The sequence below is a fragment of the Streptococcus sanguinis genome (assembly GCF_003943735.1).
GTDB lineage: Bacteria > Bacillota > Bacilli > Lactobacillales > Streptococcaceae > Streptococcus > Streptococcus sanguinis_E.
This window is the reverse complement of sequence record NZ_RJMV01000006.1, coordinates 57672-103668: the sequence shown is the minus strand read 5'-3', so window position 1 is coordinate 103668 and position 45997 is coordinate 57672. Positions and strand designations below refer to the sequence as shown.

Below are 45997 nucleotides of genomic sequence, written 5' to 3'. Positions count from 1 at the left end.
AGCTTTACGATCCGAAAACCTTCTTCACTCACGCGGCGTTGCTCGGTCAGGGTTCCCCCCATTGCCGAAGATTCCCTACTGCTGCCTCCCGTAGGAGTCTGGGCCGTGTCTCAGTCCCAGTGTGGCCGATCACCCTCTCAGGTCGGCTATGTATCGTCGCCTTGGTGAGCCGTTACCTCACCAACTAGCTAATACAACGCAGGTCCATCTGGTAGTGATGCAATTGCATCTTTCAATTAATTATCATGCNATAANCAATTTNATGCGGTATTAGCTATCGTTTCCAATAGTTATCCCCCGCTACCAGGCAGGTTACCTACGCGTTACTCACCCGTTCGCAACTCATCCAAGAAGAGCAAGCTCCTCTCTTCAGCGTTCTACTTGCATGTATTAGGCACGCCGCCAGCGTTCGTCCTGAGCCAGGATCAAACTCTCATTAAAAAGTTTGAGTTCGCACTCATTACTGTCCACTGACAGATTTATTTTCTCGTTTTTTGACAGGTTACATATCTCTATGTCACCCTGCACTTGGTTCGTCTTGTTCAGTTTTCAAAGGGCTTTGTCTTTCGCGACAACTATATTAGTATATCACCTATACCACCAACCTGTCAATACCTTTTTTAATCTTTTTTGATTTTTATTTAAAAAAACTTGATGCTCTAACCTGTTCTAGAAAAACAGAAATAAAGTCATCAAGTTTGTTCATTACAAAATCGTATTATCTTGAAAATCTTTTAAGTGATTTTTTAAATCTTTAAGCATGGCTCTTCTTCCTTTAAAGCGCTCGTTGCTCATCAACCTCTGATAATTATCCAATCCAACATCATCAAGAGTTCTTTTATAATTGTCAATCGCTTCTCTGAAGGCAACTAACTCATCTAGAAACAACTCTTTTGATTTCAAACGATGACCAATCTCACTCACTTCTTCATAAGGCTGGCGGTCCAATTTGCGCTTTTGGCTTTCTTGTTTACGAATTTTATCATGTATATGATTCCTGAATTTTGTTTTGAAATAACGATAGAGTTTTTCCTCATCATTTTCAATTCCTTTTTCTTTAAGCAGAAGTTCGTATAAAACTAACATCCCTTCTTGCTCCCAATCACTATGTTCCCACAAATGAATATAATAGTCTTTCTTACACTTCCAAACTATCCATTTCACCTTCTCATAAGTAGTTCTAAAATCCATAGTTCCTCCTTAAATTTTACTTGGCTTAATTCTACTGTAAATAGAAAGCAAGATGGGCTCTTTCTTCTAAAAAGCATATTTTAGGAGCTCTTCTGACTCGAATAACTATTTTTAAGTCATTTCAGGCACATATTTAGTCATTTGGGAGGATTTATAGGAAGTCTGAAAGCAAGAAAAAAATCAAATGCTAACACATTTGATTTTTTAAACCTAGCTCCGCCAGTAGGACTCGAACCTACGACATCATGATTAACAGTCATGCGCTACTACCAACTGAGCTATGGCGGATTATATAGTCCGTACGGGATTCGAACCCGTGTTACCGCCGTGAAAAGGCGGTGTCTTAACCCCTTGACCAACGGACCATTTCTTGTCCTTCTGCAGAACATATTCCATTATATCAGCTTTTATTCCTTTGTCAATAACTATTTCAGAAAAAGAGAAAAAAGTTGGAATTTCTCCAACTTCTTCTACTCGGAACTTTTTTCTTCCATTTTCGTTTTAATTTCATCATAAGAAAGCGCATGAGCTTCTTTGTCTAATTCAAGTTCAGACTCTTCTGGCATTTTGCCAGTTTCATACAATGATTTAATCTGATTGCTATCCAAAGTTTCATATTTAAGAAGCGCTTTAGCAATCAATTTATGAGTTTCGCGATGGGACTGGATAATCTCTGCAGCTTTGTTACGAGCTTCATTAAGAAGTTCTCTTACCTCTTCGTCAATCTCATATGCAGTCTGTTCTGAAATTGATTTTTGAGGACTGGCTGCACCAAACATAGCATGATTGCCTTCGTATTGAACCGGACCAAGTTTTTCGCTCATTCCATATTCTGTTACCATACTGCGGGCCATCTGAGTTGCCTGTTCAAAGTCATTAGAAGCACCTGTTGTCTGCACATTAAAGATAATCTCTTCAGCCACACGGCCACCCATAAGACCAGCTAATTGTTCTTTCATATCTTCTTTAGATAGAAGCATTTGGTCTTCCTTAGGCAGGGCAATCATATAGCCACCAGCACGTCCACGAGGTACGATGGTTACCTTATGTACGACACGCGCATTTGACAATACCAAACCAACAATAGTATGTCCAGCTTCATGATAAGCAACCATTTGACGATCACGTTCAGACACCATCTTATCTTTCTTAGAAGGTCCTGCGATTACCCGATCTTCTGCTTCATCAATATCATCTGCATCAATGACTTTCTTGTTACGACGAGCAGCAACCAAAGCAGCTTCATTCAAGACATTTTCCAAATCAGCACCAACAAAACCTGGTGTCTGTTGAGCAACTAGTTTCAAATCAACATTTTTAGCCAGTGGCTTATTCTTAGCATGAACACGGAGAATAGCTTCCCGACCTTTAACGTCAGGACGGCCGACCAACACTTTTCTGTCAAAACGGCCAGCACGCAGCAAGGCTGGATCCAATACATCCGAACGGTTAGTAGCCGCAATAATAATGATTCCTTCGTTGCCTTCAAAACCATCCATTTCAATCAAGAGCTGATTGAGGGTTTGCTCCCGCTCATCGTTACCACCGCCAAGGCCAACACCGCGCTGACGACCGACTGCATCAATTTCATCGATGAAGATAATAGCAGGAGCTGCTTTTTTCGCATCTTCAAACAAAGAACGAACTCGGCTTGCTCCGACCCCAACAAACATTTCTACAAAATCAGAACCTGAGATACTGAAGAAAGGAACTCCAGCTTCCCCAGCAACTGCCTTAGCAAGCAAGGTTTTACCAGTTCCCGGAGGGCCTTCTAGAAGCACACCGGCAGGAATACGAGCACCTAACTTGGTGTAGCGTTTCCGATCTTTCAAAAACTCAACGACTTCTACAAGTTCTTGTTTCTCTTCCTCGGCACCAGCTACATCCGAGAAACGAACCTTAATATCTTCTTTGTTAGCAGCACGCGCTTTATTGCGACCAAAATTCATGGCACCGCGGGCACCACCGCCTCCACCTTGATTCATCATGGACATAAAGAAGAAGATGACAATCACAAAAGGAACGATGGAAGTGAGGATTGTAATCCACATTCCGCTTGAACTTTCGCGCTTTATGCTGATTTCAGTGTTATGCTCAGAGGCTAATTTTTGTAAATCAGAAATTGTAATATCTGACGGTAAAATAATACTTGTGAATTTTTCTACTTTAGAAATGTTTGGAGTGAAAAATAAAATCCCTGTATCTTCTTTCGATTCCTGAGGTGTTTTGTAAGTACCTGAAATCTCGACGACACTGCCATTTGGCTGGTAGCTCATCTCTGTGACATTATTTTCCTTAATTTCCTTCACTAATTCTGTGTAATTGATTTGCTGACTGCGACCGCCAGTATCTCCTGAGAAGAAATACTGAAACCCTGTCACTAGGACAACAATAATCAGAATATAGAGAAATGGATTTTTTATAAAACCATTATTTTGCTTATTTTTCATCTATTAATAGTAAACCTTTATTTTGTATAAACTTCTTCTTTCAAAATACCAATATATGGAATATTACGATAGTTCTCATTGTAATCTAATCCATATCCAACAACAAATTCATTTGGAATTGTGAAACATGTATAATCTGCATCAATTTCAACAACACGGCCTTCTGGCTTATCCAAAAGTGTAGCAATTTTTACTGATGCAGCATTTCTTTCCTTAAACAAATTGCACAGATTTTTTAAAGTCTGACCAGTATCAATAATATCCTCAACAAATAGGATATCACGTCCTGTGATGTCTTGATCAATGTCCTTAATAACATTAATGACACCTGAGCTAGCAGTACCACCATGGTAGCTGGAGACCAACATAAAATCAAGCTCAATATGTGTGTCAATATGCTTGATTAACTCAGCCATAAAAGGCACGGAACCTTTTAAAATTCCAACAAAAATTGGATTTTTATCTTGGTAATCTTTGGTTAATTGCTGACCAAGCTTTTTTGCAGCATCCACGATTTCATCATGGGAAATCAATATTTTTTTGATATCTTGTTCTAGCATAATTTTACCCATCTATTTTCTGAATATAAAGTACAGTACTCATTATATCACTTTTTAATGCCTTACTCAAATCACTGATAGCAATATTTAAGATTGCTAAAATTTGATGATTTTGTTCCACTACTACAGATGAATTCCGTTCTTCAAAGGAAACCTTCTTATCAATAAAAAGACGACGAAGTTTCTTGTGATGACCGTTCAGCAAAATACTGTCTCCCTCTTTTCGGAAACGGAGTGTCAGCGAAGTTTCACGCGAAACAAAAATTTTCTGTATATTTTCACCACTCAAAGGAATCCCGAATGAAAATCGATAATACCCAAACTCAATCAGATTCTCAAATTCTAACAAAATTGAATCCATTTTTAAATCGGGCTTACGACTGATTTTTCTAATTTCAAAACGCTGGTAATCTTTAACAAGCTCATAGTCTTTTTTCAAAGTGTGCTGATAATTGGCCTTAGTCTGCAGGATGTTTAAAACCTCCTCAAACTGCTGCTTGCTCAAATTCAGTCCAGAAAAGTTTTCAAGATAGTTCTGCAATAGAAAACGTTGAACCTGGGGGATTTGCTGATGAAAGACTTGGACATTTTCTATATCTAAATCTCTGGTCAAGTGAGACAAAGCGGTCTGCCAATCTTCAATTTCCTTTCCCAGATACCGCAAAGAATCCTTAAATTGTGGGTTTTCTTTTTCTAGATCCGGCAGATAAAGATTGCGAATTCGATTTCTGAGATAGTCATTTTGAAAATTACTGCTATCTTCAAAATGTTGAATATCCGGAAAGTCTGACTTATGAAAAGTAAGCAAAGGACGAATCAGCTCCCCACAAGCAAAAGGCTGGACAGCTTTCATGCCGGACAGATGACGAAGTCTAGCTCCACGCAGCAGCCGCATAAAAACAGTCTCAGCTTGATCATCTGCGTGGTGGGCAGTTACCAGAGCTGTATAGTGCCCCTCCTGCATCACTTTCCCGAAAAAATCATAACGAAACTGCCGAGCAGCATTTTCTGAAAAATTACCAGAAAAACTTGATGTAAAAATCTTTACACCAAGCTGTTCCGCAATCTTTACCAATGCCTTTTCTTCTTGATCTGACTCTGGCCGCTGTTTGTGATTGACATGAGCAATCGCAAGCTCGATAGCCAGTTCTTTTTGAGAATCAATCAACAGCTGCAGCAGTGTCATAGAATCCAGTCCACCTGATACAGCAATCAAAACTTTTCGATGGTCTTGGAAATACTTTTTCTCCTGCATTTTTTTAAGAAATTCTTGCTTAATCATTTCAGGACTCCATAGACATCGTCTGCTATCTGAGAAATATTATCGTAGGTTGCATTATTAGTAAAAATGACAATGATAAAAGGAGAATCTGTATAGACAATCGCAGCATCATGCTTGAAATCATAGGCGTCGCCAATTTTATGAGCCACTTTAGCATCAATATTTTTAGAAATCCGCTGATTATCATAATTTGTCTGAGACAAGGCATCGATAATCATGCCATTTTGCTCATAGATAGCTTCTAAAATATTTCCAGTCATACGTGAAGAAGCTTGTCTTTCTTCCACATCCCATTTCTTTCCAGCTATTTTGTTGATCGTCTGCTGAAAATTTTTATCAGATTGATTGGTTGCATAATAGCCTAAGATATTGTGGGCGACGTTATCTGATTCTTTGGCCACTCGATTTATCAAATCCTGAACTGAATATTCCTTGTCATCAGCTGACTTAGCAATACTGCCACTTCCTTCTGGTTCATAAGCACCTGCAAAATCATTGACTGCTCCAATATACTTGAACTTCTGATCTAACGAAAATTTTTTCTGATCCAGCTGTTCCTGCACATAGTAAAGATAAGGCAGTTTGGTCACACTGGCCGAATACATCTCTTGATCTTGATTTATGCCTGCTTCTTTGCCTGTGTCCAGCTGTTTGACATAGATAGAGTAGTCCGCCTTGTTATACTTACTGCTCAAAATTTCTTGAACTTTGTCCATTCGATTATCAGTTTCATCCAGAAATTCCATAGAAACCCAGCCCTGTCCTTCAATCTGGGCAAAAGTTCCTTTGACTGTCTGGACAATTTGGACAATGTTTACTTTTGTATATGGAGCTACCGTTGTATTGATTTTTTTAGCTCCGTTGATATTGGCTTTATCATAAAGAGTAAAGCCGGGTTTCAGCCACATTTCTTGATGGATATCTTCGATTAACTGGACAGTATCTTCGTAAATTGTATTTTTATCCGCTATCACAAACTGCCCATTTTTCAGCTTGAAAATCGGGACTCCTTCTTCATTTACATAAAATCCTGTTATCTGGATAGGCTGGTCTGGAATTAGCTTTCCAGCAATCTTACTCAGAGTAGAATCTGTAAATGTAGGAGTTTCTTCATAAACATTAGGATTTGTCGGGATGCTATCATAATAGCGTCCATACGCAGTGCTTGTAAAATGATATTTTTCTTCCTCGTCTAATACGAAATCTTTTTCGGTACTAATAACTGTGATACTGCTAAATAAAGCTGGCAGCAAAAATATCAGTAACAAAAACTTACGCATGTTTTCCCCTTTCCTTTTGATTTTCTTGAAGTTTCAAAGCTTGATTTTTTTCAGACAGTTCTTCTAATTTCTCATCTGAAAAGGCCAAGAACTGCTCAATTGTTTTTAGTAAATCTTCCATAACTACTGCGGTAATAAATCTGGGATAGTATAAATGTACTCACCCTCTTTTGAAAAAGAGTATTTAGCGCGTGCATACTTAGCAGCATAGCTGTCATCTTTTAACTTTGTTGCTATATCAGATTGATAGACCTTTTCTTCGCTGAGTGTCTGATATTTCTCCTGGAGTTTAGAATACTGTTCACGACGCTGCAGCAAGGTTTGATAACTCTGGTACAAATTATAGGTAGGTAAAATAAATAAGAGGATCACCAAAATCAGAACCCAGCCCATAAAACGGTTGCGTTTCCGCCGTTCCTGATCCACATATCTGCGGCGTTGATTTTCATCTTGAATAAAACGATTATTGAGTTGGACGATATTTTTAGGCATCTTCTTCTATCCTTGTTTCACTGACTATTTCGTACATTTTAGCTGCATCTTCTTTTTTGGTACTATCTTTCATCTCCAGAACCTTTACAGTCAAGAGTTTATTACCAAAGCGTACTTCAACCAAGTCATCCACTTTCAAATCTGTTGAGCTCTTAGCCAAGATACCGTTCACTTTTATCCGGCCCTTGTCAGCTACTTCTTTAGCCACTGGACGTCGCTTGATAATCCGTGACACTTTCAAATATTTATCTAATCTCATCCTATTACCTCATTTTCTCTTAATTTATTATTCTACCATTTTTTGAGAAAAATAGAGCTTAAAAAGCCAAACTTCACTGAATTGTAACCTTTATTCTGCCTTGCGGTGTTTAATTTCCAGCATCTTTTCTCCAAAATTAACTAGACCTTCTAAAATCTCATAATCTTTTTTGTTCCTCACATCAAAAATCACTTCAATTAAGCCATTTTTTTCACCAATTCGAGCTTTTAAATTCGTCATCGAAAGTGCTTCAAAATAATCCTGCGTTAGATAAAGTTGCTGCGAAATCTTCTCAAAATGAATAATTACTGCATTCTGCTGGCGTTCCACTGACTTTACAAATGCCTGATCTAAATAAGACTTAGCAAGTCCAATCTCCAACAGATAGGCTACAACATCAGGGTATTCACCAAAGCGATCAATCAATTCATTCTGTAGATTTTCATAGTTTACACGACTGTCAATCTCACGAATTCTCTTGTAAATTTCAATTTTCTGTCTTTCATCAGAAATATAGTCACTAGGCAGATAGGCATCAATCTGCAGATTAATCTCTGCATTGCTCTTTTGACGCTTATTCTCTCTCCCCTGCTTTTTAGCAATGGCTTCTTCTAGAAGCTGTGAATACATTTCAAAACCAACAGAATCAATAAAGCCAGATTGCATACTTCCTAAAATATTGCCAGCCCCTCGAATAGACAAATCTCGCATGGCAATCTTAAATCCAGAACCTAACTCTGTAAATCCCTTAATAGCCTCTAGACGCTTTTCAGAAACTTCTGTTAGGATCTTATCTGGTCTGTACATCAGATAAGCGTAGGCAATCCGATTACTGCGGCCAACCCGTCCACGAAGTTGATACAAGGTTGACAGCCCCATATGGTCAGCATTTTCTACAAACAAAGTATTGGCATTTGGAATATCAACTCCAGTTTCAATAATGGTTGTGGTCACCAAAATATCGTATTCTCCATTGATGAAATCCAGTAAAGTATTTTCTAAACGAATCTCACTCATTTGACCATGAACATAGCCTATAGAAACTTCTGGGATTAACTCTCTTAATTCCGAAACTTTCTGTTCAATTGTGTCAACCTTGTTGTAAAGATAGTAAACCTGTCCACCTCGGTCTATTTCACGTAAGACAGCTTCTCGAATTACTGTAGGATTGCTTTCTAAAACATAGGTCTGAACAGGATAGCGATTGGTAGGCGGGGTCTCAATGACTGACAAATCGCGTATCCCCAGCATAGACATATGAAGAGTTCGAGGAATAGGAGTTGCTGTCAAAGTTAAGACATCAACTTTCTTTTTCAATTCTTTTAATGTTTCCTTATGTTTAACTCCAAAACGCTGCTCCTCATCAATGATGATTAAACCTAAATCCGCAAATTCTACATCTTTTGATAAGAGTCGGTGGGTTCCGATGATAATATCAACTTGTCCCTTCTGCAGCTTCTCCAGAGTCTGTTTTTGTTCTGCTTTACTCCTGAAACGGCTGAGTACCTCGACATTAACCGCAAAATCATTAAAGCGTTCTTTAAAGTTAGTATAGTGCTGCTGGGCTAAAACCGTTGTTGGTACTAATACAGCCACCTGTTTATGATCGTTGACAGCCTTAAAAGCAGCCCGCATAGCTACTTCTGTTTTTCCAAAGCCGACATCACCAACTAAGAGCCGGTCCATTGGACGACTGCTTTCCATATCCTTCTTCACTTCCTGAATACTTCTTAGCTGGTCCTCTGTTTCAACATAGGGAAAATCATTGTCAAATTCCTCTTGATTAGAATCATCCGTTGAGAAAGCAAAACCTTTTAGCTGGCTGCGTTCAGCATATAGTTTAATCAAATCATCCGCAATATCCTGAACCTGATGCTGAACTTTTTGCTTACTCTTCTGGAAGCGACCGTCATTTAGCTTATTTACCTTAGGTGTTTTTCCATCGCTGGCAACATACTTTGATAGGAGATCAATCTGGTCAACTGGAATCGAAATACGATCAGAATTTTGATATTGAATCGTCAGATAATCACGGTGGACACCAGATATTTCAATCGTTTCTATTCCCAAATAACGTCCTATCCCATGAATATTATGGACAACATAATCCCCTTTTTCTAGCTCATTATAATCTTTCAGTCGTTCGGCATTTGAGATATTCTGTCGCCGGATTTTTCGTTTTATTTTCTTGTGAATAATTTCGTACTCTGTAATAAGAACAATTTTCTCATCTACGAAATTAAAACCCTGAACAAGATTTCCTTCTATAAGCTGAACTGCATTTTTGTGAATCTCAGCCTCTTTTATATAGTCTAAATGAATATCATATTCCTGTAAATTTTTATGTAAACTTTGTAAACCTACCGAAGAATTTGCTTGTAAAATTATTGTATAGCCAGATTTTTTATAACGATTAATCTCTTCCTTGAACAAGGGAAACTGGCTGAAAAATTCTTGCATTGGGTACTGATTGAATTGATACAAAGCATCAAATTTCAGATTTCCCAAACCTTTTTGAAAGCTTGAAAAGAAGGTTGCTGGTTTATATTGACGATAATCTTGGTACTTATCTGCAAAATATTTCTGACTTGATAAAGCTTTACAATTTTGTAAATTATCTGTCAACAAACTAGCTGTTTCCAGTTCAAATTGAGCATGTCGATCCACAATTTTTTGAAAATCATCAAAAAACACAGGACTATGAACAGGCAAGTAGTCTAAAATAGTCCATTCTTTCTGATAAAAATAAGAAAGGAATTTGCGAATATCTGCATGATGGAACTCCTCTTTGGCACTTATTAGTAGCTCTTCTAAGTAAGATTTCAAAGCAGGATCAACAGCTTTTTCTAAAATAGCTTCCAGATTTTCCCGTCCTCGAGCATAATCTTTCTCAGAAAGCAGGATATCAGAAGCAGGTTTAATCAAAATACTTTCTATGTTATCAATTGAAGTTTGATTTTCTGGATTGAAAATCCGAATACCATCAATTTCATCGCCAAAAAACTCCAGGCGATAAGGTGCCTCTGCTGAGCGCTCAAAAATGTCTAAGATGTCTCCTCTTAGACTATATTCTCCCTGACTTAAAACTTGAGACACCTTCTTGTATCCTGAACTTGACAACATCTTTACAAGATTATTTAGGTCATATTCTTGTCCAACTGTCAAATTTATATTGGTATTTTTAAAATCAATAGGATCAGGCAAGAGTAATTTGCTGGCTGCGACATTAGTAACTAGAATTCCAGACTTTTGATGGTCTATTAAAAAGTTTAGAGCATCTAATCTCGAAAATATTTTTTCCTGTGAAGCAAAAACAAATTCTGCTATAGGAGTATCATCTGCTAAGAAAGTATAGACCTTGTCTTCTCCCAACAAAGAAATCAAATCACTAGCCAAACGATCTGCTTCATTTTGACTAGAAGCCAGCACAAGGATTTTATCCGCTTCTTCTAATCCAGCCGCTATAGTAATCGCTTTTGTTGATGCAGACAGTCCCATTATCAACTGTCTGCTGCTTTTATGGAGATTTTTCTTCCAATCTGAAATTTGCTGGTTTTGACAAAATAAGTCAATCAGGTTCATTTTATTATCCATTGTATTTCTGCATTGTTTGTTCAAAATTGCCTGACTGTAAATAATAATTTACAGCATTGTCAACCTTATCAAGAGTCTTCAGAATTGTTATATAATTATCTGTATCAAATTTTCCTAGAACATGGTGAACCACTGTCATACCTTCTTTTGGACGGCCAATACCTATCTTTATCCGTTTAAACTCTTGAATTCCAATGTGTTTGATAATAGATTTAATACCGTTATGGCCACCAGCTGAACCCTTGCTGCGCAAACGAATCTTACCAACTTCCATATCCAAATCATCATAGATGACCAATAAATCCTCTATATCTAAACCATAGTATGCCAGTAAAGCTTGAACGGCCTTTCCGCTCTCATTCATAAATGTAGTTGGTTTGACAAAATAGACTTTTTCACCATTTAGAAAAGTAGAGGCGATATCTGCTTGAAAGATTTTATCAGCTGTAAACTTTAAATCAAGATCTTTACAAATCTTGTCAATTAGCATAAACCCAATATTATGTTTCGTTTCAATATATTTTTCTCCTGGATTTCCCAGACCGACTATTAACTTTACCATTTTTCTCCTTTATAGAAGCCAAAAGGGCTGGAAAAAAATTTCCAACCTAGAATTTTTAGACTTTACAAATACTTTACACATTAAATCTAAATTCCATAATATCGCCATCTTGAACGATATATTCTTTTCCTTCTTCGCGCAAACGTCCAGCTTCTTTAACTGCTTTTTCGCTGCCATAGTGCACTAAGTCATCATAAGACATAGTCACTGCTCGAATAAAGCCTTTTTCAAAGTCTGAGTGAATAATGCCAGCTGCTTGCGGAGCTTTCATTCCACGCTTAAAGGTCCAAGCACGCACTTCCTTTTCACCAGCTGTAAAGTAGGTTCCAAGTCCCAACAGATGATAAGCTGCTCTGGTCAGTTTATCCACACCTGATTCTGTCAAGCCGATAGCTTCCAGAAATTCTGACTTATCTTCATCGTCCAATTCAGAAATCTCTTCCTCTGCACGTGCTGAAATGACAACAACTTCAGCATTTTCTGTAGCTGCAAATTCACGAATCTGCTTCACATAGTCAATATTATCTAGATCTGCTACCTCATATTCACTGACATTGGCCACATAGAGAACCGGCTTAGTCGTTAAAAGAAAGAGTCCTTTGACGATTTTTTGCTCTTCTTCTGTGAATTCAATTGTACGAGCTGACAGACCATCTTCCAGGACAAGCTTAATTTTCTGTAAAACATTAAATTCTGCCACTGAATCCTTATCTTTTTGAGTACGAGCCATCTTCTCTACACGCGCATAACGTTTGTTAATACTTTCTAAGTCTGCTAAAATCAATTCTAGATTAATGGTCTCAATATCTGCCATTGGATCTACAAAATCAGATTCACGGCCTTGTTCCCGCATGACATTTTCATCATCAAAAGCACGTACTACATGAACGATAGCATCTACTTCACGGATATTAGCCAAGAATTTATTCCCTAGTCCTTCTCCTTTTGAAGCACCTTTCACAATTCCAGCAATGTCAGTAAACTCGAAGGTTGTTGGAACCTTCTTCTGTGGTTTGATGAGTTCTGTTAATTTATCCAAACGAGCATCCGGAACTTCTACCCGCCCGACATTTGGATCAATTGTCGCAAAAGGATAATTAGCTGCTTCTGCACCTGCTTTTGTAATTGCATTAAATAAAGTTGACTTACCAACATTGGGTAAACCAACGATTCCTGCTGTCAAAGCCATTCTTATCTTCTCCATTCATCTTTTCAATCCAAACCATTATACCATAAATCCTTATCCTAAACAGCGGATTTTAGTTATTTTTTCTAGCTTTCTTTACAAAAATGTAAAATAAATTGAAGAAAAAAATGGTATAATATAGCTAATATTCTTATTAAAGGAGTCCCTAATGAAAAAGAATACTTTCAAAACACTTTTTCTTTCCTTCCTTGCGATTTCCGCTTTGTTTGTTTTAGCTGCCTGCAGCAGTCCTAAAAAAGCTTATTTCCAGCTGATTGACCAAAGTACTAAGCAAGATAGTCGTATCACTGTTGAATATAAAGGTGATGAGCTTCTTATAAACGAAACAAACAACACCTTCTACTATAAACCAGTTGGCTTGACAAAAGACACTGCTAAAGAGCAGACAGAAGCCTATGCTAAATCTATTGAGGGTATCAAAGGATTAACTCATAAAATTGAGTACAAAGATGATTATTTAACTGAAAAACTGACAATTGATTTCAGTAAAGCTGATATTGAAGAACTACAAAGTAAACAGCTTCTTCAAACATCTGGTAATCAAAAAGCAGATTATATCAGCTATAAAGAAACTGCTAAATTACTTGAAAAAGCAGGCTATAAAGAAGTTAAAGACGGTAAATTTGAAGATCTTAAATAAAAGCAAAATGGATAGGACTTAGAAAGTCCTATCCATTTTTGATTGAAAAACAAGAAAATCAAATCTAAATCTGATCTTCAGCAATGCAAATTGGTTTTCCACAATAGCATTTACGATGAGTTTTCGTCTAATTAATTATTTTCTTCATTTTTCTTTCAAAATCGTGACGACTCATCATTACAAGATGTTCACAATTAGTGCAACGGATTTTGATATCTGCACCAACCCTTGTGATTTCCCAGCGATTTGCCTTTTTTCCAGTCGATTTAATGGTGCAGGCATGGGGCTTTTTCATTTCTACAAAATGACCAATTTCATACATTTTCTTTCTCCTTTCAAGGAACTAGCATAGTCCAGGAAGAAAACTTAAGCATCTATCATACTTTGTAAATGAAAAGAGCTTAGAACCAAGAAGTAAAAATCTTTAACTTGGCCCACTGCTTTTCATCTTAATTAGTTCTGACAGGTGTAATCAGTTGAATAAAGTTTTCTGTGTCTTCACTCGGTACCAAGGTGAAAGGACGAACGGATGAGATAAAACTAATCGTTACTTTTTCACTGTCAATGGCCTTCAAAGCATCAATCAAATAAGTTGGATTAAAGCTAATGGTCAAATCTTCGCCAGTTACACTTTCTGTATCAATTTCTTCGTTAACACGGCCGACCTCTGGTGAATTTACATGGGCACTGACAATGCCGTCTGCAATCTCAAGTTTAACTGTTCCATTCTGTGTGGCATTAGACAAGAGACGAGCGCGTTCCATAGCTGCACGTAAATCAGAAGTATTAAAAGTAAGGACACTCGTAAATTCAGTTGGAATCAAACGATCTGTATCTGGATAATTTCCTTCTAAGAGGCGGGTGTAGAAGCTGATATTTTCGCTTCTGAAAAGAATTTGATTGTTAGCAAAGAAAACCTCTACCGTTTCAATTTCATCGGTAAAAACAGCCGTAAATTCACGTAAAGAACGACTTGGAATGACTACGTCAAAATTATCTCCGTTTTTCTCCAGAGTAATTTTCTTTTGACTCATTCTGTGGGAGTCTGTCGCAACTGTCTTCAAAGAACGGTTATCTGTCAAAACAAAGTGAACACCAGTCAAAATTGGACGGCTTTCCTGAACACTGGCTGCAAAGGCTGTTTCGTTAATGACATCTTTGAGAATTTTTGTTTCAAGAACCAAGGGATTGCTGGCAGAAATTTCCTGGATTCGTGGATACTGGTCAGCGTCTTTTCCTTTCAGGGTAATCTCTGATTTGCCGCTAGTCAAGACGATTTGTTTTTGTTCAATTTCTTTAAAATCCAAAATAATATCTGGCAAGCTGGAAACAACATTAATAAAGAAAGTCGCTTCTAATAAAATTGAACCTGTTGAGTTGACAAGCAAGCCTGCATTTTCATTTTGAGTAGAAATAAAGTTTTCAATTGACACTTGGCCATTTGAGCCGATTAAGGTGATTCCTTCTTTGGTAACATCGATTTTTACAGTAGAAAGAATAGGAATTGCATTTTTATGGCTGATAGCCCTTTTAGTAGTATTTAACGCTTGTAAGAAGAGATTTTTATTAATAGAAAAATGAATCATGGGATCTCCTTTTTATTTATTTATGATTATAAGATTAATAGTAATAGTAGTTTGTGTGAATTATGTGGAAAAATAGCTTTATCCTTATTCTAACAAGTTTTGAGACTTGTTCACAAAGTGTGGATAAGTTTTGAAAAAAATCTGTAGTTTTCCACACGCTATTTAATTTTATTCTTGATGCTTTCAATTTCTAAACGCAAATTGTCGTCTGATTCAATCATAGTTTTGATTTTTCCATGTGCATGTATAACGGTCGTATGGTCTTTCCCGCCAAACTCACGGCCAATTTTAGGCAGACTGTTGTCAGTCAGCTCACGAGTCAGATACATAGCTACCTGTCTAGCTAAAACGATATTTTGCACTCGACGGCTGCCTTTCATCTCTTTGACACTAACACCATAGAATTTCCCAACTTCAGACTGAATCTTATCAATCGGAATAACTGTTACCTGGCTTGAATCCTGCTTGCGTGCTCGAATAGCCTCTGCAGCGATATCAATAGTGATTTCCTTCAGATGACGAACTCTAGCGATGAGACTGATGTCATTCAAAGCACCTTCCAAGTCGCGGACATTGGAGTCGAATTGTCCTGCAAGATATTCCAAGGTATCATTCGGGAAAATATAATCCAAATCTTCTATTTTGTTTCGCAGAATTGCAATTCGTGTTTCAAAATCTGGCGGTGTAATATTCTGAGTTAATCCCCATTTAAAACGTGTCACTAAGCGTTCTTCCAAATTGTCCAGATGATCAGGACTGCGGTCGCTGGTTAAAACAATCTGTTTATTTTCACCATGAAGAGCATTGAAAGTGTTGAAAAATTCTTCCTGAGTTGAAACCTTTTTTCCTCCCAAAGATTGAATATCATCAATTAGCAGAAGATCCAGACTACGATAGATTTTTTTAAAGCTATCCATCTCTCCCAATCTTAAATGTTCAAGGAAGTCGTTAATAAAGGTTTCAGCCGGTATATACTTGACACGCGCATCTGGAATATTTTCTAAAATTTGATTGCCAATAGCATTTAATAAATGAGTTTTACCCAGGCCAGGTCCTCCATAGATAAAAAGAGGATTATAGGTTGTGGCTAGATTCTCAGATACCGCTAAGGCAGCAGCTTTAGCCCAGATATTTCCGTCTCCCTGAACAAAATTATCAAAGGTATATTTTGACTTTAAGCCAGTATCAATAGGTGGCAAGCTTGGCTGAACAGTGCTGATTTGAGGACTAGTTACTACAGATTTCGAAGTTTCAGTGTTAGTTTCTTCTTCAAAAATATACTTTCCAGCAATCTGATCATTAAAAATCTCAAATCCTGCAGTAAGAATAACTCCTACTAAGTTTTGCTCCCAAAATAGTTGTTTCACCGGACTATCCAGGAAAATAACAGCTTGTTTTTCTTCAACTTTAACAAGCTTAGCCTCAGCAACAAAGAAATCATAAGTTGTCTGTTTTAGCTGAGCATGAGCCAATTCTAAAATACGATTCCAAAAGTCCTGTTCTTTGGTCATAACTTCCCTCCTTTTCTATAATTTTCTGATTCATACGCATCTTATTTTATCATAAAGGTTCAAAGTTTTCCACAAGAACTGGAAAAGAATTCACATTGTTAGCTAAAGTTATCCACAGAATGTGAATAAAGCTAAACTTCCTTATTCTAATAGGCTTCCTAATTGATTTAACAGTGGATAATTTTGTTATTTTAAAAAAAGAAAATAACAGTTTTATTTAAAACTGTTTATAATTCTTTGATATTCTTCTTCGCTTTCAAAAGGAATAATCAGCTTTCCTTTACTCTGGCTTTTTAACTGAATAGAAACTTCCAGACCGAGAATTTTTTTAATTTTTTCCTCTTCAGATTTAGCAAACAGTTCTTTATTAGGTTTCTTTTTGAGACTCTTTTTTTGCTGGAGAAGCTTTTCAACTGCTCGAACCGATAAATCTTCTCGACAGATTTTTTCCAGCCATAGTAACTGTTCTTCTTCTTTTAAGGGGACCAGCAGGCGAGCATGTCCTTGAGATATCTCTTCTTCCTTGATAGCTTGACGAACTTCTTTGGATAATTGTAAAAGTCTGACAATATTGCTGATATAGGGTCTAGATTTTCCCATGATTTTAGCAATTTCATCATGTGTCAAGCCTTTGTCAATCAAATTTTGATAAGACTCAGCCTCTTCTATAGGATTCAAGTCTTCTCTTTGAAGATTTTCGATAATGGCCTGTTTCAGCATTTCATCATCAGATAATTCTTTGATGACAGCTGGGATCGTTTCTAGGCCGAGAAAAGAGGCAGCTCTAAATCTCCGTTCTCCTGCTAAAATTTCATAACCAAAAAGTGAAGATTTCCGAAGAATGATTGGCTGAATGAGACCATTTTCTTTGATTGATGCTGCTAATTCTTCAATCTTTTTTTGTGAAAACTCTTTACGAGGCTGATAAGGATTGGTTCGAATGTCTTTAAGTGCAATATATTGAAAGTTTTCCATTTGTATATAGAATAACACACCTTTACGATTGTGTAAAGGTGTGTTGACAATCTTGTAAATAGGTTAATTTGAGCTTAGCTCTTTTGTTGATTTAGTGAGTTTGATTTTGACTGTTTGAGATTTACCATCTCGATAATAAGTAATCTCCACCTCATCTCCAATGCTATGCTTGTAGAGAGCAGACTGAAGGTCACTAGTGGATTCCACATCTGTGTTATCTACTTTTGTAATGACATCATTTTTTTGAAGCTTGCCATCAGCAGGCATCCCTTGCTGAACAGAGCGAACAAGAATACCTGATTTCACTGAAGAAGGAAGATTTAATTTAGAAAAATCAGAAGTTGTCAGATTAGATAAATCCATCATTTGAATTCCTAAAGCAGGACGTGTGACTGTTCCATTTTTTTCAAGTTGATTGATAATATTTACGACATCATTAGACGGAATCGCAAATCCCATCCCTTCAACAGAGGTTTGCCCATTTGTTGAAATCTTACTTGAAGTAATCCCAATAACTTGTCCTTGGATGTTAATCAACGGGCCGCCAGAGTTACCAGGATTGATTGCAGCATCTGTTTGCAATGCAGTTGTTGAAATATTTTCACCATTTTCAGATTGTAACGTAACGTTTCTGCCTAAACTAGAAATAATTCCTTGTGTTACAGAGTTAGCGTATTCTGTTCCAAGAGGACTTCCGATAGCGATAGCTGTCTCACCAACTGTCAGAGAACCAGAATCTCCAAATTCAGCGACATCAGTTACTTTTTCAGAGCTAATTTTAACAACAGAGATATCTGAATAAACATCTGATCCAACTACTTCACCTGGAACCTTGTTTCCATCAGCTAGCAAGATATCTACATTGGTTGATCCATTAAGAACGTGGGTGTTGGTTACCAGATAGGCTGATTTTCCATCTTTTTTATAAATTACGCCAGAACCTTCACTGGAGATTTGTGATTCATCGTTGGAAGATTCATCATTGATAACGCTGCTGGAAGATTCAGCATAAGTAATTACTGAAACAACGGCATTTTGAACCTTTTTCACAGCTTCTGAAATGTCAGTAGAGTTTTTATATGAAGTAGTTACACTGGTTGTTGAATTTCCATTCATTTTTACACGTGAAGTTACTAATGTAGTAACATAATTTCCTAAACTTCCACCGATAAAACCTACAATTAACACTGCAAAAAGCAATAAAGCCTTTTTGATGGCATTTGAAGAGTTTTTCATGTTTTCCTCCTTGAATTACAATTGATGAAATTATAGTTAGCTAAACTTAATTATAACTTAAATCCTCTAAGTTTTCCACACCTTGTGGAAAACTTAGAAAAACTGTTGATAGGCATTAGAAAATACACAGATTAGCCGATTCCCAGATAAATTTTACTTGTTAATAAAGTGTGAAGTATAGATGAATATGATAGAATAAACTTATGAAAATAAAACTTGTAACAGTTGGAAAACTGAAAGAAAAATATTTAAAGGATGGAATTGCTGAATACATGAAGCGTCTCAATCGATTCTGCAAGGTAGAAATGATTGAGCTAGCGGATGAAAAAACACCTGATAAAGCTAGTGATTTAGAAAATCAGCAGATTCTTGAAAAAGAAGGAAATAAAATTCTGGCTAAAATCAATGAGCGTGAATTTGTTATTGCTTTGGCAATTGAAGGAAAGCAATTTCCGTCAGAAAAGTTTAGTCAGCTCATGATGGATACTACAGTGCATGGCTTTTCTGATATCACTTTTGTTATTGGCGGAAGTTTAGGTTTATCTCCTGCAGTAAAAAAACGGGCAAATCTTCTGATGAGTTTTGGCAAATTAACGCTACCTCATCAACTGATGCGCCTTGTTTTAATAGAGCAAATCTATCGAGCTTTTATGATTCAGCAGGGGAGTCCTTATCATAAGTAATCTTGACGGCAACCCTATTTTCTGATAGAATGAGATGGTATTGGTCTCATAGCTCAGCTGGATAGAGCATTCGCCTTCTAAGCGAACGGTCGCAGGTTCGAATCCTGCTGAGATCAGAAATGTAAAAAATGCGAAATATTTTACAATATTTCGTGTTTTTTTCTTCTATTTTTTTGGTATAATGTCATTTTGGGGATAAAAAATGACATTTCAGGGAAAATTGTCACTAACTCTTTCTATTTTTCTATAATGATAAATGTAAGGTGACTTACAAGATAAAAAGATAGGAGATAGTTATGAAAATCTATTCTTTTCAAATTGCTGCAAATAGCAATTCACTTGTTCAAACCTTTTGGGATTTAAGAGGTGTTCCAAATCCATGGGGTTGGATTTTTGGAAGATAAGAATTTTAAAGTTTAGGGGAGAAATTTATGTCACTTGAAATAATTGGATTAATTATTCATCCTTTTATTAATGTAGCTGCATTTTTAGTGATTTTATCAAAAATCACTAAAATTAAGCATACTCGCTTTTTTGTAGTTGTTTGCTTTGGTCTTGAGATTATAGTTCCGTTTATAATTGCTTTTTTAGGACACATATTTTCATTTTCTAGCACAATTCCATCATATACACTGTCATTTTTTCTCCCTCTATTTTTAGTTTGGTATTTTTGTAGAGTTGAAAAAATTAAAAAATATCAATCTTTCTTACTTTCCTTCTTTTTATGTCTGTCAATTGATAGTTCTACTACTTTCTTTTCTGTTATTATTTCATCTGTTTTAGGAGATGATTTTGTAGCTCAGTACATGGGCTTGTTTCTGACATGTATCAACTTACTTTCCTTGTTATTTATGGTAAAGGTTATTGATATTTTTGATTTCAGAATAGATTATCTTAAAAGAAGTTTCTTTAAATCTCAGATTCTGATGATTAGTAGTTTATATGCAATGAATTGGCTGATTTTAAATCTCTCTCATTGGATTAGTAATATAAGGCATTTCAACAGTTTTAGCAGTATGATTGCTACTATTTGTTTCTTGGCCTTTCTTTCTACCTTGGTGACGTTCAAGGACAGCCGTGAGAAATACGAAAAAGAAGAGCATTTGCGTCAAAAAGAATCTGAACAGCTTCGACTTCAGGAATATACTGATGAAATTGTGAGATTGTACTATGAAATCAAAGGATTTCGTCATGATTATGCTAGCATGTTGACGAGTATGCAAGTGGCTATTCAAACTGGAGATATCAAGGAAATTGAGCACATTTATCAAGAGGTCTTGGCTGATGCAAATTTGAACCTGCGTTCAGATAAATATACAGTTTTTGATTTGAATAATGTAGGAGATTCAGCTTTAAGAAGTGTCATGACCGAGACAATCTTTCAAGCGCGTGAACATCAGATTCAGCTGACTTTTGAAGTTAAGGATAAAGTGGAACGCCTTCCAATCAAGTTGTTAGATCTTGTGAGAATTGCTAGTATTTTATTAAATAATGCTATTGAGAGTGCCATTGACAGCCTGGAAAAAATTGTCCATGTTTCTCTGGTTCAACTGGATGATAGAACCATTTTTGTTGTTCAAAATTCTCGTAAAGAAGGAAAATTGGATTTGGAAGAACTCTATCAGCCCGAGTTTTCAACTAAAGGAGAAAATAGAGGCTATGGATTGAATAACATCAAGGAAATTTTAGATAGGTATGAATTTATAACTCTTGATACACAAATTGAGCCAAACAATTTCACACAGATTTTAACAATTAGGAGATAGAATTTATGAAAGTGTTAGTTTTAGAGGATACCGTATCTCATCAAGTCAGGATGGAAACGACATTAGCAGAAATTGCTGAGGAACTTGGAATTGACATCCAGGTTCAGGTTACAGGAAAAATAAAAGAATTCAAAAAATATATTGAAAATGGAGACGTTAACCAGCTTTATTTTTTGGATATTGACATTAAGGGGGAGGAAACAAAAGGGCTGGAAGTAGCTCAATTTATCCGTCATCATAATCCTTATGCCATTATAGTTTTTGTAACCTCAAAATCTGAATTTGCTACTATGACTTTTAAATATAAAGTATCAGCACTTGATTTTATCGATAAAGATATCAACAATGATGCTTTTAAAAATAGAATCAAAGACAGTATTCTTTACACTAAGAGTACACTAATTGAAAATACCAATATGGTAGATTATTTTGAATATAGTTATCGTGGCAATGATGTTCGAATGCCTTATAACGATATTTTATATATCGAAACGACAGGGAGCTCTCATAAACTTCGGATTGTCGGTAAAAATTTTCTTAAGGAATTTTATGGAACAATAACAGATATTCAAGAAAAAGATCAGCAATCCAAACGATTTTTTTCACCACATAAATCTTATCTGGTTAATATTGGCAACATTGTTGATTATGACAAGAAAAATCGAGAAATTATTTTTTACGAAAATCATCGCTGTCCGGTCACTCGTTTAAGAGTGAAATATCTGAAAGATATTTTCGAAAATAAAGGGAAAAGAGTTGACAAAGCTTAAAAACCTGATATAATGGAATATGTTCTGAAAGAGAGCATACCATATGGTCCGTTGGTCAAGGGGTTAAGACACCGCCTTTTCACGGCGGTAACACGGGTTCGAATCCCGTACGGACTATATTATCCGGCATAGCTCAGTTGGTAGTAGCGCATGACTGTTAATCATGATGTCGTAGGTTCGAGTCCTACTGCCGGAGCTAGAGACACTCCTAGTGAGTGTTTTTTTATTGTTCAAGAAAAGGCCTTCACTAGCATTTTAATGAAGAGCCTTATTTTTTATATATTTACATTCTATGTCGTCTCCTACGTAGAAAATTATAGCAAACAAATAAGATTATGCAAGATATGAAGGCAATGCCACCTTCTTTCAGTCCATTAGGAATGAAAGTGAGGACAACTTTTCCTTCTCCTTTTTTCACATCTAATTTCATAAAACCGTTTTGAGCTCGTTTTAGTGTGACAGGCTTCCCATTAAGAGTGGCTGACCATCCCTTATCATAAGGAATGGTAAAGAATAATGAAGTATCCTTTTCCGCTCTATAATTTGTTTTTACTGTGTTTAAATCAGTAGTTGTGGAAACGGGCTGCTCTTTTAATTTTTGAATGACATTTTGATATTGCTCAGTATTAACGGCAAAAAATTCTGGCGTATCAAAAGAAACCGTCGAATTGTTTGGGAATGTAAAGCGAATAGATACTGTTTGACTTTGACTAAAATAGCCAGCATTAAAGAAAGGGAAAACATTATTAGTTGTATAATGTTCTGTAAAGTTATTGACAGTAATGTCAACATCTGTCTGATCATCATTACTAAAATCAATCCCAGCAACATTAACATATAGTTGACTGTTAGTAGGTACATTGACAGTATAGACTACGCTAGCAAAGCTTGTATTCTGTTCTCTGTCAACATCCACAGTCACTCTGTTACCAATTTGCTTGACATTTTCATTAGTAGTTATAGCATCTACTTTGTCATAATATTTAAAATCAAAGCCAGTCAATCGATTCAAAAATTCTGTCTGATTATCTAAAGTCAAATTTGTAAACTTGACATCATGGTAAATATCATTGGTCAGAAAAGCTAAACCAAGTGCAGCATCATTTTGGTAGAGAGACATTTCTTTTTCAGTTTTCTCAGGAAGAAAACCAAATTTTTGAGGATCTGTTTCAGATAGATTGTAGCGAACACCAAAAATACTGTCCATCAAAATACTATTGTTTTGATAACGGAGATTCAGATTTGTTCCCGCTGATTTAAAACCAAGTTTATCTAAAGTAGAACTTGCCTGAGTATTTCTGACAGATGAGAACTGGGAAATTCCATTGTAGTTGAATTTCATACTGTCATTTCCCGTTTGTGGATTCAATCTTTCAGTTCTAAAAAAGTCAATATTTTCCTTTTTGGAATAATTGACAAGCTTGTCAATCTCGTCAAGATGACTAGCGTAAGATGAACGAGTGGCAAATACCCATTCTTTAGCAATTCCTCCAACTTGATAATAGGAATTAAGCGACAATTCAAAAGTAACAAAGAAAAGCAAGACAGGGAGAATGATTTTTGGTTGAATAGAAGATTTTGCTAAGACAAAGCTAATCAAGAGATAAGCCAGCAGAAATTCTAATGTTAGAATATAATTCTCAGGACCCAAAAAGTCATAATGTTTTCTCTGAATAAAAGTCATAATGAATCCGAGACTGAGCAAAGTGAAACTAATGGCAACATTCATCAATTTCACGTCTTTCCAACGATTTAAAGTCTCAGCAGCCATATAGATAACTATCAGAGAAAATAGCCAAGAATAACGGTGAAGAAACATGTTCGGAGCATGCATTCCTTGCCAAAGTAAGTCTAAATATTGAAGATAAAAACTAGCTATGAAAATTGCAATGAGTAAAAAGTAGCAAAGTTTCACGTGAAACTTAACAGATTTTAAGGTAAAAAATAAGATAGCCAGAATCAAGGGGAAGGTGCCGACATAAATCATAGGGATAGAACCATACTTGGTTGTATCAAAACTGCCAATAAAATTTTTAGCAAATACATCTAAAAACCAACTTTTTTCTGTCAGCAAAGAAGAAACTTTTGTTAATGTTTCACCATGAGTGCTTATGTCTAGGTAAGTTGGCAGAATCATGATTAGGCTAGTCAGACCTGCTAAAGCAGATACGACTGTAAAGTCAAGTAAACTTTTAATTCTATTTTTGAAATCCCAAGATAATTGAAGAAGGTACCAAAAGACCAAAAAGATTGCCATCATATATCCAAAATAATAATTTTGGATGAAGAGGATTGACAGTGTTGTAAAATATAGTACTCTGCCTTTTCCAGTTATCAACCTATGTAAACCTAGCACAATCAAAGGTGCAAGGATAAACACATCCAACCAGGTTTTAATTTCTAATTGACTGACTGAAAAACTCATTAAAGAAAATGAAGTTGAAAGAGTGATGATGAGTAAAGCTGGAATCTTTTTGAATATTCCTTTGATGCTGATAAAGGTAGAGAGTCCGATTAATCCAAACTTGATTAAGGTAAATAGATAGACGGCATCTGGCATTGATTTCAAATCAAAGAAATAAACCAAGGGAGATAAGAAGCTGCCTAAATAATAACTGGATAAAGCATAAAAATTTTGCCCAAGTCCACTGGAGAAAGTATAGAAAATACTATCTGTGCCATGAAGGATATTTCTTAGGTTGGTGTCAAAAATGACATACTGATGAAAACCATCACCAAGCAAGGGAGAAGTTTCGCTATTCCAGTAAATTCCATACATCAAGTAGACAAAGAACATGACGAAAAATGGAAGAAAGAAGGCACAAAAATAAGGCCAATTTTTTTTAAAATATTCTTTAATGTGATTCATATTTCTTATATAGAAAGAGGCAGAAACGTTGTTTCATGCCTCTGTAAAGCTTTGTAAACGTAAATTGACAAGGAATTAATCTTTCCAAAGTTCTTTGACTTTTGCCTGAACTTCTTGATTTTCCAAGAATTCATCATAGGTTTCGTCAATGCGGTCAATCACACCGTTTTTAGACAAGACAATGATATGGTTGGCCAAGGTTTGAATAAATTCATGGTCGTGACTGGCAAAAATAATGGATCCTTTGAAGTTTTTCAATCCATCATTTAAGCTGGAGATTGATTCCAAATCTAAGTGATTGGTTGGATCGTCTAAGACTAAAACGTTGGATTTAAGCAACATCAACTTAGATAGCATGACCCGAACTTTTTCTCCTCCTGACAAGACATTGACAGACTTGTTAACCTCATCTCCAGAGAAAAGCATGCGCCCAAGGAATCCTCGAAGGAAGGTGTTGTCATCCTCTTCTTTGCTAGCAAATTGACGCAGCCAGTCAAGGATTGATTCGCCACTAGCAAAGTCACGAGAATTATCTTTTGGTAGGTAAGATTGACTGGTTGTGACACCCCACTTGACAGTTCCTTCATACTCAATATCACCCATCAAGGCACGAATCAAAGCTGTTGTTTGGATATCGTTTTGGCCAATTAAAGCTGTTTTATCGCCAGGACGTAAAATGAAGTTAATATTATCAAGAATAGTTTCTCCATCTATCTTGACAGAAAGGTTTTCCACTGTCAAGAGATCATTACCGATTTCACGTTCTGCTTTAAAGCTGATAAATGGGTATTTACGGCTAGATGGAACAATTTCTTCTAACTCAATCTTGTCAAGCATCTTTTTACGAGAAGTTGCTTGTTTTGATTTTGAAGCATTGGCAGAAAAGCGAGCAACAAATTCTTGAAGTTGCTTGATTTTTTCTTCTGCTTTGGCATTTCGGTCAGCTAGAAGCTTAGCCGCTAGTTCGCTTGATTCTTTCCAGAAATCATAGTTTCCAACATAGAGTTTGATTTTTCCAAAGTCAAGGTCGGCCATATGAGTGCAGACTTTATTCAAAAAGTGACGGTCGTGGGATACAACAATAACTGTATTGTCAAAATCGATAAGAAAGTCTTCCAGCCAAGTAATAGACTGAATATCCAAACCGTTAGTTGGCTCGTCCAGAAGTAAGACATCAGGTTTACCAAAAAGGGCTTTGGCTAAGAGTACTTTGACCTTGTCTCCGTTAGAGAGCTCGCTCATATTTTGGTAGTGAAGATCTTCCGGAATATTGAGGTTTTGCAATAATTGAGAGGCTTCACTTTCAGCTTCCCAGCCACCTAGTTCAGCAAACTCTCCCTCAAGCTCGGCCGCACGTACACCATCTTCATCAGAAAAATCAGGCTTCATATAAATAGCATCTTTTTCTTTCATGATGTTGTAGAGATGCTCATTTCCCATGATTACAACATCAATAGCCCGTTCTTCTTCATAGTCAAAGTGGTTCTGGCGAAGGACTGAAAGACGTTCATTTGGTCCTAGAGAAATGTGGCCTGTTGTTGGCTCGATATCACCAGCTAAAATTTTTAAAAAGGTTGATTTTCCAGCGCCGTTAGCTCCAATCAATCCATAAGTATTTCCTTCTGTAAATTTGATGTTGACTTCATCAAACAATTTTCGGTCACTGAAACGCAGTGATACATCTGATACTGTAAGCAATGTCTTTCTCCTATATATATAATCTTCTTCATTTTACTAGAAAACAGAACTTTTTTCAAATAATTCTGAGATAAAAAGTAAAAAACGAAGCCAAAAGAAAAAAGGATATTATAATGAACTAAGACTTTTAGGTTTTACAGCCAGAATAGTTTGTAAATTAAGTTTACAAATACTGTAAAGGGATGTCAATCAAGCTGTAAAAACTGGAATTTTCGCTTTTTTCTAGAAACTTCTTTCTCATTTCCATTGAAAATGATATAATGAACTCATTATAAATTGAGGAGTAATAAATGACTAAACCAATTATTTTAACAGGAGATCGTCCGACAGGAAAATTGCATATTGGTCATTATGTAGGAAGTTTACGGAATCGCGTACTTTTGCAGGATCAGGGTAAATATGAGATGTTCGTATTTTTGGCTGATCAGCAAGCTTTGACAGATCATGCAAAGGACCCTCAGACAATTGTTGAGTCCATTGGGAATGTAGCTTTGGATTATCTAGCGGCTGGATTGGATCCTGAAAAGGTGACTATTTTTATTCAAAGTCAGATTCCTGAGTTGGCAGAGTTGTCAATGTATTACATGAATTTGGTGTCATTGGCTCGTCTTGAGCGTAATCCTACTGTCAAGACTGAGATTGCGCAAAAAGGATTTGGTGAAAGTTTGCCGACTGGTTTTTTAGTTTATCCGATTTCTCAGGCAGCAGATATTACTGCTTTTAAGGCTAATTTTGTACCAGTCGGACATGATCAAAAGCCTATGATTGAGCAGACTCGGGAAATTGTTCGTTCCTTTAACCACGCTTATCAGACAGATGTTTTGGTAGAACCGGAAGGGATTTATCCTGAAAACGAAGCAGCTGGACGTTTACCTGGTTTGGATGGCAATGCTAAGATGTCCAAGTCTCTCAATAACGGCATTTATTTGGCAGATGATATGGATATTCTGCAAAAGAAAGTTATGAGCATGTATACGGATCCGAATCATATCAGAGTGGAAGATCCTGGAAAAGTTGAGGGAAATATGGTCTTTCACTATCTGGATGTTTTTGGCCGCCCAGAAGATGCTGCTGATATTGCTGCAATGAAAGAGCATTATCAAAGAGGTGGTCTGGGAGATGTCAAAACCAAACGCTATCTGTTAGAAATTTTAGAGCGAGAGTTAGGTCCGATTCGTGAGCGTCGTGTGGAGTTTGCTAAAGACATGGGACAGGTTTATCAGATGCTGCAAGAAGGATGTGATAAGGCACGTCAGACTGCCGCTCAGACTCTTTCGGAAGTGAAGTCTGCGATGGGGATTAATTATTTTAAATAACGAACATTATTGATTATAAATCACAAAAACTATCGTTTTTAGTTTTAAAAATGATGGTTTTTATTTTTTGTATAATAATGATTGACAATTTCCTATAGAATGGTATGATATTAACAACAAAAAAACCAGCTCTTATTCAAAGAAAACTGAACTTCAATTTTCTTTGGGTATTAGTTCAAATAAGAAGGAAAAGAGGAAACTGTGGATGTCTAACTGGGACACTAAATTTTTGAAAAAAGGTTTTACCTTTGATGATGTGCTTCTGATTCCAGCTGAAAGCCATGTACTGCCCAATGATGCTGATTTGAGTACCAAGCTTGCTGAGAATTTGACCTTGAATATCCCAATCATTACTGCCGCTATGGACACTGTTACAGAGAGTCAGATGGCTATCGCTATTGCCCGTGCTGGCGGTCTTGGAGTTATCCACAAAAATATGTCTATTGAGCAACAGGCCGATGAAGTTCGAAAGGTTAAACGTTCTGAGAATGGCGTTATTATTGATCCTTTTTTCCTAACGCCAGAGCATACGATTGCTGAAGCAGATGAGTTGATGGGACGTTACCGTATCAGTGGTGTTCCTGTTGTAGAAACTCTTGAAAATCGTAAGTTAGTAGGGATTCTAACTAATCGTGATTTGCGTTTTATTTCTGACTATGACCAACCTATTTCTCGCCATATGACCAGTGAGAATCTTGTAACGGCGCCTGTTGGAACAGATTTGGGAACTGCAGAGCGTATTTTGCAAGAACACCGGATTGAAAAGTTGCCTTTGGTTGATGATAAGGGCTGTCTTTCGGGTTTGATTACCATTAAAGATATTGAAAAGGTTATTGAGTTTCCAAATGCTGCTAAAGATGAGTTTGGTCGTCTTTTGGTAGCTGGTGCTGTTGGTGTTACTTCAGATACTTTCGAACGTGCGGAAGCCCTCTTTGAAGCGGGTGCAGATGCGATTGTTATTGATACTGCTCATGGCCACTCAGCTGGAGTTTTGCGCAAGATTGCTGAGATTCGCGCTCATTTCCCTGATCGCACCTTAATTGCTGGAAATATTGCAACTGCTGAAGGTGCACGCGCTCTTTATGAAGCAGGTGTGGATGTTGTTAAGGTCGGAATTGGCCCAGGTTCTATCTGTACAACCCGTGTCATTGCTGGTGTTGGCGTTCCCCAAGTAACTGCTATTTATGATGCAGCTGCTGTGGCGCGTGAATATGGAAAAACCATCATTGCTGATGGTGGGATTAAATATTCTGGAGATATTGTTAAGGCCTTGGCTGCAGGTGGAAATGCTGTTATGCTGGGTTCAATGTTTGCAGGAACAGACGAAGCGCCAGGCGAGACAGAAATCTTCCAAGGTCGGAAATTTAAGACTTACCGTGGTATGGGATCTATCGCCGCTATGAAGAAGGGCTCTAGTGACCGTTACTTCCAAGGTTCTGTCAATGAAGCGAATAAGCTAGTTCCAGAAGGAATTGAAGGCCGTGTGGCATACAAGGGAGCTGCTGCAGATATTGTCTTCCAGATGCTTGGTGGTATTCGCTCTGGAATGGGCTACGTTGGTGCTGCAAATCTGCAAGAACTTCACGATAATGCTCAGTTTATTGAGATGAGTGGCGCTGGATTGAAGGAAAGCCACCCTCATGATGTGCAAATTACAAATGAAGCCCCTAACTATTCAGTTCAATAAAAAATAAAACGAGGTCGGGAATTTTTCCTAACCTCGTTTTAAATTTACGATTTAAATTGACATATGTTTACAATTTAAAAGACTACAAAAGCTATTTTAATAACAATTCGATATAATTCGTTTACACTATAAGCAATATTTTGTAAATGAAATTTACAAAAACGTAAAGTTTGTGTAATGCTAGGATTGAGATACAATTTGTCCTTGCTGGATGGTGAAAATTTTTATATCTTGTGGAAGATTTTTTAAATGTTCTAAAGTTGTTGTAGTAATGAAAGTTTGAATATCCTGAGAGATAGTTTCTAATAATTTTAGTTGACGGTTATTGTCAAGTTCGCTCATTACATCGTCAAGCAACAAAATAGGTGTTTCCTTTGTAATGCTTTCTATTAACTTGATTTCGGCTAGTTTCAGTGATAAAACAAGACTGCGATGCTGACCTTGGCTACCAAAGTTGGCATCCATCTGGTTGATAAAAAAAGCAATATCATCACGATGGGGACCAACACCTGTATTTTTTTTGAATAGGTCACGTTTACGGCTACTTAATAAGGAAGAACGGTAAGTTTCTTCTAAATTGTCAATTTGGTGTAAAGGTATGGATGACAGATACTTGACAGTCAATTTTTCCAAATTTTGAGAGATGTCCCAGTGCTTGTCTTGAGCAAAGCTTTCTAACTTTTGCAAAAAATCCAACCGATGCCTTATGACACGACAGCCATAGTCAACCAGCTGCTCATCAAGGACAGTCAAGAAGGTTTCATCAACTTTTTCATTAGCTTTCAGATAGGCATTGCGTTGTTTAAGGACATGATTATAATTGGATAGATCTGATAGATAGACAGGCTTGATTTGTCCAAGCTCAATGTCTATAAATTTACGGCGTAGACTAGGGGAGCCTTTAATCAACTGTAAATCTTCAGGAGCAAAAAGGACAACATTCATCGTTCCAATGTAGTCTGATAATTTACTTTGCTTCAAGTGGTTGACTTTTGTGATGCGACCTTTTGGTGTCAAGTTAATGTCAAGGGGAACTTTACCAGTCTTTTTTTCTAAAATACCAGAGACAAAGAGATCATTTTCTGTAAAATGAATTAAATCCTTATCTGAGCGTGTGCGGTGGCTTCTTGTCAAGGCTAGGAAATAAATAGCTTCTAAAATATTGGTTTTACCTTGTGCGTTCTGGCCTAGAAAGACATTTAAGCCAGGATGGAAGTCAATATCAGCTTCCTGATAATTTCGGAAATGCTTGATTTTTAATGATTTCAGCCACATGATTAGATACCAGGGAAGCGAACAGGACTTTTAGTAGTTTTCTGCTTTTTAGGTAGCCCTGTATTCTTACGCTTTTCTTTTTTAGAAGTTTGAGATTTTTTTAAGTCCCTGTTCATAGATTTGACAAGTTCAGCAACTCGTTTTTTTTCTGCGATTTCTTTCTGGTGTTGCAGAATTTCTTCTTGACTAGGAGCTGTCAGATTAATTTCAATTCCTTGCTCAGGAAGGGAAATCTTATCATTGACACGGAGTTTTTTCCCTCGGCGGTTTTCTGGTTCACCGTTAAAAAGGACTGGATATTCACTTAGAAATGTTTTAATTGCTCCGCCGCTTTGGATAATTCCTGTTTCTTTCAAAAGGGCTTGTAGCGTGATGTAGTCATCAAATAATTTATATTCCATATTTCACCTCAACCCTGTCATTATACCACATTTGTTAGTAAAAAGTACTGAGGTTCTTTGGATAAAATCGGAAATTTTCTCCTGTTATCAGAAAACGTTTTAATCAGCAAAAAGCTTGGTGGAACAAACAAATCAGAGGCATTTCATGATATAATAGTAGTCTATATTATTCAGTATGAGGGGCGTCATGGAAATCACTAAAGGAGTTCGTCTCCATTTTATTCAATCAGAAAAATTTAAAACAAACAAAATTAGGGTTCGTTTTTCAGCGCCTATGTCCAAAGAAACAGTAGCTGGTCGGGTTTTAACAGCCAGCATGCTAGAGACTGTCAATGCTGTTTATCCTACTTCGCAGGCCTTCAGGGAACGTTTGGCCAATTTGTATGGAGCTGATTATTCTACGAGTCTTTCAAGGAGAGGATTGGTCCATTATTTAGATATCAATCTTTCTTTTGTGCGGGATAAATTTTTGAGTCGCAAGAATGTCCTGACAGATGCCATGCTTGATTTTTTGAAAGCCAGCTTGTTTTCTCCATTGGTAAGTCAGGACGCTTTTGATGAATCTGCTTTTGAAATTGAGAAGAAAAATATCTTGAATGATTTGGATGCTGAAATTGAGAATCATTTTTATCATGCTCATCGAGAATTAGATAAACTCTTTTATGAAGAAGAGGAAATGCAGATGCCTCGTCTTGGGACGATTGAATTAATTCAGAAAGAGACAGCTGCAAGCAGTTTTGCTGCTTTTCAGCAGATGCTTCAGGAAAATCAGATTGACTTTTTCTTTATTGGGGACTTTAATGAAGTGGCTGTTCGGGAGAAAATTCAATCTTTCAATTTTGCGCCTCGCCAGCAAGAACTTCAGCTAGTTTATCAGCAAGAATATTCCAATGTTTTGCGAGAAGGACTGGAGCAGAAGGACGTGCATCAGTCAATTATTGAGTTGGGCTATCACTTCCCTATTCAGTACGGAGAGAGTGAGCACCTGCCTTTGGTCGTTTTAAATGCTTTGCTAGGTGGCTTTGCCCATTCGAAATTATTTGTCAATCTTCGTGAAAAGGAAGGGCTGGCTTATACAATTTCTAGCAATTTTGATATTTTTTCAGGAATGATGCGGATTTACGCTGGTATTGACCGCAGCAATCGGACCAGAACAGTTGCTTTAATCAACCGGCAGATTCTTGATTTGAAGCGCGGAAATTTTAGTCTGGAAGAACTGAATCAAACCAAGAAAATGCTGAGAAATTCAGTATTGTTAGCTCAGGATCGACAGAATACAATCTTAGAGAGAGCTTATATGGCTTCTGTTTTAGGGAAAAAATTCTTATCTCTTGAAGCTTGGTTGGAAGCTTTGGAACAGGTTCATAAAGATGATATTATCAAGGCAGCTGGTCAGTTGAAATTACAAGCTATTTACTTTATGGAAGGAAAATAATGCAGGGAGAAGTGTTAGAAAAAATCAATTATTCAGCAGTGGGAGAAACGGTCTATCAGAGAGTCTTGGCAAATGGTTTGCGTGTTTTTCTTCTGCCTAAAAATGATTTTAATGAAACTTATGGGATTATCTCAACTAATTTTGGTTCAGTGGATACAGGGATTGTTTCACGTGAAACCAAGCAGGTCACTCAATATCCGGCTGGAATAGCTCATTTTTTGGAACATAAGCTTTTTGAAGGCCCGCAAGGAAAGGATTTGATGCTGGAATTTACTAAGCTAGGAGCTGAGAGTAATGCCTTTACGAGCTTTACTCGGACTAGCTATCTATTTTCTGCAACGGATAATATTTCAGAAAATCTACAGCTTTTGCAAAAACTAGTGCATCGGGCTGATTTTACAAAAGAATCCATTTTGCGGGAACAGGATATTATCGGCCAAGAAATTGAAATGTATCAGGATAATCCGGATTATCGTCTCTTTTTTGGAGCCTTGGCCAATCTCTATCCTCAAACACCTCTGGCAGAAGACATTGCAGGAACGAAAGAGTCTATCTCTGAGATTACCGTCGAAAATTTGAAGGAAAATTTCAGTAACTTTTATCATCCTTCTAATATGACTTTGTTTGTGATTGGTAATTTCGATTTGGAACAGATAGCTGCAGAGATTGCTGAACAGCAGCAAAAACTAGTTTTTCCTAGGAGTTCGGAATCTATTGAAAAAATTCCTGTTAGCCTTCACCCAGTGGTATCAACGGATACTCACCGAATGGAGGTGGCGAGTCCAAAACTGGCAGTTGGGATTCGAGGGACAGACTTTGTTGATGAATCGGAGCTGTATCGCTATAAAATCACTTTGAAACTCCTATTTGCCATGATGTTTGGCTGGACTTCCAAGCGTTTCCAGTCCCTCTATGAAAGTGGGAAAATGGATAATTCTTTAACGCTGGAAGTGGAAGTAGAAAAAGATTTTCACTTTGTCATGCTGACGATGGATACTCAGGAACCGGTGGGACTTTCTCATCAATTTCGCTCAGCCATCAAGAATTTTGACAAGGATCCGGATGTGACAGAAGAGCATTTGGATACGATTAAAAGCGAGATGTTTGGTGATTTTCTGCACGGTTTAAACTCGCTTGAGTATATTGCAACTCAATATGAACCGCAGTTGACGGGTGAGAATCTGTTTGATTTGCCGAAAATTTTACAGGACATCAGCCTGAATGATGTGATAAAACTAGGTCATCGTTTTATCAATCAGTGTGATATGACAGATTTTACTATTTTTCCAAAATAATTCCAGAATCGTTTTTAAAATTTTGTTAAAATAGTGAAGAATAGAAATAAGGGAAAAGTACGTATGAGAAAAAAAACGATAGGAGAAGTGTTGAAGCTTGCTCGGACCAATCAAGGGCTGAGCTTAGAGGAATTGTCAAAAAAGACAGATATCCAGCAGGATTTGCTGGAAGTGCTGGAACGAAATGACTATGATTTGCTTCCTAGTCCTTTCTATGCCCGCAGTTTTTTGCGGAAATATGCTTGGGCTGTAGATTTGGATGAGTCTATTATTCTGGAGGCTTACGAAGCTGGTGAGATGATTGTCTTTGATGAAGTGGCACTGGCAGCAGATGAGGAATTCAGGAGTAGAAAAAATAAAAATAAAAGCTCTTTTCTGCCCTTGTTCTATTTCCTCTTATTGGCTTCAGCTATTGCGGCTTTCGTGGCATACTATATCTGGAGTTATGCTCACACTAATTCGGTAAGTTTCAAAGCATCTAACAGCAATTATAGTCTGGTGTCTTCTACAAGTACTAACAGTCAGAAGATTTCCTTTTCTTCGGCTGATTCTAAGTCAGTTTCTTCCTCGGCTAGCAAATTGACAGTTAGTGGAAACGGAGATAATTTGACTGCTGAGTATAGCGGAGCAGGTCAGCCTGTTAAAGTGACCGTTTCTGTGGAGCAAACAACCAATTTGGTAAGCATAAGCGATTCAGAACTAGCCGAAGGCATCACCTTATCTCCTGAAAAATCAAGCCAGACGGTTTCTCTTGAGCCAGGCAATAAGTATCTTATTACGATAGCACCTGTTAAAGGAGCAACTGTGACGATAGAGGGACAAAAACTAGATACTTCGGCTTTGACTAGTGATAGTGGAACCATTAGTTTGAACATTACGAAAGGATAAAAACGAAGGGAATCCCATGAAAAAAGAAAATATTCCAAATGCCTTAACTCTTGTTAGAATTGCTTTAATCCCTGTATTTGTTGTGATTTTAACATTCGGTCATTCTTACACCATGCATATCTTGGCAGCTTTTATATTTGCTTTTGCCAGTATAACTGATTATCTAGATGGTTATTTGGCACGAAAGTGGGAAGTGGTAACAAACTTTGGTAAATTTGCTGATCCCATGGCTGATAAGCTTTTAGTGATGTCTGCTTTTATCATGTTGATTGAGATGAAACTGGCTCCTGCCTGGGTTGTGGCTATTATTATTTGCCGGGAATTGGCAGTAACAGGTCTGCGCTTGCTTTTAGTGGAAACAGGCGGTACAGTCTTAGCAGCTGCTATGCCAGGTAAAATCAAGACCTTCACGCAGATGTTTGCTATTATTTTTCTACTGATTCATTGGACTCTCTTAGGACAAATCCTTCTGTATATCGCTTTAATCTTTACGATTTATTCTGGATATGACTACTTCAAGGGAAGTGCCTATCTCTTTAAAGATACCTTTAAATAATATGGAAAATATCATCGAAGTAAGAAATCTTAAGTACAAATACGATAGTGAGTCTGAGAATTACACTTTAAATGATGTCTCCTTTCAAGTAAAAAAAGGGGAATGGCTGTCTATTGTCGGTCATAATGGGAGTGGAAAATCAACCACAGTTCGTTTGATTGACGGTCTTTTAGAAGCGGAAAGCGGAGATATTATTATCTCAGGTGATAAGCTAACAGCTGAAAACGTCTGGGAAAAACGCAGACAGATTGGCATGGTATTCCAAAATCCAGATAATCAGTTTGTCGGAGCAACTGTAGAAGACGATGTAGCCTTTGGTTTGGAAAATCAAGGGCTAGCCTATGATCTGATGGTAGAGCGAGTCCAGCAGGCATTAGAGCTTGTCGGTATGCAGGATTTTAGAGAACGTGAACCAGCTCGTCTTTCCGGAGGCCAGAAACAGCGAGTAGCTGTTGCAGGTGTGGTAGCTCTGAGACCGGATATTATTATTTTGGATGAAGCAACTAGCATGCTGGATCCAGAGGGACGTTTGGATCTTATCCAGACCGTGAAAAAAATTAAAGATAGTAATCAGCTGACCGTCATTTCTATCACTCACGACCTGGATGAAATAGCCTTAAGCGACCGTGTTTTGGTTATGAAAGAGGGTCAGGTTGAGTCTACCGCTACCCCGAGAGAGCTTTTTTCTCGAGAAGATTTGGAAGAGCTAGGATTGGATCAGCCATTTGTTAATCAGGTAAAGGCGGCTTTGCGTCAGTCAGGGTTTCCTCTGCCAGACACTTACTTAACAGAAAAAGAATTGCAGGATCAACTATGGGCATTACTCTCAAAAACGTAAGTTATACTTATCAAGCTGGCACCCCTTTTGAGGGACCAGCGCTTTTTGGAGTGGATTTGGAGATAAAATCCGGCAGTTATACAGCTCTTATCGGGCATACTGGCAGCGGTAAGTCAACAATCCTCCAGCTTTTAAATGGCTTGCTAGTTCCTAATCAAGGCAGTGTTGAAGTAGGCAGTACAGTCATCACGGCTGATTCTGTCAATAAAGACATTAAACAGGTGCGCAAGAAGGTCGGTCTAGTCTTTCAATTTCCGGAAAGTCAAGTTTTTGATGAAACAGTTTTGAAAGATGTGGCTTTTGGCCCTCAGAATTTTGGTGTTTCTAAGGAAGAAGCCGAAGCTTTGGCGCGTGAAAAGCTGCACTTAGTCGGAATTTCTGAGGATTTGTTTAATCGCAGTCCTTTCGAACTTTCTGGTGGCCAGATGCGCAGGGTGGCTATCGCTGGTATATTAGCCATGGAACCTGATATCTTGGTTTTGGATGAGCCGACAGCAGGGCTTGATCCATCCGGTCGAAAAGAACTGATGAGGCTTTTTGAAGAGCTGCATCGTGCCGGTATGACCATTGTTTTGGTAACTCACCTAATGGATGATGTAGCCAACTTCGCTGATACAGTCTATGTTTTAGATAAGGGCAGAGTCGTCAAGAGCGGTCAGCCTGCTCAGGTCTTTCAGGATCTTGATTTTATGGAGAGTATTCAATTGGGTGTTCCTAAGATTACAAAATTTGCACACGAATTGGCGGAGAAAGGGATGAATTTCTCGCATTATCCTATTACAATTGAAGAATTCAAGGAGATCTTGCATGGATAAGTTGATTTTAGGTCGCTATATTCCCGGAAATTCAATCATCCATCGTTTGGATCCGCGGAGCAAGTTGCTGGCGATGTTTCTTTTTATTCTATTAATTTTCTGGGCTAATAATCTTGTGACCAATCTGCTGTTGTTTGTTTTTGTTTTTAGTTTGGTCTTGCTGTCCAAGGTTCCTTTGAAGTTCTTTTTAAAGGGTATCCAGTCCATGGTTTTTATCATAGCTTTTACTACCTTGTTCCAGCTGTTTTTGACCTCAGGAGGCGCTACAATTTTTCAGTTTGCTTTTTTCAGAATTACAGAAGCAGGACTGTCACAGGCTGGCATCATTTTTAGCCGCTTTATTCTGATTATTTTCTTTTCTACTCTTCTGACTCTGACAACGACCCCCTTAAGCTTGTCTGATGCCGTGGAGTCTTTGCTGAAGCCTCTGAAGGTTTTCAAGGTGCCAGCACATGAGATTGGCCTGATGCTTTCTATGAGCTTACGTTTCGTTCCAACTTTAATGGATGATACTACTCGGATTATGAACGCCCAGAGGGCGCGTGGTGTTGACTTCGGTGAGGGAAAAATCATTCAAAAGATTAAATCTATTATTCCCATTCTAATCCCTTTATTTGCTTCCAGTTTTAAAAGGGCAGATGCTCTAGCTATTGCCATGGAAGCGCGCGGCTATAATGGAGGTGAAGGTCGGACACGTTTTCGCCGTTTGGCATGGAAAAGAAATGACAGCTTGGCTATTATTAGCTTATTTATATTAGGTATTCTGCTTTATATATTGAAAAACTGACCTGCTGTTTAAAGTGTTTTTAGAGAATAGTATAAGTTAAAGTTGTCTATTTTTTACTTGATCAAAGAAAATATTTGGCAAAAAAGCTCTAAAAGTCTGTTTTTAATGTCTAAACTAAATGTTCTTGTAACGTTTGACTTGGTAATGTAACTTTTTGGTAATATTTTATGTGTAAGATAGTATTATCACCGAAAGGAGAATTACTTTTTAATGAACAAAAAAACAGCAAAATGGACTTTAACAGGTGCAGTCGCTGCAGCGGCTTTCTTGGTTTCAGGTATTGCGAATGCTGAAACCTATACAGTTGAAGCCGGTGATACTTTATCAGCTATTGCTAACGAAAAAAATACAACTCTTGAGAAATTAGTAGAGTTAAACAAGATTGCAGATCCAAATCACATCCGTGTTGGTCAAATCTTGGAACTTGGAAATAGTGCCAAAACGTCTGAAACAAGCGTAGCAGCAACTGCAACTCCCGTAAATAATTATGCAGCACCTGCAGCAACAGCTAATTCAGCAGCAACATCAGGAGGCCTTGTACTTAGCAATGGTAATACTGCTGGTGCAACTGGCTCTTATGCAGCATCACGTATGGCAGAAATGACAGGTGTTCCTGCATCAACTTGGGAAGCTATCATTGCTCGTGAATCAAATGGTCAAGTAGATGCTTACAACGCATCTGGTGCTAGTGGTCTTTTCCAAACGATGCCAGGTTGGGGATCAACGGCTACTGTTGATGATCAAATCCAATCAGCATATAGTGCCTACAGTGCTCAAGGACTTTCAGCTTGGGGCTACTAAGATAGAAATAAAAAAACCACAGATTTCTGTGGTTTTTTGGTTTACATAAAGTTGACAATTTATAAGCAGAAAATGATAGTGTAGATAAAGATTTAAAGGGAACAATCTTATCTAGATCGACAAATGTGTAAAGTTATGAAAAGTGTTCGTTCAATATTTTTAAAATGTGCTTGGGAGAATTAGCCAGCAAATCTGCTCCGTTTTCTAGTAACTCTTTTTGGTTGCCAAAGCCCCAAAGGACTCCCAGAGTTGAGATTCCTACTTCTTTACCGCCAATTATATCAAACTTTGTATCGCCTATAATTATGGTTTCTTCTGGATTTGCATCTAGTGTTTGCAGAGCTCGACGCAGAACATCTGCTTTGTGAAATGAATCTGGCAGTGAGCCAAAAATATCATCAAATTGCTCAGAGATAGCTAGATTTGCTAATAAATCTTGTGCTGTGGGTTGATTCTTACTCGTTGTTACATAAATCTGATAACCAGCTTCTTTTAACTGTGTCAGCAATTCTGGTATCCTCTCATAGAGGCGGACATTCCAGATGCCTTTTTCCTTATAGAAGCTGCGGTAATAGTTAATCGCTTCTGGAACTTGGCTTTCTTCAAGAACAGAGGCGAAGCTTACTTCCAGAGGCGGCCCCATAAAACTTTTTATAATACTTTCTTCAGGGCACTCTTTTCCAAGTTGTTTGAAGCTGTATTCAAAGGATTCTTGGATGCCCTTTGAACTGTCAACTAGAGTTCCATCCAAATCAAAGAAGATATATTTCAAATGACTCATCTTGTCTCCTTGTTTACTATCTAGTAAATCTACTTGACAAATTTGTCAAGGTTATTCTCCAAAGATTTCTTTTGAAAGTCTGCGGCCTGTAGGTGTTGTAGCTAGGCCGCCTTCAGCTGTTTCTCTGAAAGCAGTAGGCAGACTTGACCCAACTTGATACATAGCATCAATGACTTCGTCAACAGGAATTTTAGATTCGATTCCCGCAAGAGCCATATCAGCTGCAATAAAGGCGTAACTGGCTCCCATAGCATTTCGCTTGACACAAGGCACCTCCACTAGACCAGCTACTGGATCGCAAATCAAACCCAGCATGTTTTTAATGACAAAACAAATAGCTTGACTGGCTTGAAAAGGTGAACCTCCAGCAGCTAGAACTAAAGCAGCTGCACTCATAGCAGAAGCGGAGCCAACCTCAGCTTGACAGCCACCTTCAGCACCCGAAATTGAGGCATTATTGGCAATAACTAGGCCAAAAGCGCCTGCAGCTAATAGAAAGTTTAGCTGTTCTTCTTCTGAGAGTCCTAATTTTTCAATGGCTGATGTAAGAACAGCCGGCAGACAGCCAGCGCTGCCGGCAGTAGGTGTTGCACAAACTAAACCCATTTTAGCATTATGCTCATTGACAGCAATAGCATTTTTTGCAGCAGTTAGCACAGTGTGGTCTGATAAAGTTTTTCCTGACTGGATATAGTGGTCAAGTTTTGCTGCGTCTCCGCCAGTCAATCCGCTGCGAGACTTACTCTCATCAAGTCCAAGAAGGACAGAGGCTTTCATGACTTCCAGATTGCGACCCATCAGTCGCAGGATTTCATCTCTTTCACGACCAGTTAATTCATACTCGGTAGCAATCATCAATTCAGCAACATTTCCTTGGTAATCTAGGTCGGCTTGCTCTACTAATTCTTTGATGGAATAAAACATATTTTCTCCTACTTAAAGAAATTCACATTGTGCAGATGAGGAATATTGCGAATTTCATCGATGGCTTCCTCACAGCTACGGCTGTCAACTTCAATAATCATAATTGCTTTTTCTCCAGCCTTCTCACGTGTAACATTCATCTGAGCTATATTGATATTGTAGCGTGACAGAGCTTCGGTGACATGGGCAATCATACCTGGGACATCCTGGTGGACAATAATGATGGTCGGAGTATTCATGCTCAGAGATACTGAAAAACCATTCAACTCTGTTACTTGAATGTTGCCGCCACCGATAGAGACTCCAGTCACAGTGATTGTTTTATGGTCATTTTTGATTGTAATCTTTGTCGTATTTGGGTGGGGTGCATTGCTATCCTTTTGAATCGTCCAGACAATCTTGATACCGCGTTTATAGGCGATTTCAAGGCTGTTAGGAATCTCTGGATCATCTGTATCCATACCTAAAATCCCTGCTACAAGAGCTAAGTCAGTTCCGTGACCTCGGTAAGTTTTGGCAAAAGAGTTAAAGAGCTGGAATTCTACTTCTGTTGGCTCATCATTAAAAATAGAGGAGACAATTTTTCCAATACGGACGGCGCCTGCTGTATGGCTGCTTGATGGGCCTATCATCACAGGTCCAATAATATCAAAAACAGATTGAAATCTTAGTGAAGTCATGATTTCTCCTTGCAGCTTATTTATTATTTTCATTATAACAAAGTTAAGGGCTTTCTGCTGATTTTTTAAATGAATTAAAAGTAGATATTATAAAATTTCGTTAGATAGGAAAGTAAGTGAGAAAATCAATATATTTACAAAGTTGTAAACATAATTTACAGTTAATAAATTTAGTTAAATTTCTGATTTGTTTTCCTAGTCCTTTCGTGCTATAATAGGCCTTGCTCAAGCGACCTTCAATCGTTGAAAGCACAGCACGACCTTCAATCGTGAAATAACGAAAAGATGGGAGAACACAATGAGTAATAACTCTAAGACTCGTGTCGTTGTTGGTATGAGCGGAGGTGTCGATTCATCAGTAACTGCTTTGCTCTTAAAAGAACAAGGTTACGATGTGATTGGCATCTTCATGAAAAACTGGGACGACACAGACGAATTTGGTGTCTGTACAGCCACAGAAGACTACAAGGATGTAGCTGCTGTTGCAGATCAGATTGGCATTCCTTACTACTCTGTCAACTTTGAGAAAGAGTACTGGGATCGCGTTTTTGAATACTTCTTGGCGGAATACCGAGCTGGTAGGACTCCAAATCCAGATGTCATGTGTAACAAGGAAATCAAGTTTAAAGCCTTCCTTGACTATGCCTTGACACTGGGTGCAGATTATGTGGCAACGGGTCATTATGCTCGAGTGGCGCGTGATGAAGATGGAACAGTTCATATGCTACGCGGTGTAGACAATGGCAAGGATCAGACTTATTTTCTGAGTCAGCTGTCTCAGGAACAACTGCAAAAAACTATGTTTCCTCTGGGTCATTTAGAAAAGCTAGAAGTTCGAGCAATTGCTGAAAGAGCTGGTTTAGCTACAGCTAAGAAAAAAGACTCGACAGGTATTTGCTTCATTGGTGAGAAGAATTTTAAAGAATTTCTGAGTCAATATTTACCAGCCCAGCCTGGTCGAATGATGACCTTGGAAGGCCGAGATATGGGCCAGCATGCTGGGTTGATGTATTATACCATTGGCCAGCGAGGTGGTCTTAGAATTGGTGGTCAGCACGGCGGAGATAATGAGCCTTGGTTTGTGGTTGGAAAAGACCTCAGCCAAAATATTCTTTATGTGGGTCAGGGATTTTATCATGACAATCTAATGTCAACCAGCCTTGACGCTAGTCAGGTTCATTTCACAAAAGAAATGCCAGAAGAATTTACTATGGAGTGTACAGCTAAGTTTCGCTATCGTCAGCCGGATTCCAAGGTGACAGTTACTGTAAAGGGTGACAAGGCAGTTGTCAACTTCGATCAACCACAAAGGGCTGTTACTCCAGGTCAAGCAGTCGTCTTCTATGATGGAGAAGAATGTCTAGGTGGAGGCTTGATTGACAGAGCTTATAAGAATGGTCAAGTCTTACAGTACATTTAGATTGACAATTCAGCTCAATCTGCTACAATAAGATAAGCAATACCTATGATGGTCAAAGCTCATGGATGTTGCAGGCTTTTTTGTCCTGCACTTCTAGAGACTTGGCCTTTTTTGGTGAAAAAATGAGGAAAAAAGAAAATGACATACAATTTTACTGAAAGTTATGATATTGTCGTGATTGGGGCAGGCCACGCAGGAGTTGAGGCGTCTCTGGCTGCCAGTCGAATGGGCTGTAAAGTTCTGCTGGCAACCCTCAATATTGAGATGCTGGCTTTTATGCCCTGCAATCCATCTATCGGAGGATCTGCTAAAGGGATTGTTGTCCGTGAAGTAGATGCTTTGGGCGGTGAGATGGCAAAGAATATTGACAAGAGCTATATTCAGATGAAAATGCTGAACACTGGAAAAGGTCCGGCAGTGCGGGCTCTTCGGGCGCAGGCGGATAAGGAAGTCTACTCCAAAGAAATGCGGAAGACTGTCGAAAATCAAGAAAATCTGACCTTGCGGCAAACTATGATTAATGAAATCTTGGTAGAAGATGGTAAGGTAATTGGGGTTAAGACAGCGACCCATCAGGAGTATGCGGCTAAAGCTGTCATTGTTACGACTGGAACAGCCTTGCGAGGAGAAATTATCATTGGTGATCTCAAGTATTCATCAGGCCCTAACCACAGTCTGGCTGCCATTCCTTTAGCAGATAACCTGCGGGATCTAGGTTTTGAAATTGGTCGTTTTAAAACTGGAACGCCTCCGCGTGTCAAGGCATCATCTATCAATTATGATGTAACCGAGATTCAGCCAGGTGATGAAAAGGCCAATCATTTCTCTTACACATCTCGAGATGAGGACTATGTGAAAGATCAAGTTCCTTGCTGGTTGACTTATACCAATGCGGAAAGTCATGAGATTATCCAAAATAACCTGCATCGGGCGCCTATGTTTTCAGGAGTAGTCAAGGGAGTGGGGCCACGCTATTGCCCGTCTATTGAGGATAAGATTGTCCGTTTTGCAGACAAGGAACGCCACCAGCTTTTCTTAGAGCCTGAGGGACGTGATACAGAAGAAGTTTATGTACAGGGGCTATCAACAAGTCTGCCAGAAGATGTACAGAAGGACTTGGTTCACTCTATCAAAGGTCTTGAAAATGCTGAGATGATGCGGACAGGCTATGCCATTGAGTACGATATGATTATGCCTCATCAGTTACGGGCAACCTTGGAAACTAAGAAAATTTCAGGGCTCTTTACAGCAGGTCAGACCAATGGGACTTCTGGTTACGAAGAAGCTGCTGGTCAAGGAATTATCGCTGGGATTAATGCGGCCTTGAAAACCCAAGGTAAGCCAGAGTTGATTTTGAAGCGTAGTGATGGTTATATTGGAGTCATGATTGATGATTTGGTCACTAAAGGGACGGTAGAACCTTATCGACTCTTGACTAGTCGAGCTGAGTACCGTCTGATTCTCCGCCACGACAATGCCGATATGCGTTTGACAGAGATAGGACGAGAAATTGGTCTGGTAGATGATGAGCGTTGGGCTCGTTTCGAGATTAAAAAGAATCAATTTGACAACGAGATGAAGCGTTTGGAATCTATCAAACTAAAGCCTGTTAAGGAAACAAACGCTAAGGTAGAAGCGCTAGGCTTTAAGCCTCTGACAGATGCAGTAACTGCCAAAGAATTTATGCGGCGTCCGGAAGTGTCTTACCAAGATGTAGTTCAGTTCATTGGTCCGGCGGCAGAGGAGCTTGATGAAAAGATTATCGAGCTAATTGAGACAGAGATTAAGTACGAAGGCTATATTTCTAAAGCTCTTGATCAGGTTGAAAAGATGAAGCGCATGGAAGAGAAGCGGATTCCAGCTAATATTGACTGGGATGATATTGACTCGATTGCGACTGAAGCGCGACAGAAGTTTAAGAAAATCAATCCAGAAACAATTGGTCAGGCTAGTCGTATTTCTGGTGTCAATCCAGCAGATATTTCCATTTTGATGGTTTACTTAGAAGGCAAGTCTAGAAGCATTTCTAAAAATCAAGCGAAGTAACTCTTGTAAAAGGCTTAGTTTCCTTTGGGAAGCAGCCTTTTTGTGTAAATTTACAAGAGGTTTACAACGTTGTAAACTTTGAAAGGCTGTTTTTCGCTTTCTTTACCCTTCTTAAATGCTTTACTTATTGGGAGAAATTCGCTTTTTTCTAGGATTTATGGTAAAATGGCGGAATAAGAGGTCTATGATGAGAAAATTTCGTTTTGCCCCAATTCACTTGGCGATGGCGGGTCTAATTTCCTTTATAATCTTAGCCATCTGTCTGAGGCTTTTTGGTGATAGTTTGGCCATGCTAGCTGCTCTCATGCTTGTGCTGGCTCTTTTGATTGTGCTTTTTATCCAGCAACAGAGAGTATCCGAGCTAGATGAGATTGAGCAGATTCATTATGTCAATCATCAAGCAGAAGGAAGCCTCGCTTCCTTGCTGGATAAGATGCCAGTTGGTGTCATTAAAATCAGTGAAGATAATGGTGATGTAGAGTGGTTTAATCCCTATGCGGAACTGATTTTTACAACCGAAGATGGTGATTTTGATGCTGATATGCTCAAGAATATCATGAAGGCTGCTTATTCAGACTCTGGTCATTATGCTACGGTTGGAGACAAGAAATATTCGGTTTACTTGGACCGTGCATCCAGTGTGTTTTATTTTTTTGATGCATCCAATGAATACGAAGCCACTGTTGGTCTGGTAACAACGCGCCCGGTAATCGGGATTATCTCGGTGGATAATTATGATGATTTGGAAGATGTTGTTTCAGACACGGATATCAGTCATATCAATAGCTTTGTGGCCAACTTCGTAGCAGAATTTTCTGAGCAGTTTCATATGTTTTACCGTCGGGTTGGCATGGATCGGTTCTATCTTTTTACCGATTACACAGTCCTGGAACAGCTAATGGAAAATAAATTTTCTATCATTGATCAATTCCGAACGGAAGCTAAAAATCGAGAGCTGTCACTGACACTCAGTATGGGCTTTTCTTATGGTGATGGCAATCATGATGAAATCGGTAGGGTTGCCCTGCTTAACCTCAACTTAGCTGAAGTTCGGGGCGGGGATCAAGCTGTCGTCAAAGAAAATAATGACAATATGAACCCAATCTTCTTTGGTGGAGGAACGGCGTCAGCTGTTAAGCGGACGCGCACCCGTACTCGGGCTATGATGACTGCGATCTCCGATAAGATTAAAAGTGTGGATCAGGTCTTTGTAGTCGGACATAAAAATCTGGATATGGATGCCTTGGGTTCTTCTCTTGGTATGCAGCTTTTTGCTAGTAATATCATCGAGAAAGCTTATGTGGTCTATGATCCGTCTCAGATGGCTTCTGATATTGAGCGCTCCATTGCAAAGCTCCAGCAGGAAGGGGCTGACTATCTGGTGCCGCTTTCTGAAGCAGTAAATATGGTGACCAATCGTTCGCTCTTGATTATGGTTGAC

41 protein-coding genes, 5 tRNA genes and 1 rRNA gene (1 of these 47 running past the window's edge) are annotated in these 45997 nt (G+C 38.1%); 21 read left to right on the top strand and 26 right to left on the bottom strand.

Annotation, left to right across the window (positions count from 1 at the left end; translation table 11 throughout):
• The 14 genes from D8877_RS08115 to ychF all read right to left on the bottom strand — a co-directional run.
• A 16S ribosomal RNA gene (locus D8877_RS08115) occupies positions 1–441 on the bottom strand; the annotation flags it as partial.
• Positions 442–705: 264 nt separating this feature from the next.
• Entirely contained in the window at positions 706–1191 is a 486-nt protein-coding gene (locus D8877_RS08110) for a sigma-70 RNA polymerase sigma factor region 4 domain-containing protein (RefSeq protein ID WP_002894314.1), read from the bottom strand.
• A 214-nt stretch (positions 1192–1405) separates the two neighbouring features.
• Positions 1406–1479 (bottom strand) — tRNA-Asn (locus D8877_RS08105).
• 5 nt (positions 1480–1484) lie between these two features.
• Positions 1485–1556, bottom strand: a tRNA-Glu gene (locus D8877_RS08100).
• A gap of 105 nt (positions 1557–1661) precedes the next feature.
• On the bottom strand, positions 1662–3641 hold the full coding sequence (ftsH, locus tag D8877_RS08095) for an ATP-dependent zinc metalloprotease FtsH (RefSeq protein WP_048774183.1): 1980 nt from the start codon (positions 3639–3641) through the stop codon (positions 1662–1664).
• 17 nt (positions 3642–3658) lie between these two features.
• Positions 3659–4201 carry a hypoxanthine phosphoribosyltransferase gene (hpt, locus tag D8877_RS08090; protein WP_032913750.1) on the bottom strand — a complete coding sequence of 181 codons (543 nt, stop codon included), beginning with the start codon at positions 4199–4201 and terminating at the stop codon, positions 3659–3661.
• A gap of 4 nt (positions 4202–4205) precedes the next feature.
• Positions 4206–5483: a tRNA lysidine(34) synthetase TilS gene (gene tilS / locus D8877_RS08085; RefSeq protein ID WP_048774180.1), complete on the bottom strand. Its 1278-nt coding sequence runs from the start codon at positions 5481–5483 to the stop codon at positions 4206–4208.
• Complete coding sequence (locus D8877_RS08080) at positions 5480–6763, bottom strand: serine hydrolase (protein ID WP_048774178.1); 1284 nt, start codon at positions 6761–6763, stop codon at positions 5480–5482. The genes tilS and D8877_RS08080 overlap by 4 nt, the downstream gene beginning before the upstream one ends.
• Positions 6756–6884, bottom strand: a complete 129-nt coding sequence (locus D8877_RS12440) for an SP_0009 family protein (RefSeq protein ID WP_002916259.1) — start codon at positions 6882–6884, stop codon at positions 6756–6758. Before D8877_RS12440 ends, D8877_RS08080 begins: the two co-directional genes overlap by 8 nt.
• Positions 6885–6886: 2 nt before the next feature.
• Positions 6887–7255, bottom strand: coding sequence for a septum formation initiator family protein (locus D8877_RS08070; protein ID WP_002899511.1), 369 nt, complete (start codon positions 7253–7255; stop codon positions 6887–6889).
• Complete coding sequence (locus D8877_RS08065) at positions 7248–7514, bottom strand: RNA-binding S4 domain-containing protein (protein ID WP_002894302.1); 267 nt, start codon at positions 7512–7514, stop codon at positions 7248–7250. The genes D8877_RS08070 and D8877_RS08065 overlap by 8 nt, the downstream gene beginning before the upstream one ends.
• A 90-nt stretch (positions 7515–7604) precedes the next feature.
• Positions 7605–11108, bottom strand: coding sequence for a transcription-repair coupling factor (mfd, locus tag D8877_RS08060; protein WP_048774175.1), 3504 nt, complete (start codon positions 11106–11108; stop codon positions 7605–7607).
• Positions 11101–11670, bottom strand: a complete 570-nt coding sequence (gene pth / locus D8877_RS08055; RefSeq protein ID WP_048774173.1) for an aminoacyl-tRNA hydrolase — start codon at positions 11668–11670, stop codon at positions 11101–11103. Before pth ends, mfd begins: the two co-directional genes overlap by 8 nt.
• A 73-nt stretch (positions 11671–11743) precedes the next feature.
• Positions 11744–12859 (bottom strand): redox-regulated ATPase YchF, encoded by a 1116-nt coding sequence (gene ychF / locus D8877_RS08050; RefSeq protein WP_048774171.1) that lies wholly within the window; start codon positions 12857–12859, stop codon positions 11744–11746.
• A 166-nt stretch (positions 12860–13025) separates the two neighbouring features.
• Between ychF and D8877_RS08045 the strand changes: the two genes are divergently transcribed.
• Positions 13026–13517, top strand: a complete 492-nt coding sequence (locus D8877_RS08045) for a DUF1307 domain-containing protein (RefSeq protein WP_125341456.1) — start codon at positions 13026–13028, stop codon at positions 13515–13517.
• A 127-nt stretch (positions 13518–13644) separates the two neighbouring features.
• Here D8877_RS08045 and D8877_RS08040 read toward each other — a convergent pair whose 3' ends face one another.
• From D8877_RS08040 to htrA, 5 genes are all read right to left on the bottom strand, one after another.
• Positions 13645–13839 carry a DUF951 domain-containing protein gene (locus tag D8877_RS08040; RefSeq protein WP_125341457.1) on the bottom strand — a complete coding sequence of 65 codons (195 nt, stop codon included), beginning with the start codon at positions 13837–13839 and terminating at the stop codon, positions 13645–13647.
• Between the two features lie 127 nt (positions 13840–13966).
• Positions 13967–15103: a DNA polymerase III subunit beta gene (dnaN, locus tag D8877_RS08035; RefSeq protein WP_002916269.1), complete on the bottom strand. Its 1137-nt coding sequence runs from the start codon at positions 15101–15103 to the stop codon at positions 13967–13969.
• Positions 15104–15261: 158 nt separating this feature from the next.
• Positions 15262–16614, bottom strand: coding sequence for a chromosomal replication initiator protein DnaA (gene dnaA, locus D8877_RS08030; protein ID WP_002894294.1), 1353 nt, complete (start codon positions 16612–16614; stop codon positions 15262–15264).
• Positions 16615–16827: 213 nt separating this feature from the next.
• Positions 16828–17589 (bottom strand): ParB/RepB/Spo0J family partition protein, encoded by a 762-nt coding sequence (locus tag D8877_RS08025; protein WP_185760202.1) that lies wholly within the window; start codon positions 17587–17589, stop codon positions 16828–16830.
• A gap of 63 nt (positions 17590–17652) precedes the next feature.
• The gene (gene htrA / locus D8877_RS08020; RefSeq protein WP_002901929.1) at positions 17653–18825 is read right to left on the bottom strand and encodes a serine protease HtrA; all 1173 of its coding nucleotides are present in this window, start codon (positions 18823–18825) and stop codon (positions 17653–17655) included.
• Between the two features lie 203 nt (positions 18826–19028).
• Here htrA and rlmH point away from each other — a divergent pair, with 203 nt between their 5' ends.
• From rlmH to D8877_RS07985, 7 genes are all read left to right on the top strand, one after another.
• Entirely contained in the window at positions 19029–19508 is a 480-nt protein-coding gene (rlmH, locus tag D8877_RS08015; protein ID WP_002920030.1) for a 23S rRNA (pseudouridine(1915)-N(3))-methyltransferase RlmH, read from the top strand.
• Positions 19509–19550: 42 nt separating this feature from the next.
• Positions 19551–19624: transfer RNA gene (locus tag D8877_RS08010), tRNA-Arg, on the top strand.
• A gap of 180 nt (positions 19625–19804) precedes the next feature.
• Positions 19805–19912: a hypothetical protein gene (locus D8877_RS08005; RefSeq protein WP_002894290.1), complete on the top strand. Its 108-nt coding sequence runs from the start codon at positions 19805–19807 to the stop codon at positions 19910–19912.
• A gap of 27 nt (positions 19913–19939) precedes the next feature.
• Positions 19940–21274, top strand: a complete 1335-nt coding sequence (gene comD / locus D8877_RS08000; protein ID WP_002910929.1) for a competence system sensor histidine kinase ComD — start codon at positions 19940–19942, stop codon at positions 21272–21274.
• A gap of 5 nt (positions 21275–21279) precedes the next feature.
• Positions 21280–22044, top strand: a complete 765-nt coding sequence (comE, locus tag D8877_RS07995) for a competence system response regulator transcription factor ComE (RefSeq protein WP_002899424.1) — start codon at positions 21280–21282, stop codon at positions 22042–22044.
• Positions 22045–22089: 45 nt separating this feature from the next.
• Positions 22090–22161, top strand: a tRNA-Glu gene (locus D8877_RS07990).
• 5 nt (positions 22162–22166) lie between these two features.
• A tRNA-Asn gene (locus tag D8877_RS07985) sits at positions 22167–22240 on the top strand.
• Between the two features lie 87 nt (positions 22241–22327).
• Here the strand turns inward: D8877_RS07985 and D8877_RS07980 are convergent.
• Together D8877_RS07980 and D8877_RS07975 are read right to left on the bottom strand one after the other, a co-directional pair.
• Positions 22328–24913, bottom strand: coding sequence for a YfhO family protein (locus D8877_RS07980; protein ID WP_125341460.1), 2586 nt, complete (start codon positions 24911–24913; stop codon positions 22328–22330).
• Positions 24914–24988: 75 nt separating this feature from the next.
• Positions 24989–26611, bottom strand: a complete 1623-nt coding sequence (locus D8877_RS07975; RefSeq protein ID WP_002899531.1) for an ATP-binding cassette domain-containing protein — start codon at positions 26609–26611, stop codon at positions 24989–24991.
• 290 nt (positions 26612–26901) lie between these two features.
• Between D8877_RS07975 and trpS the strand changes: the two genes are divergently transcribed.
• Positions 26902–27927, top strand: coding sequence for a tryptophan--tRNA ligase (trpS, locus tag D8877_RS07970; protein WP_002894281.1), 1026 nt, complete (start codon positions 26902–26904; stop codon positions 27925–27927).
• Positions 27928–28132: 205 nt separating this feature from the next.
• Entirely contained in the window at positions 28133–29614 is a 1482-nt protein-coding gene (guaB, locus tag D8877_RS07965; RefSeq protein ID WP_002910933.1) for an IMP dehydrogenase, read from the top strand.
• 180 nt (positions 29615–29794) lie between these two features.
• Here guaB and recF read toward each other — a convergent pair whose 3' ends face one another.
• The gene (gene recF, locus D8877_RS07960) at positions 29795–30889 is read right to left on the bottom strand and encodes a DNA replication/repair protein RecF (RefSeq protein ID WP_125341461.1); all 1095 of its coding nucleotides are present in this window, start codon (positions 30887–30889) and stop codon (positions 29795–29797) included.
• 2 nt (positions 30890–30891) lie between these two features.
• Positions 30892–31290, bottom strand: coding sequence for a S4 domain-containing protein YaaA (gene yaaA / locus D8877_RS07955; protein WP_061589494.1), 399 nt, complete (start codon positions 31288–31290; stop codon positions 30892–30894).
• 187 nt (positions 31291–31477) lie between these two features.
• Between yaaA and yfmF the strand changes: the two genes are divergently transcribed.
• From yfmF to D8877_RS07915, 8 genes are all read left to right on the top strand, one after another.
• Positions 31478–32725: an EF-P 5-aminopentanol modification-associated protein YfmF gene (gene yfmF, locus D8877_RS07950; RefSeq protein ID WP_312023229.1), complete on the top strand. Its 1248-nt coding sequence runs from the start codon at positions 31478–31480 to the stop codon at positions 32723–32725.
• Positions 32725–34020 carry an EF-P 5-aminopentanol modification-associated protein YfmH gene (gene yfmH / locus D8877_RS07945; protein WP_125341463.1) on the top strand — a complete coding sequence of 432 codons (1296 nt, stop codon included), beginning with the start codon at positions 32725–32727 and terminating at the stop codon, positions 34018–34020. Before yfmF ends, yfmH begins: the two co-directional genes overlap by 1 nt.
• Positions 34021–34053: 33 nt before the next feature.
• On the top strand, positions 34054–34908 hold the full coding sequence (rodZ, locus tag D8877_RS07940) for a cytoskeleton protein RodZ (RefSeq protein WP_125341464.1): 855 nt from the start codon (positions 34054–34056) through the stop codon (positions 34906–34908).
• Positions 34909–34924: 16 nt separating this feature from the next.
• Positions 34925–35464 (top strand): CDP-diacylglycerol--glycerol-3-phosphate 3-phosphatidyltransferase, encoded by a 540-nt coding sequence (gene pgsA, locus D8877_RS07935; RefSeq protein WP_111676877.1) that lies wholly within the window; start codon positions 34925–34927, stop codon positions 35462–35464.
• Position 35465: 1 nt separating this feature from the next.
• A complete protein-coding gene (locus D8877_RS07930) occupies positions 35466–36302 on the top strand; it encodes an energy-coupling factor ABC transporter ATP-binding protein (protein WP_172454776.1) in 837 nt (278 codons plus the stop codon).
• Positions 36278–37117, top strand: a complete 840-nt coding sequence (locus D8877_RS07925; protein WP_002894262.1) for an energy-coupling factor ABC transporter ATP-binding protein — start codon at positions 36278–36280, stop codon at positions 37115–37117. Before D8877_RS07930 ends, D8877_RS07925 begins: the two co-directional genes overlap by 25 nt.
• Entirely contained in the window at positions 37110–37904 is a 795-nt protein-coding gene (locus D8877_RS07920; RefSeq protein ID WP_111676873.1) for an energy-coupling factor transporter transmembrane component T family protein, read from the top strand. The genes D8877_RS07925 and D8877_RS07920 overlap by 8 nt, the downstream gene beginning before the upstream one ends.
• A 210-nt stretch (positions 37905–38114) precedes the next feature.
• Positions 38115–38705: a LysM peptidoglycan-binding domain-containing protein gene (locus D8877_RS07915; protein ID WP_009659542.1), complete on the top strand. Its 591-nt coding sequence runs from the start codon at positions 38115–38117 to the stop codon at positions 38703–38705.
• A 133-nt stretch (positions 38706–38838) separates the two neighbouring features.
• Here the strand turns inward: D8877_RS07915 and D8877_RS07910 are convergent, their stop codons facing one another.
• From D8877_RS07910 to sdaAB, 3 genes are read right to left on the bottom strand one after another with little or no spacing between them, the layout of a single operon-like run.
• The gene (locus D8877_RS07910; protein ID WP_111676871.1) at positions 38839–39486 is read right to left on the bottom strand and encodes an HAD family hydrolase; all 648 of its coding nucleotides are present in this window, start codon (positions 39484–39486) and stop codon (positions 38839–38841) included.
• A 51-nt stretch (positions 39487–39537) separates the two neighbouring features.
• Positions 39538–40410 (bottom strand): L-serine ammonia-lyase, iron-sulfur-dependent, subunit alpha, encoded by an 873-nt coding sequence (sdaAA, locus tag D8877_RS07905; protein WP_111676869.1) that lies wholly within the window; start codon positions 40408–40410, stop codon positions 39538–39540.
• Between the two features lie 8 nt (positions 40411–40418).
• On the bottom strand, positions 40419–41090 hold the full coding sequence (gene sdaAB / locus D8877_RS07900; RefSeq protein WP_111676867.1) for an L-serine ammonia-lyase, iron-sulfur-dependent subunit beta: 672 nt from the start codon (positions 41088–41090) through the stop codon (positions 40419–40421).
• 274 nt (positions 41091–41364) lie between these two features.
• On the opposite strand from sdaAB, the gene mnmA reads away from it, so the two are divergent.
• The 3 genes from mnmA to D8877_RS07885 all read left to right on the top strand — a co-directional run.
• Positions 41365–42510 (top strand): tRNA 2-thiouridine(34) synthase MnmA, encoded by a 1146-nt coding sequence (mnmA, locus tag D8877_RS07895; protein ID WP_260468701.1) that lies wholly within the window; start codon positions 41365–41367, stop codon positions 42508–42510.
• Between the two features lie 138 nt (positions 42511–42648).
• The gene (mnmG, locus tag D8877_RS07890; RefSeq protein WP_125341465.1) at positions 42649–44556 is read left to right on the top strand and encodes a tRNA uridine-5-carboxymethylaminomethyl(34) synthesis enzyme MnmG; all 1908 of its coding nucleotides are present in this window, start codon (positions 42649–42651) and stop codon (positions 44554–44556) included.
• 187 nt (positions 44557–44743) lie between these two features.
• On the top strand, positions 44744–45997 hold the 5' portion of the coding sequence (locus tag D8877_RS07885) for a DHH family phosphoesterase (RefSeq protein WP_486985099.1). The gene runs 738 nt beyond the window's last position; 1254 of the gene's 1992 nt are visible here — the first part of the coding sequence; its start codon is at positions 44744–44746; its stop codon lies beyond the right edge, outside the window.

Excerpts from the sequence above, each read along its gene's own strand:
- D8877_RS08110 (WP_002894314.1), bottom strand. The coding sequence starts at position 1,191 with ATGGATTTTAGAACTACTTATGAGAAGGTGAAATGGATAGTTTGGAAG.
- ftsH (WP_048774183.1), bottom strand. The coding sequence starts at position 3,641 with ATGAAAAATAAGCAAAATAATGGTTTTATAAAAAATCCATTTCTCTAT.
- hpt (WP_032913750.1), bottom strand. The coding sequence starts at position 4,201 with ATGCTAGAACAAGATATCAAAAAAATATTGATTTCCCATGATGAAATC.
- tilS (WP_048774180.1), bottom strand. The coding sequence starts at position 5,483 with ATGATTAAGCAAGAATTTCTTAAAAAAATGCAGGAGAAAAAGTATTTC.
- D8877_RS08080 (WP_048774178.1), bottom strand. The coding sequence starts at position 6,763 with ATGCGTAAGTTTTTGTTACTGATATTTTTGCTGCCAGCTTTATTTAGC.
- D8877_RS12440 (WP_002916259.1), bottom strand. The coding sequence starts at position 6,884 with ATGGAAGATTTACTAAAAACAATTGAGCAGTTCTTGGCCTTTTCAGAT.
- D8877_RS08070 (WP_002899511.1), bottom strand. The coding sequence starts at position 7,255 with ATGCCTAAAAATATCGTCCAACTCAATAATCGTTTTATTCAAGATGAA.
- D8877_RS08065 (WP_002894302.1), bottom strand. The coding sequence starts at position 7,514 with ATGAGATTAGATAAATATTTGAAAGTGTCACGGATTATCAAGCGACGT.
- mfd (WP_048774175.1), bottom strand. The coding sequence starts at position 11,108 with ATGGATAATAAAATGAACCTGATTGACTTATTTTGTCAAAACCAGCAA.
- pth (WP_048774173.1), bottom strand. The coding sequence starts at position 11,670 with ATGGTAAAGTTAATAGTCGGTCTGGGAAATCCAGGAGAAAAATATATT.
- ychF (WP_048774171.1), bottom strand. The coding sequence starts at position 12,859 with ATGGCTTTGACAGCAGGAATCGTTGGTTTACCCAATGTTGGTAAGTCA.
- D8877_RS08045 (WP_125341456.1), top strand. The coding sequence starts at position 13,026 with ATGAAAAAGAATACTTTCAAAACACTTTTTCTTTCCTTCCTTGCGATT.
- D8877_RS08040 (WP_125341457.1), bottom strand. The coding sequence starts at position 13,839 with ATGTATGAAATTGGTCATTTTGTAGAAATGAAAAAGCCCCATGCCTGC.
- dnaN (WP_002916269.1), bottom strand. The coding sequence starts at position 15,103 with ATGATTCATTTTTCTATTAATAAAAATCTCTTCTTACAAGCGTTAAAT.
- dnaA (WP_002894294.1), bottom strand. The coding sequence starts at position 16,614 with ATGACCAAAGAACAGGACTTTTGGAATCGTATTTTAGAATTGGCTCAT.
- D8877_RS08025 (WP_185760202.1), bottom strand. The coding sequence starts at position 17,589 with ATGGAAAACTTTCAATATATTGCACTTAAAGACATTCGAACCAATCCT.
- htrA (WP_002901929.1), bottom strand. The coding sequence starts at position 18,825 with ATGAAAAACTCTTCAAATGCCATCAAAAAGGCTTTATTGCTTTTTGCA.
- rlmH (WP_002920030.1), top strand. The coding sequence starts at position 19,029 with ATGAAAATAAAACTTGTAACAGTTGGAAAACTGAAAGAAAAATATTTA.
- D8877_RS08005 (WP_002894290.1), top strand. The coding sequence starts at position 19,805 with ATGAAAATCTATTCTTTTCAAATTGCTGCAAATAGCAATTCACTTGTT.
- comD (WP_002910929.1), top strand. The coding sequence starts at position 19,940 with ATGTCACTTGAAATAATTGGATTAATTATTCATCCTTTTATTAATGTA.
- comE (WP_002899424.1), top strand. The coding sequence starts at position 21,280 with ATGAAAGTGTTAGTTTTAGAGGATACCGTATCTCATCAAGTCAGGATG.
- D8877_RS07980 (WP_125341460.1), bottom strand. The coding sequence starts at position 24,913 with ATGAATCACATTAAAGAATATTTTAAAAAAAATTGGCCTTATTTTTGT.
- trpS (WP_002894281.1), top strand. The coding sequence starts at position 26,902 with ATGACTAAACCAATTATTTTAACAGGAGATCGTCCGACAGGAAAATTG.
- guaB (WP_002910933.1), top strand. The coding sequence starts at position 28,133 with ATGTCTAACTGGGACACTAAATTTTTGAAAAAAGGTTTTACCTTTGAT.
- recF (WP_125341461.1), bottom strand. The coding sequence starts at position 30,889 with ATGTGGCTGAAATCATTAAAAATCAAGCATTTCCGAAATTATCAGGAA.
- yaaA (WP_061589494.1), bottom strand. The coding sequence starts at position 31,290 with ATGGAATATAAATTATTTGATGACTACATCACGCTACAAGCCCTTTTG.
- yfmF (WP_312023229.1), top strand. The coding sequence starts at position 31,478 with ATGGAAATCACTAAAGGAGTTCGTCTCCATTTTATTCAATCAGAAAAA.
- yfmH (WP_125341463.1), top strand. The coding sequence starts at position 32,725 with ATGCAGGGAGAAGTGTTAGAAAAAATCAATTATTCAGCAGTGGGAGAA.
- pgsA (WP_111676877.1), top strand. The coding sequence starts at position 34,925 with ATGAAAAAAGAAAATATTCCAAATGCCTTAACTCTTGTTAGAATTGCT.
- D8877_RS07930 (WP_172454776.1), top strand. The coding sequence starts at position 35,466 with ATGGAAAATATCATCGAAGTAAGAAATCTTAAGTACAAATACGATAGT.
- D8877_RS07925 (WP_002894262.1), top strand. The coding sequence starts at position 36,278 with ATGGGCATTACTCTCAAAAACGTAAGTTATACTTATCAAGCTGGCACC.
- D8877_RS07920 (WP_111676873.1), top strand. The coding sequence starts at position 37,110 with ATGGATAAGTTGATTTTAGGTCGCTATATTCCCGGAAATTCAATCATC.
- D8877_RS07915 (WP_009659542.1), top strand. The coding sequence starts at position 38,115 with ATGAACAAAAAAACAGCAAAATGGACTTTAACAGGTGCAGTCGCTGCA.
- D8877_RS07910 (WP_111676871.1), bottom strand. The coding sequence starts at position 39,486 with ATGAGTCATTTGAAATATATCTTCTTTGATTTGGATGGAACTCTAGTT.
- sdaAA (WP_111676869.1), bottom strand. The coding sequence starts at position 40,410 with ATGTTTTATTCCATCAAAGAATTAGTAGAGCAAGCCGACCTAGATTAC.
- sdaAB (WP_111676867.1), bottom strand. The coding sequence starts at position 41,090 with ATGACTTCACTAAGATTTCAATCTGTTTTTGATATTATTGGACCTGTG.
- mnmG (WP_125341465.1), top strand. The coding sequence starts at position 42,649 with ATGACATACAATTTTACTGAAAGTTATGATATTGTCGTGATTGGGGCA.